Origin of the sequence: Pseudomonas sp. USHLN015, assembly GCF_037153275.1 — a bacterium.
GTDB lineage: Bacteria > Pseudomonadota > Gammaproteobacteria > Pseudomonadales > Pseudomonadaceae > Metapseudomonas > Metapseudomonas tohonis.
Map to the genome: position 1 here is coordinate 281,990 of NZ_JBBCKP010000009.1, position 54,677 is coordinate 336,666.

Genomic DNA, 54,677 nt, shown 5'->3' on the forward strand with positions numbered 1-54,677 from the left:
AACGCCAGCAAGTCCTCGTTCAACTGCTGCGCGTGGGTCACGGCGAAGCCATGGGGGGCGCCTGCGTAGACCTTGAGCACCGCGCCGGGGATCGACTCCGCCGCCAGTTTGCCGGTGGCCTCCAGCGGCACGATCTGGTCGTCGTCGCCGTGGATCACCAGGGTCGGCACGTCGACCTTGGCCAGGTCGCCGCGGAAGTCGGTGCCGGCGAAGGCGGTCACGCAATCGAGGGTGCCCTTGAGCGAGGCCAGCAGGGCGATGTTCAGGGTCTGGGTGAGCACGCCCTGGGAAACCTGCTGGCCGTGGTTGATGCCGTAGAACGGCGCGGCGAAGTCGGCGATGAACTGCGCGCGGTCCTTCAGCAGGCCGTCCTTGATGCCGTCGAACACGGCCCGCTCGACACCCAGCGGATGGTCGGCGGTCTTGCCGAAGATCGGCGTCACCGCGCCCAGCAGCGCCAGCCTGGCGACCCGCCCGGTGCCGTGGCGGCCGATGTAGCGGCTGACGTCGCCGCCGCCCATGGAGAAGCCCACCAGGGTCACCTCGTGCAGGTCCAGGTGCTCGATCAGCTGGGCGATGTCGTCGGCGAAGGTGTCGTAGTCGTAGCCGTTCCACGGCTGGCTCGAACGACCGAAGCCACGGCGGTCGAAGGCGATGGTGCGGTAGCCGCGGCTGCTCAGGTACTGCATCTGGTATTCCCACATGTCGGCATCCAGCGGCCAACCGTGGCTGAACAGCACGGGCTTGCCGCTGCCCCAGTCCTTGTAATAGATCTCGGTGCCGTCACGGGTCACGAACGTTGTCATGCAAACCTCCAGTTGAGCGTGGGTTGGAATCGTCATCGATGGGTGTCGACGAGCCGCGCGCAGCCGTCGAGGCCACCACTATCCACCGCCATCGGACAGCGGGATTGCACGCATGTGCTGCACTCGCCACGCCCCTGAGAAGCTGCCTTCCGGGCAGGCACCAACGGCGCTGCAACGCGCATTTCAGCGCGCAGTACAGCTCAGCACACCGGTGCAATATCGGCACCGGCGGCTTTGCCATAGTGGTTCGAGCTTCGCCGGTGTCCGCCGGCGATCATCGCCGTATCGCCATCCACGAGGAGACCTCCATGGCCACCGCTTCCGCCGTTCCGGGCAAGACCCTGCTCAACCCGCTGGACCACACCCTGATCCTCATCGACCACCAGTCGCAGATGTCCTTCGCCACCAAATCCATCGACGCGGTGACCCTGCGCAACAACGCCGCCCTGGTGTCCAAGGCCGCCCGGGAATTCGGCGTCGCCACCCTCCTCACCACCGTTGCCGAGAAGAGCTTCTCCGGCCCGATCTTCGACGAGATCAAATCCGTGTTCCCCGAGCACGAGGTGATCGACCGCACCACCATGAACACCTGGGAAGACCCGCGCATCGCCGTGGAAGTGAACCGCCTGGGCAAGGACAAGATCGTCCTCGCCGGCCTCTGGACCTCCGTCTGCATCGTCGGCCCGGCCCTCTCCGCGCTGGACCAGGGCTTCGAGGTCTACGTCATCGCCGACGCCTGCGGCGACGTCTCCGACGAAGCCCACGAGATGGCCCTGCAACGCATGATCCAGCTCGGCGCCCGCCCCATGACCTCGCTGCAGTACCTGCTCGAACTGCAACGCGACTGGGCCCGTGGCGAAACCTACGACCAGACCGTGAAGACCTCCATCGAACACGGCGGCGCCTACGGCCTCGGCCTGATCTACGCCAAGACCATGTTCAACGCCTCCGAAGGCCACTGACGCCCCCGGGGGGCGGCGCTGCCGCTCCCCGCCTCCGCCACGGAGGACACCAGGTGACATACCCCCACGAACCCTCACCGGCCTCCTGCTGCTGGCCGGCAGCCCCGTGCACGCCGACACCACGCCGCCGACGGGTCGCTGCTGGCACGCAACTACCGGCCGGACAACGAATTCCGCTCCACCTCGCCCTCCGGACAGGCCCACCGCCGCGAATGGGCACAGTGTGTGGTCGCCAGCTGGAGTCGTCCCTCACCGCCCCGCAACGCGGCGCCTACAACCTCTTCGAACCCGCCATCTGCCTCGCCCACGTCACCCAGCGCGCCAACGACGCCCAGGGCGGCGCCGACACCGACCGCCTCTAGCTGATCATCGAATACACGCTGGGCGGCAGGTTCTGAACCGCAGCACACGAATCACCGCCACGAAGCCGCCGTGCCAGCTCATGGCCACGCCCGCTGTTGAGGATGAAGGGCGCTTTTTCCTCCACCAGCGGGGCTCGACATGACTCCGAACGGTGGACCGATGGAGCGTGGTCCACCCCCACATCCCGGGTCGCTACGGGGTGGCCGGTGGAGGCGCATCGCGATTGAATTCGCTCCTGCGAGGCAAGCCACTCAGCACTCCTGTACAAGGAGCCGCCCCGACACCTGTGATTGACTGCTCCATGGCCGCCCGAGCCGGGCCGGCCGGTCACACGAACCACACGCACAGGCATGAGCATGATCCGTCTAGGCAACGCATGGGTGTCGCTGGAGCGGCGCGAGGCCTTCCACGAGGATGCCCCGGTCCGCCTCGGCAGCCGCGCATTCGATGTCCTCGAGGCGCTGCTGGCGGCGCCCAACCGATTGGTCACCAAGGACGAGTTGATCCGCACCATCTGGCCGGACACCGTGGTCGAGGAGAACAACCTGCAAGTGCACGTCTCCACCCTGCGCAAGGTCCTGGGGCTGGACCGCCAGATGCTCGAGACCATCCCCGGGCGGGGCTACCGCCTGAACCTGGCGCAGATCACCCGCATACCGGTGGGCACCGAAGCCAACAGCGCCGATGCCTACGAGCGCGGCAGCGACCTGCCGCCGGTCCAGGTCCATGTAGTGGACGACGAACCCGCCGTGCGCGCGGCCCTGGTACGCCAGCTTCGTTCCGCCGGCATCAGCGCCGTTGGCCATGAGTCGGCCGAAGCCTTCCTCGGCCACTGCAACTTCGCCCTGCCGGGCTGCCTGCTGCTGGATGTGCGCCTGAGCCAGGGCAGTGGTTTCGACCTGCAGGCCGAGCTGATCCGTCGCGAGGCGCCGCTGCCCATCGTCTTCATGACCGGCTTCGGCACCATCGACATGTCGGTGCGGGCGATCAAGGCCGGCGCGGAGGGCTTCCTGACCAAGCCCTTCGATGAACGGCAGTTGCTCTGCAACGTGCACGAGGCGATGCGCCAGGCGGCCGCGCGGCACGCCGAAAGCCGTCGCCTGGCCGCCGTGCGCCAGCGCTACGCGGAGCTGACGCCCCGCGAGCAGGAGGTGTTCCTGCTGCTCCTGGAAGGGTGCATGAACAAGCAGATCGCGGTGCGACTGGGGCTTCAGGAAGTGACGGTCAAGGTGCACAAAAAGCACATCATGACAAAACTGGGCACACGCACGCTGGTGGACCTGCTGCTGGTGGGTAAGATGCTCGGCAGGCTTCCCGAGCCGCATCAACGCAGCGATCCGCAGGCTTGAAAGGGCCCGCTGACATGCTGTCGGTGGCCACCCCTTCCTCCCACCGTCCAAGGCCCAGCATGCGCGTCGTGTGTGTGATCGACGACGACCCTTCAGTCCGCAAGGGCGTCGCCAACCTCCTCAAATCCGAGGGTTACAGTCCGGTCTGCTTCCAGTCCGGCGAGAGCTTCCTCGCCTCCCCCTGGAAGGAGCAGGCCGACTGCGTGCTGCTCGACCTGTGCATGCCGGGCCTGCAGGGCCAGGACGTGCAGCGCAGCCTCAACGCCCGGGGCAGCAGGGTGCCGGTGATCTGCATGTCGGCCCGCGCCAGCGAACAGGCCATCAGCCTCGCGCGACAACAGGGCGCAGTGGGTTTCATCGCCAAGCCCTTCACCGCCGAGGTGCTCCTGGCGGCCATCGGCGATGCGCTGCAGGGGCGCCCGTGACGCCGCCACCGCGCGCCGCCATCGTCCGCCAGGGCAGAGCCGACGACCTGCTTGCCTTCGACGAGGAGCGGGTGGCCGGGGCGCGCTGGGAGCGTATCGACGAGCACGATTGCCTGACCCGCTGGCGCCTGCATGACGCCACCTCGCAGCGGCGCTGGCTGCTGGTCGGCGCCGGCCCTTCCGCCTGCGCCAGGGAGCAGGCCCGGCTGGACCGCGAATACGCCATGGCGCCCTGCCTGGACGCCGCCTGGGCCGTGCCGCCGCTGGCCCTGCTGACGACGCCGCGCGGCCCGGCGCTGCTGCTCGACGACCAGGACGGTCGCCCGCTGTCCGGCCTGATCATGGGGGCGCTCTCGGTGGAGCGCTTCCTGCGCCTGGCGGTCGCCGCCACCAGTGCCCTGGCCCAGGCGCACCGGCGCGGGCTCGTGCACCGCGACATCCGCCCGGAGAACCTCATCCTCGGCAGCAACGGTGAAATCCGCCTCACCGGCTTCGCCTTCGCCGTACTGGGCGAAGGCTGCCCGGACGCCACCCTGCACAGCGCCGACAGCGGCCTCGCCTACCTCGCCCCGGAGCAGGCCGGCCGCACCGACGCCCCCGCGTCCCAACGCAGCGACCTCTATGCCCTGGGCGTGACCTTCTACCGGTTGCTCACCGGCCACCTGCCCTTCAATGCCAGCGACCCCGTGCAGTGGCTGCACCTGCACGTCGCCGTCCCCGCTCCCGCCATCGCCCGCTGGCGACCCGGGCTGCCCGCCGCCCTGGAAGACCTGGTGGCCTGGCTGCTGCACAAGCAACCGGAGAAACGCCCCGAATCGGCCCTGGCGCTGGAAGCCGAGCTGCGCCGCTTCCTCAACGAATGGCGCGAGCTGGGCAGCATCGGCCGCTCCGACGCACAGCGCGACAGCTCTCCCGGCCGCCGCCCGGGCACGCCCCTGGTGGGCCGCGAGTTTGAACTGGAGGCCCTGCGCGAAGCCGTGCAGCGCCTGCAGCGAGGCTGTGGCGGCGCGCTGCTGATCGAGGGCGAGCCCGGCATCGGCAAGACCACCCTGGTGCGCCACCTGTGGCGCAACCTGCCGGCTGACACCCTGCTGTTCGCCAACGGCAAGTGCGAGCAGGCCCGGCACAACCTGCCCTACGCGGTGCTCGCCTCGGCGCTGTCCTCGCTGTTCGCCCGACTGGTGGGCGAGTCACCGCAAGACGCTAAGCGCTGGGGCCAGCGCCTGCGCGATGCGGTGGGTGAGCAAGGCGACCTGGTCGCCCGCGTCGTGCCGGAGCTGGAATGGCTGACCGGCCCCCTCGGCAGTGCCGGCGCGCCACCGGTGAGCGAGGCGCGGCGTCACCTGCACGGCACCCTCCATCGCCTGCTGGGACTCATCGCCCGAGCCGAACACCCGCTGATCCTGTTCCTCGACGACGTGCAGTGGATCGACCAGGAGAGTCTGTCCTTCCTCGAAGAACTCGGTCCCACGCTTTTCAACCACCTGCTGCTGATCGCCGCCTACCGCGACGAGGCGCTCGGCGAAGGCTCCCGGCTGCCGGCCTTCGTCGAGCGTTGCCGCGCCCTCGGCGGCCGTACCCTGGAGATGCGCCTGCGCCCCCTGGCGGCCAACGAGATCGCCACCCTGCTCTCCAGCGAGCTGGACCTGCACCCCGCCGAGCGATCGTTGCTGGCCGGGCGTCTCAGTCAGCGCGGCAACGGCAACCCGCTATTCGTGGCACAGACCATCGCCGTGTTGCGCGAAAGCAGCGAACGGCCCGAAGCGCTGCCGGCGCTGTTCGACGATGTCGCCGCGATGATGCGCTCGCGCCTGGAGCGCCTGCCCGAACGCACCCGTCGCGCCCTCGGCCGCCTGGCGCTGCTCGGCAACCACACACCCCTGGCGGAACTGGCGCTGGTCAGCGGCACCGACGTGCCGCAGCTGCTCAACCTGCTGCGCCCGGCGTTCAAGGCAGGACTGGTAGGCGAATACCAGGACGGCCTCGCCTTCACCCACGACGCGGTCTGGGAGTCCGCCCGCGCGCAACTGCCCGAAGCCACCCGCCAGGCGATGCACCTGGCGTTCGCCCAGGCACTGCTCGATGCCCTGCCCGCCGACGCCCTGCCCGAGGCCGTGTTCCGCGTCGCCACCCAGGTGCTGGCCACCAGCGGCGAGACCCTGGACGCCTCCCGCCGCCTGGACTTCATCGAACTGCTGATGCACGCCGCTCGGCTGGCCAAGGCCTCCGCCGCCGCCTCCACCGCCCTCGCCTACCTGCATCACGCGGCGGCGCTGCTGCAGATGCAGGTGCCGCACCACGAATCCCTCGGCCGCGCCGTTGAGCTGCTCTATGCCCAGTGCCTGATCCTCAGCGCCGACTACCCGGCGGCGGAAACCTTCATCGGTGCACTGCTGGCCAGGACCGACAGCCATGCCGAGCGCTGCGAGCTGCACAAGCTCAAGTGCGAGATCAGCTCCCTGCGCGGCGACTACGCCGGCGCCGTGCTCACCGCCATCGACGGCCTCGCCTCCCTCGGCTTCGAGCTGCCCCGGGACCCCGGCGACGAGGAGACCGAGCAGGCCTGGCGACGCGTGGAGCGCGCATTGGCGACTCACTCGCCGGAGGCCCTCGACCGCCTGCCCATAGTGCGCGCCCCCCAGCTGCTGGCAACCCTGGAACTGCTTGCCAGCATCGTCATTCCCGGCTCGTTCATCCACCCCAACCTGATGCTGCTGAGCACCTGCCGCGTGCTCGAACTCAGCCTGCAGCACGGCATGAGCGCCGCAGCGGTGCACGCCCTGGCCTGGCTCGGCGTGAGCATCGCCCAGCGCTACGAAGCCTACCGCGAAGGCTTCGAATTCACCGCCCTGGCTCGACGCCTGGCCGACCAGGAATGTTATGGCTCCGCGCGCATCTCGGCGCTGGTGGCCCTGGACCAGGTCAGCGCCTGGACCCGGCCCCTGCCCTTCGCCCTGGAATGCGCCGAGACCGCCTACCGCCGGAGCCTGGCCCAGGGCACCCCGAGCTTCGCCTGCTACGCCAACACCCACGTGGTGTCCGACCTGCTGGTGCTGGGCGCCCCCATCGAGCGCATGCTGCGGCAGATCGACTCCGGCCTGGAGCTGGCACGCAACCTGGAATTCGTCGACGCGCAGAACATCCTCTACACCCAGGCCCTGTACATCCGTCGCCTGGCCGGCGAGGTGGGTACGCCCATACCCATCCCCGCACCGCAGGCCATCGCCGAGCGCGTCGCCCAGAGCAGCATGGCGCCGCTGCATTTCTGGTGGCAGCTGTTCGAAGGCCTGTTCCACTTCCTCGAAGGCGCCTTCGAGCGGGCCGCCGGCCACCTGGACCAGGCCTGGTCGCTGACCTGGGCGGCGCCGGTGCACATCCACCAGATCGACCTCGCGCTGTTCACCGTACTCAACCGCGCCGCGCTGCAGACACGTAGCGGCGTGGCCCAGGACTTCGAGCACCCCCTGGGCCGCCTGCGCCTGTGGGCCGGCAGCAACCCGCGCTATTTCGCCGACCGCCTGGCCCTGGCCGAAGCCGAGGTGTTGCGCATAGAGGGTCACGACATGGCCGCGCTGCAGCACTACGAAGACGCCATCGCCAAGGCCACCCAGTGCGGTGCCATCCATATCCGTGGCCTCGCCCACGAGCTTGAGGCTCGCCACCTCGCCGCCCTCGGCCTGGAGTTCGGCGCCCAGACCCACCTGCGCCTGGCGCGCGATGCCTGGCGCCGCTGGGGTGCGAAGAAGCTCGCCGACCAATTGGAGGCGCAACATGCCTTCCTCCGCGAGCAACCCGCCGCACCGCCGCAGGGCGTCGCGCTGCAGGCCATGCAGCATCTGGACATGGTCGCCATCACCCGCGCCTGCCAGGCGCTGTCGCGGGAAATCGAGCCGGACGCGCTGATCAAGACACTGCTGGCCAACACCGCCATGCACGCAGGCGCCACTTACACCGCCCTGCTGCTGGCCGATGACGGGGTGCTGAGGGTCGAGGCCAGCGGCCTGGCCGATGCCGGTGGCATCGACATACGCCTGCGGGCCAACCCCACCGCCACCGAAGCCGCGCCCCTGAGCCTGGTGGCCCACGTGATGCGCAATCACGAATCGCTGGTGCTCGACGGCACCGAGGCGCTGCGCCGCTTCGAGGACGACCCCTACCTGCTGCGCCTGGAATCCGCCTCAGTGGCCTGCGTGCCGCTGCTCAAGCAGAACGAGACCATCGGCGTGCTCTACCTCGAGAACACCCTGACGCCAGGCGCCTTCGAACCGGCGCGGGTTGGCGTGCTGGAACTGCTCGCGGCGCAGGCGGCCATCTCCCTGAGCAATGCACGCCTGTACACCGACCTGCTGGCGGAAAACCGCAGGCGACGCCTCGGCGAGGACACCCTGCGCCGCACCCAGGCGCTAATGGCCATCGGTCAGGCGGTGAGCCGCTACAGCACCTTCGTCTGGCGTCCCGCCGAGGAGTGCTCGCCCTGGACGCGGCACCTGGTGGCGGAGCTGGGGCTGGCACTGCCAGGCACCGGCGACCCGATGCACGACCCGAGCCTGCTGGTGCACCCTGACGACCGCCTGCGCTTCCATGCCACCCTCGCCGCCGCCGTCGCGCAGCACGAGGCCTTCCGCCTGGAGTTCCGCACCGTCGAGCTGGACGGCGGCCCGCGTTACCTGGAGCTGGCCGGCGAGCCCGACGACGGCGCCGAGACCTTCATCGGCGTCATTTCCGACATCACCGAGCGGCGCCGCACCGAGACCGACCTGCGAACCGCGCGCAGCGAACTGGAGCGCACCGCCCAAGCCACCGTGCTCGGCGAACTGGCCGCCTCCATCGCCCACGAGATCAACCAGCCGCTGGCCTCGATCCTGTCCAACGCCGGTGCCAGCATCCGCTGGCTGGAGCGCGCGCAACCGCAGATCGACGACGCCCTGGAAGGCATCCGCGACATCCTCGCCGAGGGCCAGCGCGCAGCGGGCATCGTCACCGCCATGCGCGCCCTCGCCCGCCAGGCACCGCCCGCTCGCGCCCCCGTGCGGGTGGACGAGGTGATCCGCTCCGTGCTCGCCATCACCCAGGCGGACATCCACGACAAGCACGTCAGCGTGACCCTGGCGCTGGCCCGCGACGCCTGCGCCCAAGGGGACGCGGTGCAGCTGCAGCAGGTCATGCACAACCTGATCACCAATGCCGTGGAAGCCATGCAGGCCCTGCCAGCCGGCGAGCGGCGGCTGACCATCGCCTCGCAGGCGGTGGGCGGGGACATACTGGTGACGGTGGAGGACACCGGCCCCGGCATCGCCACCGAAGACCAGGCACGGGTCTTCCAGGCCTTCTACAGCACCAAGGCGAGCGGAATGGGCATGGGCCTGGCGATCTGCTCCTCCATCGTCGCCGCCCACGGCGGGACGCTGCGCGCCACCCAGGGGCGCCATGGAGAGAGCCTGTTCTTCTTCATCCTGCCCGCGCTCGGCCAGGCTGAAGAGCGCATTCAGGACGTTTAAGGCTCCCCAAAGGACTCGACGGCAGCGAAGCGGCACTCTGGTGCCACCTTGCACAGGAGAGACGCCATGACCGACCTCGCCGCACCGGTCGCCACCCTCGACCATCGGACCTACGAACTGCTGCTGTCGCTCAAGGACAGCCTCCAGGCACCCGAACCGGCAAGCGGGCAATCCTTGCAACAGGCCAGCCTGCAACTCTGCGAACACCTGCTGCAGCGCTACCGCGCGCCCCGGCCGGCCCGCTGCGAACGCGTCGCCCTGGCCCCCTGGCAGGAGCGCAAGGCCAAGGAGATCATGGCCGGCAGCCTGTCCTCGCGGCTGTTCATCGCCGAGGTGGCCGAGCAGTGCGCACTGTCGCGCAGCCACTTCTCCCGCGCGTTCAAGAAGGCCACCGGGCTGTCGCCCCAGGAATGGTCGCTGCACTACCGCATCCGCCGCGCCAAGGAACTGCTGCTGAACCCGGGCATGCCCATCTCGCGGATCAGCCAGGAATGCGGCTTCTCCGACCAGTCGCATTTCTGCCGCGTGTTCAACAAGCTCGAAGGCACCACCCCGAACAAGTGGCGGCGCTTCCACATGCCCGACATCCAGGCCGCCAGCGCCTGAGCCTTACCCCAAGGGGTAATACCTGAAGGGGTAGACCACCGTTACCGCTGGCTCGATCGCAGGAGCGGGTTCATTGGCCCTGTCTGCGTCAAGTGTTGCCAGGAGGTTTTGGCCAAGCCGATTGCCGAACCTTGCCGATGGTTTCTGTTTCGCCCCCGCTTCATCAACGCTCCAGGGGCCCGGCGGGGTGCTGCCCACTCGACGGGCCATCCCTGGCCCGGCAGCGCTCTCGCGTCTTCGCCGGAATCGTCATCGATGTGCGCATCACGCCCGGTGCGCAGTGGCTTTCGTAGGGTGGCGTAGAGCGAAGCGAAACCCACGCGGTGGGCGTGACAGGGAGCCATGAATGCCCAGGCTTGTGTCTTCGCACGAGCTCGCAACAGCCAACGCAGACGGAGCCAGTTCATTCGCGATGGAGCTTCCGGTCATTCGCAGCCGGCGCCGGCGAGAGGCCTTTCGCGGCTGAAGCCGCTCCTACGGGGGAGCTCCCGGCAGTCCCTGGCCCATTACCCGCGACCGCGCTGCCTGTACCCCGCCGGCGATTCGCCCAGGTGCTGGCGGAACACGCGGCTGAAGGACGCCTGGCTGGGGTAGCCGACTTCCAGGGCGATGGCGCCGATGCTCATCGCCGTGCCTTGCAGCAATTGCTGCGCGCGCTCCAGGCGCAGGCGCGTCACCAGGCTGGCAGGCGGGGTGCCGGCGAGCTGGGTGAAGGCGCGCATGAAGCTGGAGCGCGACATGTTCGCCTCGGCCGCCAGTGCCTCCACCGGCCAGTCGCGCGAGAGATCCGCCAGCAGCGCCAGCGCCGCCTTGCCCAGGCGCCGGTCGCGCAGCAGGGCGAAGATGCCCAGCAGGTCCTGGCGCTCACGCAGGTAGGCGCGCATCACCAGGGTGAAGAGGATCACCGAGAGCCCGTCGACCATCGCCTGGTTGGCCACCTCTTCGCCCTCGGCCTCCAGCCGCATCAGTTCCACCACCGCAGCCAGGCGGCCCTCCGAGGTGGCGCCGGCCTGCACCACCAGCACATCGGGCAAGGCCTCCAGCAGGGTCGCGCGCGGGTTGTAGTGGATGCGCCCGCAGAGCATCTCGAAGCCCTCCCCGCCCTCGCCGATGCGCAAGAGCGGAACGCGCCCGGGCTCTTCGTGCGGGGGCGTCGGGGTGGGCAGGCGGCCCGGCTGGCCGGCCTGCAACAGGTGGGAATCGCTGCGCGGCAGCAGCAGGATCTCCCCCGCGCGCAGGCGTAGGGGCGGCTGGCCGGCGAGCTCAAGGCGGCACTCGCCGCGCAGCAGGATGTGGTAGCTGGCCTGGCCGGCCGGCAGGCGCGGATGGTCCAGGGACCAATTGCCGTGCAGCTGGCAGCGCAGATCCAGCACGCCACGGAGGTTGGCCAGGTCGATCAGGTGGTCGAATGCGTGCATCGGGACGTTTCGGCAAAGGGATGGGCAGGAATGCAAAACGCCGGGAACGCGCCGGCGGGACACTCTCCTCACCGGCCGATGACCGGCCCCGTGCAAAGCTAGGAGAAGCCATCATGCTGTTCAACTGGTCCGACTACGTTCCCGCCGTGAAGAAAGCCTTCGGCAAGCTCGGCAAGTCCCACCCGAAGATGCTCGCCGCCTACCAGGCCCTGGGCGCCGCCGCCAGCGACGGCGACGCGCTCGACGCCAAGACCCGCGAACTGATCGCCATGGCCGTGGCCATCACCACCCGCTGCGACGGCTGCATCGGCGTGCATGCCGAAGCCGCGCGCAAGGCCGGCGCCACCGAGGCCGAACTGGCCCAGGCCCTGGCCACCGCCATCTCGCTGAACGCCGGCGCGGCCTACATCTACTCGCTGCGCGCCCTGGAGGCCTTCGAGCAGACGGCCTGAGGCCCGGCGCCTTACCCGCGCTAGAGCAGCACGCCCTTCACCGGCTGCGCCGGCTCGGGCGCGGGTTCGCCCAGCAGCTCCAGCACCGTGATCTCGATGTTGCGGCACATGGCGTTCAGCGGCAGGTCGTTGGGCTGGGTGTCGAAGGGGTCGGAAATCTGGTCGCCGAGGGCATCCAGGCCGAAGAAGGTGTACGCCAGCACGCAGACCGCGAAGGGCGTGAACCAGCCGATGGCGTCCACCAGGCAGAACGGCAGCAGGAAGCAGTACACGTGGACGATGCGGTGCAGCATGAGGATGTAGGGATAGGGGATGGGCGTGTTCTTGATGCGCTCGCAGCCGCCCAGCACGTAGGACAACCGGGTCAGTTGCTCGTCGAGAGACGCCTGGACCCTCTCGCCCGCCCCCGCCTCGCGGCTCGCCGCCATCACGCGCTGGCCGATCAGCCCCAGCAGCGCGCTGGGCACGTTGCCCTTGCCGGCCAGCTGCGCGCGGGCCGGTGCGTCCAGCAGGCGCTGCACGTCGGCGCCATCGCCCCCGCCACGCAGGTGATCGCGCAACGCATGGCTGAAGGCGGCCAGCGCATCCACCAGCCGGCGGCGCTCGGCTGGTGGCATGGCCGGGGTCAGGCTCAGCAGTTGCCGGGTCAGGTTGCGGGTGACGATCAGCAGCTCGCCCCACAACGTGCGTGCCTCCCAGAAGCGCTGGTAGGCCACGGTGTTCCTGAAGCCGAGGAAGATCGCCAGCGTCAGCCCCCAGAGGGTGAAGGGCGTGGCCGTGAGGATCACCTTGTAGTGATAGAGCGTGCCGTGGGTGGCCACCACCACCGAACTGATCAGCACGGTGAACACCACCTTGCGCCAGATGGCCGGGATGATCGACCCCTTGAGGGAGAACAGCAGGACCGGGATCGAAGGATTCTGGGGACGGGTGATCATCGGCTAGGCTCGGCAGGCAGGACGGGGATGGGCGCAACTATAGAGCCTGGCGACCCCGTTTGGCCTGCGCCCCACAGCAAATACCAGCCCGCTCGCAACCCTGTGCCGGCGGCGGGTCCTTCGCAGCTGAAGCCGCTCCCACAAGGAGAGCCTCTGCGGTTGGGCCCGATATCGCTGCGTTGGGCCTCGCTACGCTCGGCACCAACCTACGACGCCGTGCCCAACTCGAACCAGGGCGCCAACCGGTGTGGTGGATGACGCTCCTTTCATCCACCAAGCGACCTTGCAGCACACACGCATGCCTGCCTCAGAAGTCGTACCGCGCCGTCATCCCCAGCGTCCTCGGGGTGCCGAGCACGCCGGTGTAGGCGCCGTTCGGCGAGTTCCACAGGGTGGTGTAGTAGGTCTTGTCGAAGGCGTTCTTCAACCACAGCGACACGTCCCACTGGCCGTCCCCCAGGTCGCCGCGCACGCCGGTGGCAAGGCTGACCAGCGCGTAGCTGGGCAACCGGGCGTAGCGCGAGTCGTCGATGGTGCCCACCGCGTGGGAGCGGAAGGCGTAGCTGGCGTTGAGGTACGGGCGCACCGTCTCCAGCTGCCATTCGTAGGTGCCGTTGCCGTTGAAGATCCACTTCGAGGCGCCGACCACGTTGTGCCCGCTGAGGTCGCACGAGGCCGGTGCGCCGGGGCGCAGGGCCACTTCCGCCGGGCAGGGAGCGTCCTCGTAGGCGAGGTAGCGCACGTCGTTGTACGAGCCGTTGGCGTTCAGGGTCAGCCCGCGCATGGGGCGCAGGGTCGCCTCGAACTCCACGCCCCGGCTGCGCACGCTGCCGGCGTTGGTGAGGTAGCTGGTGAGGTTGACGTCGTCGTAGGCGTTGGCCTGATAGCCGTGGACCACCGTCCAGAACAGGTTCGCGTTGAGCTGCAGGCGGTTGTCCAGCAGCGTGCTCTTGATGCCCAGCTCGGCATCATTGGCGCGCTCGGTGCCGATCAGCAGCGAGTCCGCCCCCGCCACCGGGGCGCTGGCGACGCTGAGGTTCACGCCGCCGGACTTCTCGCCATGGGACAGCGAGGCGTAGCCCAGCACCCGGTCCTCGAAGCGGTAGGCCAGGCTGAGCAGCGCCGAGGGGCTGAAGCTGTACTGCGCCAGGTCGCCCGAGTCGTAGGCGCCGACCCGCGCATTGCGCACCGAGGCCGCCGCACCGCTCACGGCGGCACCGCCCACGGGGGCATTGCGCCCGACCCGCGCCTGCTTCTCCTCGTAGGTGCCGCGCACCCCGGCGGTGAAATCGAGGCGCTCGGTGAGGTGCCAGGTGCCCTGGGCGAACAGCGCGAAGCTGTCGGTATCGATCCGGCCCTTGCCGATGCTGGTGACGTCGTTGAGCGCGCCGGCCGGCGTGCCGTTCCAGGTGTCGGCCAGGGGACCGTAGTACGTGAACACCTCGTTGCGCATTTCCTGGCGGAAGTAATAGGCGCCGAGCACGTAGTCGAAGGCGCCGCCGGTGGGCGATGCCAGGCGCAGTTCCTGGGAGTACTGCTTATCGCGGGCGGACTGGCCGACGTTGTCCATCACCCGCACATTCAGCTCATCGTCGTTGCGCGGGGTGAAGTCCCACCAGCGGTAGGCGCTGATGGAGGTCAGGGTGAAGTCGTTGGGCAGCGTCCAGTTGGCCTCCAGCGAAGTGCCGCCCTGGAACACCTTCACGCTCTGCTCGGCGTCCAGGTTGACGTGGCGCCCGCGCACCAGGGTCGCGCCCACGGCGGCGGCGCGCTGCTCGTAGCGGTTGACGCCGTTGATGGTCGGCCCAGTGCTGAACAGCGAACGCGTCCCGGCGCTGGAGTCTTCCTCGTTGTAGTCGGCGATCCAGCGCAGGTTGAAGGCCTCGTTCGGCTCGAACAGCAATTGCCCGCGGAAGCCCTGGCGGGTGCCGCCGCCCAGGGTGTGGCCATCGTGCTCGTTCTCCACGTAGCCGTTCTCGCGGGTGCGGTAGGCCGACAGGCGCCCGGCCAGGGTCTCGCTCAGGGGGCCGGAGAAACTGCCCTGGTTCTGCACGTAGCCGTCCTCGCCGATGGAGCTGGAAACCCCGCCCTCGGCAGTGAAGCTCGGCTTGCGGGTGCCGATGTTGAGCACGCCGGCGGTGGTGTTCTTGCCGAACAGCGTGCCCTGCGGGCCGCGCAGCAATTCCAGCTGCTCGATGTCCAGCAGGTCGAACACCGCCATCCCTGGGCGCCCCAGGTAGACGTTGTCCAGGTAGATGCCGGCGCTGCCTTCCAGGCCATCGCTGGCCGGGTTGTTGCCCAGGCCACGGATGGACAGGCTCGACTGCCGCGCATGCATGAAGGCGACATTGAGGCTGGGCATCGCCTGCTGCAGGTCCTGCACGCGGTACAGGCGCTGCTCTTCCAGGGTCTGTGCCGAGAGCACGGTCATCGGTGTCGGCACCGACTGCGCCTCTTCGGTGCGGCGGCGGGCGTTGACCGTCACCGCTTGCAGGGTGGTGTCACCGGCCGTGGCGCCGGGCGTGCGCTCGGCCGCCGAGGCCTGGCTCGGCGCGCAGGCCAGGGCGACGAGGGTGGGAACCAGCATCCGCAGGGCGGACGCGCAGGGGGGCCGGTTGAAGGGCGTGGTCATCATGGACTCCGGTCATGAGTGGACCCTCGCTGCGCGTGGTCTGCGTAAGCGTGATCGGGTGGTGGTCGTGGGTGGATGGGTGAAGCCGCGCGATCAACCGCGCAGCCAGGGGATGTCCCGCGCCAGGTAGCGGTGCGCGCGGAAGATGGCGTTGTTCTCGCCCGGCAGGTAGGCCCGCGAGGCGGCGTCCGGGTAGGCGGCGAAATGCGGGTTGATGTACTCCCACACCACGGCGCCCTCGCGGGTGACCTCGAACAGCCGGCCGAAGTTGGCCTCGGTGATCAGGGTGTTGCCGTTCTCCAGGCGCTGGGCACCGCCCATGAAGGGGGTGAAGAAGGCGTAGCCGGGGGTGTCGGCGTACTGCCATTCGATGCGCTGGGCGATGGGGTCGACCTCGATCACCCGCGAATGGGGCATGGAGATGTGCGGGCGCGAGATGCCGTTGTCGAACACCAGCACGCGGCCGTCCTCCAGCTCGCTGGGGCAATGCTGCTGGGCGACGATGTCGTGGCCCAGGCGCCAGAGCACGCGGCCGCTGGCCCGCTCCACGGCGATCACCGAGGAGACGCTGCGCAGGCTGAGGATCACCTTGCCGTCGCGCCCCGGGGTCACCGCGTTGGTCATCGGCCAGTGGTAGCGCTCGAAGCAGTCGTGCAGCGGGTAGTCCTCCGGCGCCAGGTGCTCCCAGCTGCGCCATTCCCAGAGGGTGGCACCGGTGCGGTCGACCTCCTTGACCACGTCGCCATAGATCACCCCGCCCGGCGCCTCGCTGCCGGGGATGCCGCCCTGCACGCGCGCGGCGATGGGCTTGGGCAAGGGCTCGGCGGTGGTGTAGAGCAGGTTGCCGTTGGCCAGCCACTGGGCGTCGTGGTGGTGGGCGAGATCGGTGTGCTGCCAGACCACCTCGCCCTCCGGGGTCACCTCGGAGAAGGCGCCGCCGTGCCACACCGACCAGCCCGGGAACAGCTCGGGCGAGTCCGGGTGGTTGCCGTTGTAGCCGAGGTTGCCGTTGGCCAGCAGCACCGCATCGCGGCCGGGGCGCTGCGGCAGTTGCCAGCGGTGCACCTCGTTGCCGTCGATGTCGATGAGGAAGACCTTGCCGCCGGCGGTCTGCGGGGCGAACAGGGTGTAGCCGCCGGCGGAGCGCTCGTGGTCGACGGCGATCAGGCCGGTGGCGTGGCGGCGCAGGGTGGTGGAATCGAGTGGGGGCATGGGGTTTCTCCGGGTGAGCGCCGCCCTGCCGGCAGGTGCGGCATGGCGGTCGGGCTGGGGGTCAGTGGGCGCTGGGGAGCAGGCGGTTGTAACGGTCGTCGAAGGCCTCTCCCACCTGCAGCGGCCGGGGGATCAGCCGCGCCTCGGCGAAGGCGTCGGCCAGGCGCTGCTGCAGGGCGCTGACGCGGCCGTCCAGGGGCACGTAGCGCAGGCTCTGCTGCTGCAGCATCTCCTGCACCAGGGGCAGCGGCAGGCGGGTGACGCCGGCCAGGTGCTCCGCCCAGGGGCCGGGGTTGGCGGTGGCCCAGGCCTGGGCGCGGGCCAGGCGCTGGACGAAGTCGCCCAGCAGGTCGGCCTTCAGCGGGTCGTGCAAGGCGGCCAGGCTGGCCACGGTGAAGTTGAGGCCGGTCTCGGGCCAGGGGCTGCCATCCACCAGCCGGCGCGCGCCCCGCGAGGTGGCCTGGCCGACGAAGGGGTACCACACCGCCCAGGCATCCAGGCGGCCGCTGGCGAAGGCGTTCTGCGCATCCACGGGGCTGGCGTAGAGCACCTGGATATCGGCGATCTTCAGCCCCGCGCCGGCCAGCGCGGCCAGCAGCAGGTAGTGGCCGCTGGCCCCCTTGGCCACGGCGACGCGCTTGCCCTTGAGCTCGGCGACGCTGTGCAGGGGCGAATCCGCCGGTACCAGCAGCGCGTTGTTGTTCTGCGCGCCTTCGGCGGCGGCGATGATGCGCACGTCGAAGCCACCGGCCTGGGCGAACACCGGCGGCGCGTTGCCCACCACGCCCACGTCCACGGCGGCGGCGTTGAGCGCCTCCATCAGCGCCGGCCCGGCGGTGAAGGGGTGCCAGTCGAGGCGGTACGGCAGGTCGCGGTCCTCACCCGCTGCCGCCAGCAGCGCCTGGACCAGGCCGCTCTGGTCGCCCACCTCCAGCTCGACGCCGGCCAGCTCGGTGGCGGGCCGGGCCGCCAGGGGCGAAGGCTCGGCGTGGGCCGGCCCGGCGCACAGCAGGACGAGCAGCGGCAGGTGCTTGGCAGCGGAAAGGAATCGGCGCATCGTCGCGGGTCTCTGAATCAAGGCTGGCCCCAGTATGTCGACGCCTCGCGCTCGCCTCCATGTCAAACACCCCACCTTTTCTGCCATCGCGGCGCCCCGCCCCGTGCTGGTCCTGGCCTTCCCCGGCGCCCTGCTGCTGAACGCCGCCGGCCCGCTGGAAGTGTTCGCCGCCGCGCCCCGCGTGCTCGGTGGCGAGCTGGCCGAGCACCCGCCCTACCGCGTGGTGCTGGCGTCCCCCGAGGGCGGCGAGATCGAGACCATTTCCGGCATCCAGGTGTGCACCCGCTCGCTGGAGCAGGTGGCGCGCGAGGTGCCGGACATCGACACGCTGATCGTCATCGGCGGCCCGGGCGTGTCGCAGCTGGAGACCGATGCCGACGCCATCGCCTGGCTGCGCCGTCATGCCCCCAGCGCCCGCCGCCTGTGCTCGGTGGGCACCGGCGCCTTCGCCCTGGCCGCTGCAGGCCTGCTGGACGGGCGCCGCGTGGTGACCCACTGGAAGTTCGCCGAGGACCTGCAACAGGGCTACCCGGCGCTGCACGTGGAACGCGACGCGCTGTACCTGCACGACGACAACCTGTGGACCTGCGGCGGCGCCTCGGCGGGCATCGACCTCGGCCTCGCCCTGCTGGAGCAGGACCTCGGCCCCCACGCTGCCCTGGCGCTGGCGCGCTACTTCACCCTGTTCATCCACCGTTCGGCCGAGCAGCCCCAGCTCAGCGCCTCGCTGAAGGCGCAGAGCGACGCCCTGCGCAGCGACCGTGACCTGCGCCTGGTGCGCCTGCACGCCTGGATGGCCGAGAACCTCGACGCCGATCTGCGCGTCGAGCGCCTGGCCGAACGCGTCGGCATGAGCCCGCGCCACTTCGCCCGCGCCTATGCCGCCGCCACCGGCGGCACCCCGGCCCAGGCCGTGGAGACCCTGCGCCTGGAAGCCGCCTGCCGGCTGCTGGAAACCAGCGCCGAGCCCATCAAGCGCATCGCCGAGACCACCGGCTTCGGCAACGAGGAACGCATGCGCCGCAGCTTCCAGCGCCAGCTCGGCACCAGCCCCCTCGCCTACCGCGCCCAGGCCCGCGCCCCGCAACAGACCGACAGCCTCCCCGCCCAGGGCCAGACCGGCTACCGCCATGACAACCGCCTCGCCATCGCCCTGGAGCAGCTGGCGCAATAGGGGCCGGCAGCGGCAGCACCCCGTGGGAGCGAATTCATTCGCGAAGGAGCGGCCAGCCACTCGCGGCCCCGTGCCTGCGGGAGATCTTTCGCGGCTGAAGCCGCTCCCACAGGGCGGACGCCGACCTACGGCACGTGCGCAACCCGAGCCACGGAGCCAACCTGTGTAGGGTGGATGGCGCTTTTTCCATCCACCGGCGGTGCCTCGGGGAACACCGTGGGAGGGCAGCCCTGCGGGCTGCTTGGCGACTGAAGTCGCCCCGGCAGTCGCCGTACGATCGCCCCTACGCGGCACGTGGCGGTATCAGCGATATCGTTATGCTAAAACGATCTATCAATCTAATTTTTACATCCTTCAGGGAATTAAGGCGGCGCTCTATAGTGCGGGTCCCAGCCCTCCCCGCACGTCCGGAAGCGTGCTCGCACAAGGATTCCTGCATGTCCCCTCGCCTGTTGTTCCCCGCCCTCCTCCTGGCCCTGGCGGGATGCGCGGCGACGCCGCCCGCGTCGGTCCACACCACCAACCCCACCAGCTCCACCCTGCAGGGCGACGCCTCGCGGCCGGCGCAGGCGCATTGGCTGCGCACCGAGCTGTATTTCTCCGTGGGCCCGCTGGAGGGTGGCCCGGGCAGCGTCAGCCCGGCGCGCTGGCGCGAGTTCATCGACCAGGAGGTGACGGCGCGCTTCCCCGACGGCTTCACCGCCTATGACGCCTACGGCCAGTGGCGCGACAAGGGAGCCGCGCAACCCGAGCGCCTGAGCACCAAGGTCATCGTCATCCTCCACGAGGACACCCCGCGCCACGACGCCAATATCGAAGCCATCCGCCTGGCCTGGAAACGCATCACCGGCGACCTCTCGGTGCTGCGCCTGTCGCAACCGGCGGACGTGTCGTTCTGATGGCCGACTACCGGGAAACCCTCTACGAGGGCTACGGCCAGCAGCTGCGCATCGACGAGTTGCTGCATGAAGGCCATACCGACCAGCAGCACCTGGTGATCTTCCGCAACGCCCGTTTCGGCCGCGTCATGGCCCTGGACGGCGTGGTGCAGACCACCGAGGCCGACGAATGCATCTACCACGAGACGCTGGCCCACGTGCCGATCCTCGCCCATGGCGCGGTACGCAGGGTGCTGGTGATCGGTGTCGGGGACGGCGGCATCCTGCGCGAGATCGTGCGCCATGCAGGCATCGAGGAGATCGTTGCGGTGGAGATCGACGCCGCGGTGATCGCGCTGTGCCGCGAGCACCTGCCGCAGCATTCGGCCGGCGCGCTGGACGACCCGCGCCTGCGCCTGGTGATCGGCGACGGTCTGGATTTCGTCGCCACCACCGAGGAGCGCTTTGATGTGATCATCAGCGACTCCACCGACCCGGGCGGCCCCGCCAGCAGCCTGTTCGGCGCTGACTTCTACCGCAACTGCCGGCGCTGCCTGAACGCCGACGGCGTGCTCGCCACCCAGAACGGCGTGCCCTTCCTGCAGCCGGACGAGCTGAGCGGCACCGCGCGCCACCTGGCGGCCACCTTCGCCGACTGGGGCTTCTTCCTCGCGGCGGTGCCCACCTACATCGGCGGCGCCATGAGCTTCGGCTGGGCCAGCAACAGCCACCGCGCCCGCGCCACCGACCTCGCCACCCTGCAGCAACGCTTCGCAGCCAGCGGCCTGCGCACCCGCTACTACAACGCTGAGGTGCACCAGGCCGCATTCGCCCTGCCGCAGTACATGCGCGAGTTGATCGAAGGGTGAATTTCCCCGCGCAGGCGCCAAGCCGGACGTAGGGTGGACCGCGCTTCATCGGCCCACCGTTCGTACTCGCCGGTCACTCCGCCTGGTGGATGAAAAGAGCGTCATCCACCCTACCGATCGAATCCGCGCCGCCCATCGTTTTGCAACCCGTAACGGGCATCTGGGCGTAGCGTGGACCGCGCTTCATCGGTCCACCTTGCGTGCTCGCCGGCCACTCTGCTGGTGGATGAAAAGAGCGTCATCCACCCTACCGGTCGAATCCGCGCCACCCATCGCTTTGCAACCCGTAACGGGCATCCGGACGTAGGGTGGACCACGCTTCATCGGTCCACCGTTCGTGCTCGCCGGTCACTCCGCCTGGTGGATGAAAAGAGCGTCATCCACCCTACACAAGCCCATCATTCGTGCTCTGCCTTCAGGGCGCCAGCTGGCGGTTCTTCACGCGGTCGTCGGTCCAGTCGGGGTCGCTGGCGGTGACGGGGCTGGAGACCTTGAGCACCGCCATGCCGTGCCGGGCGAGGAACACTGTGCCGATCTCGGCCAGGGCCTCGCGGTTGGCGGCGTTGTCGGCGTGGATCAGAAGGAGGATGCGCGAGGGCAGCTTCTCCGGCTTGCCGCTGGGCCCGCGCCACTGGCCATTGACGTCGTACCAGCTGAGGCCGTCGGGGAAGCGCGGCGTCACCTCCTCGGCGAGGAAGCGCTCCCACGCTGCAGGCTCGATGGCGCCGAAGTAGAGCTCGGTGCGCAGCATGGCGTGCTCCCGTGGGTGGCCATCGCCGGCCAGCGGGCTGCGGCTTGCCAGCAGCAGTGCGGCACCGGCCAGGGATGCCACCAGGACCACCACCACCACCGGCCCGCGTAGAAGTTTCCAGACAGTCATGAGAGCACCTCGCCTTCGCTGGTCGCCGAACCGCCGCGCCAGGCCAGCAGCCCCTGCAACAGCGCGCCCAGGGCGAGCACGGCGACGCCGACGAAGGCGCCGTAGCCGACATAGGCCAGGCTCGACCAGAGCATGTAAAGGCACAGGGCGAAGAACAGCAGCGGCAGCAGCGGATAGAGCGGCACCCGCACCGGCCTCGGCACCTCGGGGTGGCGACGGCGGAGGATGATCAGCGCCTGGCTGCTGAGGGCCATGAACAGCCAGTAGACCGGGGTCATGTATTCCACCATGGCGTTGAAGCCGCTCTCGGCGAAGCTGCCGAAGGCCACCAGCAGCAGCGCCACGCCGCCTTCGGCGAGCAGTGCACGGCGCGGCACGCCGTGGCTGTCGTCCCAGTGGCCGAGGCGGTGCAGCGAGGGCACGTCGCGGGCAGCGGCGTAGGTGGTGCGGGCACCGACCATCAGCGTGGAGTTGATGCTGGCCACGGCGGAAACGCCCACCACCAGCAGGATCACGCCGACACCCGGTGCGCCGAAGGCGCGGCCCAGCAGCTCCACCGCCGGTGCGCCGCTGGCCGCCAGGCCATCGAACCCCAGGCCCTGGATGAAGGCCCAGTTCAGCGCCAGGTAGATGCCCAGCAGGAGCAGCAGCGCGCCGAGCATGGCGATGAAGAGGCCGCGCCGGCCGTCACGGATCTCCGCCGACAGCGTGGCCGCGTCGCTCCAGCCACCGAAGGCAAGGAAGACGAAGATCATCGCCGCCGAGAAGCCCGCCACCCCGCCGCTTTCCGGCGGCAGCGGGTTGCTCGGCGGCGGCACCGCGACGCCCTGCCAGGCCAGCCAGGCGCCGCCCGAGACGATGGTCAGGAAGCCCAGGGTGAGCAGGCTCACCAGCAGCGTCTGGGTGAGGAAGCCGACCCGCACGCCGAGCAGGTTGACCAGCACCAGGGCGACGATCAGCGCCCCGGCGAACAGCCCTGCGCCGTGGTGCCCGAGGGGCAGCACGGCGGTGAAGTAGTCGGCGAAGAGAAAGGCCGAGAGCGCGATCCAGCCGGTGTGCAGCACGGCGAAGCGCGACCAGGCGAAGAGGAAGCCCACCCGCTCGCCGTAGGCGCGGTGGAGGAAGTGGTAGTCGCCGCCGGGGTGGGGAAAGGCCGTGGCCATTTCGGCGAAGCACAGCGCGCCGACCATGGACAGCAGGCCGCCGAGCACCCACACCAGGTAGAAATGCTCGGCGCCGACGTTGAGCGCCACGGTGGGCGCGGTCTTGAGGATATCGGTGGTGATCACCATGCCCAGGGTCACCAGCAGCGCCTGCAGCACGCCGAGGTGACGCCGTGGCCCGGCGCTTGGGGTGTCGCTCATGCCCGCCTCCGGCAGGGACCTGGCCGCCCGGGTGGGCGGCCAGCTCGGTCAGAAGCCGTAGGTGGCGCGGGCGTAGTAGTACGCGCCGTTGGAGCCGACCGGCGAGAGCACGTCGTACGGCAGGTTTCCGCCGTAGTTGATCTCCGAGCTGGAACGCTCCGGGTACTGGTCGGTGAGGTTGTTGCCGCCCAGGGCGACGCTGAACTGCGGGGTGAACGTGTATTGCACCTCGGCATCCAGCTGCCACACGGCGTCGTAGGTCTGCTCCGGCTGCGAGGTGCCGAAGTCGAACACGCGGGTGGTCTCGCCCTGGCGGGTGAGGCGGCCCAGCAGGCTCCAGTTGGCGTTGCTCCAGGTGGTGGAGAGGACGAAGCGATCACGCGGTGCGGCGTCGGTGAGGGTGTTGCGCTCCTCCACGCCCACCAGCGCGTCGTTGCCGATGCCCAGGGCAGCCAGCTGCGACGGCGTGCCCTTGGTGGCGGTGACCTTGGTGTGGTTGTAGGTGTAGGCGGTGGTCACCCCCAGTTGGCCGTCGGCGAAGGGCTGGTGGTAGTTGAGCACCAGCTCGGCGCCATCGGTGCGGGTGTCGGCGGCGTTGGTGAAGAAGTTGACGTCATGCACCCCGGCCACGCCGAAGTTGTCCAGCACGTACTGCTCCAGGGCGTCGCTGCCGATACGCTGGGACAGGGTGATGCGGTCCTTCACGTCGATGCGGAACACATCGAACGACAGGTCGAAGCGTTCGCTCAGCTGGGCGGTGAGGCCGATGCTGAAGTTCTTCGAGGTTTCCGGGTCCAGGTCCTCGGCGCCCAGGGCACGGGCGATGGGGTCGTTGACCGAGAGCACGCGGATGTCGGTGAGGGTGCCGCCGGTGCCGAAGTTGCTGGTGGTGTGCTGGAAGCCCACCTGGGCCAGCGACGGCGCGCGGAAGTTGTTGGACACGGCACCGCGCAGGGCCACGGCATCGGTCAGGCGGTAACGGCCGCTGAGCTTGCCGGTGAGCTTGCTGCCGGCGTCGTCGTAGCGCTCCCAGCGGGTGGCGGCGTCGACGAACAGGCGGTCGGTAAGGTCGCCCGAGAGCTCGGCGTAGGTGCCGAACACGTTGCGGTCCAGGTCAACTTCCTCGCTGGGGCGCAGGCCGCTGGCACCGTCGGCGCCGGTGCCGACGTAGGAGGCCTCGTCGCCGGCGCGGGTCAGGTAGTTCTCGTAGCGGTACTCGCCGCCCAGGGCCAGGGCGAAGGACGTGCCCAGCAGGCTCAGCTCGCGGGTGAAGTCGAGGTTGCCTACGGTCTGGCGCAGCTCGTACTCGCCGGTGTCGAAGCGGGTCGGCGACGCGGCGCCGAGGGAGGCGTTGAGGGTGCGCTTGGTGGCGGATTCGAACAGGTTGCGGCCGTGGGTGAGGCTGGCATCGTAGTCCCAGTCCTCGCCTATCAGGCCCTTGAAGCCGCCGGTGAGGGACAGGTCCTGGTTGGTGCCGAGGGACTGCGGCAGGAAGCCGTTGGGGTAGAACGCCGGCTGCTCGCTGGGGTAGCGGTAGAACTCGGCACCGGTGGTAGTGCGGTGGTTGTAGGTGCCGAAGGTGTAGGCCTCGATGTCGCCCAGGGGCAGCTTGCCGTTGAACCAGGTGTTGATGTCGCGGGCGTCGCCGTCGCCCATCACGTAGTTGCGCTGGCCGGGGGTGTCGGCGAAGCCGTCGAAGCCGGCGCGGTTGGTGGGGTTGCGGTCCTTGTATTCGGCGCCGCCGCGGATGAAGCCGTCCTCACCCAGGCGCGTGCCGATCTTGGCCGTGGTGGCGCTGTTCTGGCCGTCGGTGGTGGTCTCGTGGATGGCGCTCTGGTGGGTGTGGTAGGCGCCATAGGTGGTGGAGACCTCGCCGCCTTCGGGGGCGTCGTCGAGGATGATGTTGATCACCCCAGCGATGGCATCGGAGCCGTACTGGGCGCCGGCGCCGTCACGCAGCACTTCGATGCGTTTCACCGCGCTGATGGGAATGGAGTTGAAGTCCACCGGGGCGGTACCACGGCCGATCTTCGAGGAATCGTTGACCAGCGCCGAGGTGTGGCGGCGCTTGCCGTTGACCAGCACCAGCACCTGGTCCGGGCTCATGCCGCGCAGCTGGGCCGCACGCACGTGGTCGGCGCCACCGGAGTTGGACTGGCGCGGCAGGCTGAAGGACGGCAGCAGCGTCTGTAGGGCCTGGCCCAGTTCGCCGTTGACCGCGCCGGTGGACTTCAGGTCCTCGGCGGTGAGCACGTCCACCGGCACGGGCGAATCGAGCACGGTGCGGTTCTTGGCGCGGGTACCGGTGACCAGCACGGTGCCGAGGCGGGTCGAATCGTCGGCGCTGCTGGTGGCTTCCTGGGCGTGTGCGGGGGCTTGCGCCAATGCCGTGAGCACGGCGGCGCCCAACAAGGGGAAGGAACGGCGATGCATGCGAATTACTCCTTGGTCGCACTTTTGACGGGCAGTTGGCCAACCCCTGGAAGTTGCCGTCCCGACAGATGGATGCTGTTTTAAATGGTCTTCAAGTTGCCATCGCGAAGTTGAACGGAAGCGCCCGCTTAACAGCGGCGGCAAGTTCTGATTCGTCGTGCAACGGGGGCAGTGCCGACCGGGTCCTGCCTCTTTGCGAGGTGGCCTGGTATCTCGTTCTAGAGCGGCATCCATGCCTGATGGGGTGTCCTGGAGGCCGATCCTAGACGAGCCCGCCGGGCGGGCAAAATAACGAATAACACTTAGGTTATATCGCGCAGCCGGCTTATAAGCGGAATCAAGAAAGTTGCTGCTAAATCAGCAATAGATGTTGCTGGAGCAGCACTGGAAATACAGTTCAAGTTCAGTTCCTGGTTATTGAACCTGACAATTAATGGAACTTTGCTTGGCAAGTTTCGTGGGCGCGGAAGAGCACGTTTCAATAAGGGGTGCTGGAAGTTGAGCCCACCTTCGCTGGTGGACGTGAAAAGCGACGTCCCCTACGCAAAGCTCGGCCACGGCGCGGTGCATTGCCGGGTGCAGGGTGGACCACGCTTCACCGGTCCACCCTGCGGGGGGCTTACTCCGCTGGCCTGCGTCGTTCAGTCGTACGCCTTGCGTTGCCACTCGTCCTCGGGGATGTCCAGCGCCTCGCCGGAGAAGCGCTGTTCGAGGAAGGGGTCGGCGTGCAGGTGGAAGCCATTGCGCTCCCAGAAGCCCGGCGCCTCCTCGGTGGTGAACTCCAGGGCGCGCAGCCACTTGGCGCTCTTCCAGAAGTAGCGCCCGGCCACCAGCAGGCGCAGCGGCCAGCCGTGCTGGGGCGTCAGCGGCTGGTCGTCGTAGGCCAGCGCCAGCAGGCTGTCGGGATGCAGCAGGTCGGCCAGGGCGAGGTTGGTCTGGTAGTCCGTGTCGGCGTGGGCCATGACGAAGGCGCCCTGCGGCGCGATGCCGTGGACCTGCAGCAGGTCGCCCAGGTGCACGCCGCGCCAGCGGGTGTCGAACTTCGACCAGCGGGTAACGCAATGGATGTCACAGCGCACTTCGCGCTGCGGCAGCTGCAACAGGTCGTCGAAGCGCAGCTCCAGGGGTTTGGACAGCGCGCCATGCAGGCGCAGCGACCAGTCGGCCAACACGTACCGGGGCACCTCGCCCTCGTGAAGGATGGGGAAGCGCTCGGTGAGCACCTGCCCCGGCGGCAGGCGCGTGCCGTGGGCCGGGTCGTTCTTCACCGCCCTCGCCTTGCGCAACCGCGATGCCTTGTCGTGCATGTCGGTCGCCTCAGTCGGCCAGGGGAATCCACGGCGAGCGGGCGACGCTGGCCGCCTCGCCGAAGGCCGGCAGCTTCTGCGCCAGGTCGCGCACGTTCTTCACGTCCAGGTCCAGCAGCTGCTGGCGGGTGATCAGGGTGGCGGGCACCTGCACGCGGGGGCCGGTCTCCTCCCCGGCGATGCGCTGGGCCAGGGTGCGCACGCTGATGGCGCCGGCCACTTCCGGGTTCACCGCGGCGGTGGCGGCCCAGGCGCTGCCCGGCTCCTTCATGATCTGGATGTCGGCGGTGGAGATGTCGGCGCTGTAGATCTTCACCTGCTCGCCCAGGCCGGCTTCGTCGACGGCGATCTTGGCGCCTTTGGCGAACTCGTCGAAGGGCGCGAAGATCACCTGCAGGCCGGGGTTGGCGCGCAGTACGGCGCTGGCCTGGTCCGCCACCGAGTTGGCGATGGGCGGGTTGAGGGTGCCGAAGCGGGCCTTCTCGACGATGCCGGGGTTGGCCGCCTTGACCTGGCGCCAGATCTCGTCGCGACGCTCCATGGGCGTGAAGCCGCCGATGAACACGTAGCCGGCCTGGAAGGCGTTGCCGTTGTCCTTCAGCGCCTGGTCCAGGGCCAGCTGCGCCAGGGCGTGGTGGTCCTGCTCGATCTGGGTCACGCCGGGGTTGCCCAGTTCGACGTCGAAGGCCACCACCTTGATGCCCTTGGCCACGGCCTTGTCGACGGTGTCCTTGAGGGTTTCCGCCAGGCCGAGCTGGACGATGATGCCATCCACGCCCAGGTCGATGGCCTGCTCCAGCTGCTCGCGCTGGGTCGCCGCCTGCTGGCGGGCATCGAACAGGCGCAGGTCGACGCCCAGGGCCCTGGACTGCTTCTCCACTCCGCGCAGGTAGGCCTCGGGGAAGTCGCCGGAGAACAGGTAGCCGACCAGGGCGATGCGCACGCCGCCCTTGTCGAAGGGGGCCGGGGCACCCTCGATGCCGGCGGCGCTGGCGCCGGAGGCGAGGGACAGGGCCAGGGCGCCGGCCGCGAGGCGACGCAGGGCGCGAGTGATCAATGCAGGCATGTCGGGTTCCTTTTTCTGAAGAGGGTTCAGCGCGCGCGTTGGGCGAGGCCGAAGGTGAACATCAGCGCCAGCACCAGCACCGTGCCCTTGACGAAGTCCTGGGCGTAGTAAGGCGCGTTGAGCATGGTCAGGCCGTTGAGCAGGGTCGCCACCAGCAAGGCGCCGACCAGGGTGCCGAAGGCGTTGGGCTTGCGCGCGCCGAGCACGGCGAAGCCGATCAGTGCGGCGCCCAGGGCGTCGAGCACCAGGCCGTTGCCGGAGCTGACGTCGCCACGCCCCAGGCGCGCCGCCAGCAGCAGCCCGCCGAGTGAGGCCAGCGAGGCGGAAAGCACGTAGGCCAGCAGCTTGTAGCGCTCCACCGGGGCACCGGCCAGGCGCGCCGCCCGCTCGTTGCCGCCGATGGCGTAGAACACCCGGCCGAAGCGCGTGCGTTCGAGGAAGGCCCACACCAGCAGTGCCACCACCAGCATCACGACCACGGGCACCGGCACCGTGTCCCACAGGCGCGCGCGGCCAAGGGCGAGGAAGGCAGCGCTGAAGCTGCCTGCGGCCTCATCGCCGTTGGGCAGGGTCATGCCGACGGCGATGGAGCGGCCGCCGGTGGGGATCAGTTGCAGGCCGATGACCAGAAACATGCTGCCGAGGGTGGCGAGGATGTCCGGCACCCCCAGACGCACGATGAGAAAGCCGTTGAGCAACCCTACCAGCGCGCCGCAGGCCAGGCTGATGGCCACCGCCGGCAGCGGCCCCCAGCCGAGCACCACCATCACGTAGCTGGCGCACATCAGGCTCATGGCCGCCACCGCGCCGATGGACAGGTCCAGCCCGCCCACCGCCATGGTCAGGGTCACGCCCAGGGCCAGCAGCGCGACGATGGACACCGACTGCAGGATGATGAACAGGTTGCCCACCCGCAGGAACGCCGGCTCCAGCACGGCGAACAGCACCAGGATCAGCCCCAGCAGCAGCAACAGGCCGTAGTGGATCGCCAGGCGCAGCAGCGTCGCCCCCAGGGGCGGGGTGAAGGTCGAGGGCGAAGAGGATTCAGGCACGCGCGGCTCCTTGGCGATGCGGGTAGTCGGGAAGGGATTGCGCGGGGACGCCGGCCAGCTGCGCCACCAGGTCGGCGCGTTGCAGGCCGTCGTTGGTGTGGCCGCCGACCACGGCGCCATCGCGCACCACCAGGATGCGGTCGGCGATCTCCAGCGCCTCGTCGGGGTCGGTGCAGATCACCAGGGTGGCGCGGCCGGCGGCGCTGGCGCGGATGCGCGCACCGATCTCGCGGCGGGCGCGGATGTCCACGCCCTGGAAAGGCTCGTCGAGGATCAGCACACGGCCCTCGCCGAGCAGCCAGCGGGCCAGCACCACCTTCTGCTGGTTGCCGCCGGAGAGCGTGTCCATGGGCACCTCGATGCCCGCGCACTTGATGCCCAGCGCCTGCACCTGGGCCTGCACCGCGTCGCGTTCGGCGCGGCGGTCGATGAACCCGGCGCGGCTGAAGCGCGCGAGAAACGGCAGGGTCAGGGTGCGCGCCAGGGAGAAGCCCGGCACCAGGGAACCGCGCGTGCGGTCCTCGGTGGCCATGAACACGCCACCGGCGATGGCCTGGCGTGGCGAGGCCGGCGCCCAGGGCCGGCCGTCGAGGGTGATGCGTCCGGCAGCGGCTCGGCGCAGGCCGAACAGCAGTTCGGCGATCTCGCTCTTGCCGGCACCGAGCAGGCCGGTGAGCGCGACCACCTCGCCTTCGTGCAGGCTGAGGTCGAAGGGCGCGCCGCGCGCATCGAGCCGGCAACCCCGCACCGCCAGCACCTCGCGGCCGGGGGCGTGGCGCTCCAGCGTGACCGCCGCCAGGGCCGAGCCGAGCATCGCCACCACGGCGGCGGCAAGGTCCAGCGGCGCGGCGAACTCGCCGGCCAGGCGCCCATCGCGCAGGACGATGGCGCGGTCGGCGATGCGCTGCAGGTCGGACAGGCGATGGGAGATGTAGAGGATCGCCACGCCGCGTTGGCGCAGGCGGTCGATCAATGCGAACAGGCGCTCGGCCTCGCTGGCCGACAGCGACGCGGTCGGCTCGTCGAGGATCAGCAGGCGCGGCTCCAGCGCCAGGGCGCGGGCCAGCACCACCAGTTGCCGCTCGGCGGTGCCCAGCGATTCGATGGATACATCCAGCGGCAGGTGCAGATCGAGCCCGGCGGCGATGTGCGCGGCGCGCTCACGCAACCGCCCCCGCCCGGCCCAGACGCCGTTGCCGGGCTGGCAGAGTTCGTCCAGCACCAGGTTCTCCGCCACGCTTAGGCCCGGCACCACCGCATCGTCCACGTGCTGGTGCACGGCGACGATCCCGGCACGGCGCGCCGCCTGGGGGGAGGCGAAGCACACCGCCCTGTCCTGCACCCGCAACTCGCCGGCGTCGTGGCCATGGCTGCCGGCGAGCACCTTGACCAGGGTCGACTTGCCGGCACCATTGGCCCCCAGCAGCGCCACCACTTCCCCGGGAAACAGGTCGAGGTCGATGCCCTGGAGCACGGGGCTGGTGCCGAACGACTTGCCCAGCGCCCGGGCACTGACCAGGGCACTGGCCAAGGCATCAGGGCGGGCGGCTATCGAAGCGGTCATGGAGATCTCGGCAGGCAACGGAAGGAATGCATCAGGGGCGGCGCTTTCAGCGGCACCGCCTCGTTGATCGCATATAGCCTAAATAACCAATTAGCCGAAAAATAAATAACCGATTCGCATATGGATATAAGAGGCGCGCCGGTGGCCGAAGCATCGGCAGGAACCGAAGTAACCCGTAGGTTGGGTTGAGGTACGAAGCCCACCGCGAGACCGGGTTCTGTCGTTGGTCGCAGCCAAGCGAAGCCGCAGAAAAAGTCGACTAATCTGCATAATCGAAGACCGCGACATCACGGAGCTACTCACCGGGAAGGAGGTTGAGCAACAATTCTCGCCGTCATGCGCCAGTGAAGTTCAGCATGGAAAACCTACTGTCTCTTCTTTCTGAAACCGTTCCAGAAGCCAGGACGGTCGAGCAATTGACCCGTCCGTTGCTGACGCTCCTCAGCCGCGTCACCGGCATGGAATCGACCTACCTCACCACCATCGACCTCGACGCCGGCACCCAGCGTGTGGAGTTCGCCCGCAACACCGGGGAGATGGAGATACCCGAGGGGCTTTCAGTGCCCTGGGACGACACCCTCTGCAAACGAGCGCTGACCGAGAACCGCCTCTTCTCGAACGACGTGTCCGAGTGCTGGGGGGATTCGGACGCGGCCAGGGCGCTGGGCATCCGCACCTATGCCAGCGCGCCGCTGCGAGCGCGCGACGGCCGTCTCCTGGGGACCATCTGCGCCGCCAGCTCCAACCAGATCGAGCATGCGCCGGAGGTGCAGCCGACGCTGATGCTGCTGTCCGGGCTGCTGAGCATTTCCCTGGAGCGGGAGATGCTCGTCGAGCAGTTGCAGAGCAGCAACGCAGAGCTCGCCAGGCTGGCCCTGACCGACGCGCTGACCGGGCTGTGGAACCGCCGCGCCATCCTCGCCGAGATCCCGCGCCTGCTGGCGCTGGCCCAGCGCGAGGAGCGCTACCTGCTGGTGGGCGTGGTCGACCTCGACGGTTTCAAGGCGATCAACGACACCCACGGCCACCAGGCGGGGGACCTGTTCCTCGCCCTGGTGGCCAGGAAGCTGCAAGGCAGCCTGCGCACCAGCGACATGCTGGGCCGAACCGGGGGCGACGAGTTCATCGTCGTCGCCCTGGGCCCGCGCTCCGAGCAACTGGACCTGGCGAGCGAGATGCTCCGCGCCGCCGAGCACCTGCAGCAGCGCCTGGCCGGTGCGACCCTCGGCCACTACGACATGGGCGGCGGGCAGGGGCGGCTCGACTACGCCGGCGCCAGCGTGGGCGTGGTGGCGTTGCTACCGCACGGCATCGACGCCGAGGAGGCCATACGCCGTGCGGACCGCGAGATGTACCGCATCAAGCAACAGCGCAAGCGCGACACCACGCTCACCCGCCACTAAAAGCGGGCTCCGCTCAGATCTTCGGGCCGATATGCCGGCGCAGCACCGCCAGTTCGATGAACTCCGGTGCCTGCACGGCATTGGCGCTCAACCCGGTGGCGGCCTCGCGCTTGGCCGCGCGGAGCAGTTGCTCGCGATCCAGCCCCGCCTCCAGGGCCGCGGCCAGCACGGCCTCCAGGGCCACCCACAGGGCATCGTTCACGGCGGTGTGGCGAATGTCTTCCATCGGTCTCGTCCTCGGCTGCAGAGTGAAAAGATTAGACCAGTCGAAATATCCCGCCCTCCCCCTTGTCGTCGACCTGAGGGCCTGCTTTCTTCTATCGGCGCGCGGCGGCAAGCCAGGTCAAGGGAACACCGGGCAGCTTTGCCGCTCATAGTTGTTGAACCGACCCAGCGCAGAACATGACCGAGACCATGCCATCGTTTGACGACACCGAACGCAACGCCTCCTCACCCGGAATCCTCGGTTTTCTGCACAACGGCGGCGACATCGGCGCCCGCCTGAAGAAGGGCGACTTCGATCCGGCCTTCCTCGGCCCGCCACCAGACTGGTCGCCCGCGCTGAAGACGCTGATGGCCATGGTGCTGCCTGCCCAGGCGCAGATCGTGCTGTTCTGGGGGCCCGAGTTCGTGGCGCTGTACAACGACGCCTATGCCCCGAGCATCGGCGCCAAGCACCCACGCGCCCTGGGGCGACCGGCGCGGGAAAACTGGAGCGAGCTGTGGGACGACCTCGGCCCCCTGCTGCGCGGCGTGCTGGAGACCGGCGAGACTTTCGCGGCCAAGGACCGCCCCTTCTACATCGAGCGCCACGGCCTGGGCGAGACGGTGTATTTCGACGTGTCCTACTCGGCGGTGCGCGAGGCCGACGGCTCGGTGGGTGGCGTGCTGTGCATCGTCAGCGAGACCACCGAGCGCGTGCGCTTCGAGCGGCGCCAGGCCTTTCTCCTCGAACTCGGCCAGACGCTGCCCTCCATCAGCGACCCGGAGCAGATCGCCGCCACCACGGCGCGCCGGCTCGGCGAAGAACTGGGCGCGGCCCGGGTGCTGTTCGGCGAGGACAACAGCGACGGCCAGACCTTCAGCGTGCGCCAGGAATACCTGAACGGCGCACGCTCCGCGGCCGGCCACCACCGCTACCGCAATTTCGGCGCCTCGCTGCTGGCCTCCCTGCAGGCGGGCGACAGCGTCGCGCGTGAGGACATCCGCCAGGAAACCGGCCTCGCGTCCGGCGAAACGGCGCTGGCCCTGGAGCTGGGCCTGGCCGCCACGCTGCATGTGCCGGTGATGCGCCACGGCCAGCTGGAAGCCGTGCTGGCGATCCACCACGACCGCCCCCACGCCTTCTCGGAGCCTGAGCAACGGCTGGTCGAGGAAGCCGCCAAGCTGGCCTGGGTGCTGATCAACCACCTGCGCGCCGAACGCGCCCTGCATGCCAGTTCGGCACAGCTGTCGGCGATGTTCGATCAGGCCAGCGCGGGCATCGCCGTGTACGACCGCAACTGGAACTTCACCCGCGTCAACGACCGCTACTGTCAGATCGTCGGCCGGCCACGCGAGGCCCTGCTCGGCTTGCGCCAGCAGGACATCACCCACCCCAACGGCCCCTCGTCGATCCTCCACCAGCGCGCCCTGGAGGCCGGCTCGCCGGTCGAGCTGACCGAGCGTTACCGGCGCCCCGACGGCCGACCCGCCTGGGTGCACAGCCAGATCACCCCGCTGGTGGACGAGCACGGCCGCGTCAACGGCATGCTCTGCGTGTGCATGGACATCAGTTCGCGCGTGCATGCCGAAACCCAGTTGCGGGAACTGAACGAGGGCCTGGAGGCGCGTGTCGCCGCCATGGTCGCGCAGCGTGAAGCGGCGCTGGCGCAGCTGCACGAAGCCCGCAAGATGGAAACCATCGGCCAGCTCACCGGCGGCATCGCCCACGACTTCAACAACCTGCTGACGCCGATCATGGCCTCCCTGGAGCTGATCCGCCGGCGCCTGGACGACGACCGCAGCCGCAGCCTCATCGACGGCGCGCTGCAGGCGGCGGACCGCGCGCGCATCCTGGTCGGGCGGCTGCTGACCTTCGCCCGCCGGCAGACCCTCAAGCCCCAGGCGGTGGCCTTGCGCACCCTGGTGGAGGACATGCGCGACCTGCTGGAGCGCTCGCTGGGGCCGATGATCGACGTGGCGCTGGACATTCCCGAGCGGCTGCCGGCGGTGACGGTCGACCCGCACCAGCTCGAACTCGCCATCCTCAACCTCGCCGTCAACGCCCGCGACGCCATGAACGGCCGTGGCGGGCTGGTGATCAGAGCCACGCGGGACGACCTCGCCGAGGGCCAGGTGAGCGGCGTGCCCGCCGGGCAGTACGTGAGCCTGAGCGTGGAGGACAACGGCAGCGGCATGAGCGCGGACGTGCTCGGGCGCTGCCTGGAACCCTTCTTCTCCACCAAGGGCGTGGGCAAGGGCACGGGCCTCGGCCTGTCCATGGTCCAGGGCCTGGCGGCGCAGTCGGGTGGCGGCATCGGCATCGACTCGACGCTGGGCAACGGCACGCGGGTGACCATCTGGTTGCCGCTCAGCCATACCCGGGCGGAGGACGAGGAAGCCGCTCCCGTGGAGGAACCCCAGGCGCCCCGGCCGACCCATGTGCTGCTGGTGGACGATGAGGAAATGGTCCGCCATACCACCGCCCTGCAGTTGCGCGACCTGGGCTACCGGGTCACCGAGGCCGACTCGGCCAGCACCGCGCTGCGCCTGCTGGACGACGGCCTGGAGCCGGACATCCTGGTCACCGACCACCTGATGCCGGGCCGTACCGGCGCACAGCTGGTGGACGACCTGCGCCAGCGTGCCCCTGCGCTGCCGGTGCTGGTCATCACCGGCTACTCGAACCTCACCCCTGCGCAGACGGAAGGCATCGAGGTACTGGCCAAGCCCTTCCGCCGCGCGGAACTGGCCGAGCGCGTGGCGCAACTGGTCGGAAAGGGTTGAGCCTGCCGCCAAACCAGGCCGGCGACAGGTGAGGAGAGCGAGGACCCGCCGCAACGGGCCCCCTCTGCCACGTCAGCTACGGCCTTGCTGTCCACCCTTGCGGCCCGTATCGGAAGCCTTCTGCCGATCACTGGCGGGAGCACCAGCGTTGCTCTGACCACCCTTGCGGCCCGCTTCGGATGCTTTCTCGCGGTCGTTGGCGAAGTTGCCGGGGTTCTTGTTGGAAGTCATGGAATGTCTCCTTCTGTGAACGGCCGGAATTGGCCTTCATGAGTTCTGATGGAGCCTGCCGCGAACAGTTCGCCCTGATTTCCGCTTCGCTAAGCCATTGATGGATAAACGGTAATTCTGATGGGAAGGCGATATCAGGCCAAAACTCCTGCCCGACGGTGGGTATTGGAAGGTGCATGCGTTTGACGGCAGACGTTTTGCAGGCATCCTCACGCGGGCGGTTTGAAGCGGCCTGTCATATGGCAGACCGCGCGGGGAGATCCTCGTGGTCTGCCGGTTCTCTGGGCCCGGTCTGTCAACCCCGCGCGGTCTGCCGCCCTTTCGACTGACAGCGGATGGCGGCAGCTCCTTAATATGCCCAGGAGTTCCACCATGCATGACGCACGCATCCCCATCGTTTTCCAGCGGCACAACCACCAGTTGCGCACCCTGATGGTCGACAATCAGCCCTGGCTGGTCGCCCACGATTTCGCCCGGCTGATCGGCGCCCTGCGCCCTTATCGCATGGTCCGTCTGGTCGACCCGCATCAGCGCCGCGCCGTCGTGCTGCTCCACGCCAGCGGCAACAGCGAGGAGGTGCTGGCCATCAGTGAAGCCGGCGCCTACCGCCTGCTGTATCGCTTCAACCACCCCGAGCACCGCTGCATCAGCCGTTGGCTCAGCGAGGAGGTGTTGCCGACCCTGTACGACCGCTACCGCGACCCGGATGCCACCCCGCTACGCGCCCGCATGACCTGGACCAACCAGCAGGTGAACGTGCTCAAGTGGCAGGGCGACCTGTGGATCGCCCGGCGTGACCTGCCGGTGTTCCTCGCCGCCCACGATCACCCCGCGTTGAGCGACGAGCCGAGCCGGATGCGGATGCGCTGATTGCCAGCACGGACGCCACCAAAAAAGTCCACCGCGGGCCAAGTGGAGTGCCCGGGGTGGATAAGGAGGTGAAGGTGACGCACCCGGCTCGGCTCATCGCCGAGCGGGTGGAATTCCGGCTACTTGCTGTGCTCCGGCGACGAGGGTCCGCTGACCACGCCGCGAGGCCCGGCGATGCCCCAGTAGACCAGGCCGAGTATGGGGAAGATCGAGATGCCCAGCGCCCACAGGGCCTTGGTGCCCACGGTCTTGTCGCTGCGGAAGACGCTGATGATGGCCCACAGGTCCAGCAGGATCAGGATCGCCGCCATGGCGATCCAGAAATAGGAAAAGGGTTCTGACATGAGAGGGTCCTCCGTCGTGGATCGGTGAGCGGTCGGAGGCAACGCCGTGCCATCCACATACCCGTTTGGAAGGCCCATCCGCCTGCAGGTTCAGGAAATCGACCCATCCCGGGCGCCCGCGACATCCTCCGCACATCACCGCGCCATCGCCCAGCCATCAGAAAAACCGCTTGTCGATCAGTGAGTTAGCGAAGCGCGAAGCGAGTCGAACAATTTCCGCCGGCCCCGCTCAGAACTCAGGTAAGGCCAACCCCGGCCTGCCACCCAAGGAGTAGAACCATGAGCAACAAGAACCCTGGCAACTTCAGCAACGACCGTGAAAAAGCCTCCGAAGCCGGCCGCAAGGGCGGGCAGAACAGCGGCGGCAATTTCGCCAACGACCGCGAGCGCGCTTCCGAGGCGGGCCGCAAGGGCGGCCAGAAGAGCCACGGCGGTGGTCGTAGCTCGTAATCCGTAGTACGGGCCCGGGGGGCGCGCCGGCGGGGCCCCGGGGCGCGTTAAGCCGGCCCCGGGGGGTTGTGCAACAAATCCACCCCCGCCCCCCCCGCCCCGCGCCCTCCCCCCCCCGCCGGGGCCCCGCCTGAGCGGAGCCCGGGCCGCATTCAGCCCGCCCTCGTCTGTTGCAGCAACTCATCCACCAGGTCCACCAGCGCCTCGCGCTCTCCCCGCCCCTCGGCGCATCGCCGCGCCTGGAAGCCGAGCTGGAACTCCGCCCCACTGCCCGCCTCCGCCAGCCAGCGTGCCCGCTCCAGCGCCGCGCCATCACCGGCCGCCTGCGCCTCGGGGCCGATGAGCCCGAGCACCTGTTCCAGCCATTCACGCAGGCCGGTCGCGGCACGGGTGAGTGGATCGAGGAAGCGGCCGTGACGGCCATGGCGCATGGCCTGCCAATGGTTCTCGCGGGTGATCAGCCGGGTGAGCGGGTCGCGCACCCAGGCCGGTTCCTCGCCGCTGGAGGCGAAGGCCACCATGGCGCGGAACAGGCCGGCGATGCACAGCACGTCATCGAGCCTCGGGCAGGCATCGGCGATGCGCAGTTCCAGGGTCGGGTAGCGGGCCGAGGGCCGCAGCGTCCACCAGACGTCGGCCTCATCGCGAACCAGCCCGGCCTCCCGCAGCAGCCGCCGGTAGGCGGCGTAGGCGGCCTCGTCCTCGAAATGCTCGGGAATGCCCATGCGCGGCCATTCCCCGCAGGCCGCCTGGCGGTAGCTGAGCAGCCCGGAGGGACGCCCCTCCCAGAACGGCGAGGAGGCGCCGAGCACCAGCAGCAACGGCAGCCAGGGCGTCACGCGGTTCATCACGCGGATGCGGTCCAGCCCCTCGGCGATGCCCACGTGCACGTGCAGCCCCGACAGCAGGCTGCGCCTGGCCACCAGTTGGTAGTCCTCGAACAACTCCTGGTAGCGGGGCGAGGCGCTGCCCTGCTGCTGGCGCCAGCCACCCAGCGGATGGGTGCCGACCGCGAGGATGCCCAGCCCATGGGGGCGGCCCAGCGCATCGAGGGTGGCGCGTGCCCGGGCCAGGCAGCCGCGCGCCTCCTCCAGGCCGTGCAGCACCGGCGTGGCGATCTCGATCTGGGTGGTGAACATTTCCGTGGCCAGTTGCGCGCCGAGCGCCTGCCGGCAGGCCTCGACATAGGGCTGCAACGGGCCCCGGGCCAGCTCGCGCGTCTCCAGGTCGACGACGAAATACTCCTCTTCTATCCCGAAACCATTGGGCGGACCGTCAGTCATCGAGCCTTCTCCGTCAGCTATGCACCCCATGAGGACGCCCACAGCGCCCGCCCGGTTCCAGTCGTTTCGCCAGGCGAATTAAGTCGGAATCTTTTCCGCCGCACGCCCCTCACAACCAAGAGGTGCGCAAGCGCCCGCACGAGAGCAGCGATGCGCCCGCTTCGCGAAGTCATGCCCGTCCTGGAGATACTGCCGATGTCCGTCCTCAGCCCCGTCGATACCACGCAGGCCGATGTGCCCCTGCCGATGGCCCCGCTCGGCCCCGCCCAGCACCTGTACCAGGAGTTGCTGCAGCGGCCGGCGCAGAGCCTGGACGAGGCCCGTGCCTTCCTGCAGGAGCAACTGCGCCAGGCGGCCGCCCTGCCCTGCGACCTGCCGGCCTCGCCCGAGGACCTTTCGGCCTGGTCACGCCGCAACGCGGCCGAGGTCACCCACCAGTACGCCACCTACCTGGAGGAGCGCCGCCATGGCGCGGGCCGCCGCTACTTCGGCGACCGCTCCCACGCGCTGTATTTCCTTCGCGGCGTCGCCCCCACCAAGCTGGTGGACGGTGCCTGGCTCCACGGCACCCTGCGCCACTGGCGCGACACCCGCTTCACGCCGCTGGTGCGTACCTTCCTCGAAGAGCTGGGCGATGGCGTCGCCGCGCAGAACCACGTGCTGCTGTACCGCCGCCTGCTGGCCAGCCAGGGCTGCGACGACCTCGCCGGGCTGGACGACGAACACTACCTGCAGGGCACCACCCAGCTGGCGCTCGGGGCGCTGGCGGAGGAGTTCCTGCCGGAGGTGATCGGCTACAACCTCGGCTACGAACAGCTGCCGCTGCACCTGTTGATCAGCGCCTTCGAACTCGACGAGCTGGACATCGATCCCTATTACTTCCAGCTCCACGTCACCATCGACAACAGCGCCACGGGCCATGCGCACAAGGCCGTGCAGGCGGTGCTGGACAACCTCCCGCTGATAACCGATGCCGAGGACTTCTATCGCCGCGTCACCCTCGGTTATCGCCTCAACGAGCTGGGCAAGGGCTCCCGCGCGGTGATCGCCGACTTCGACCTGGAGCGCGAGCTGCTGGAGATGTTCGAACGCAAGCGCGGAGTCGCCGGGCAGGTGCACTCCGACTACTGCCGCATCGAAGGGCGCACGGTGAACCAGTGGCTGGCCGCCGACGAAGGCATCGCCGGCTTCCTCGCCGCCCTGCAACGTCGCGGCTGGATACGCCGCCACCAGGACCCGGCCGAAAGCCGCTTCTGGCAACTGGTGCAGGGCGAGCGCGCCGCGATGTTCGGCGTGTTCTCCGCCTACGAGCAGCAATTGCTGCACGACTGGATCGCCGGCACCTGGGAGCGCCCCGGCACCGCGCCGCTGTCGCGCAACGGCGTGTTCCGCAGCCGCCACCGGCAGCCGCACATGCCCAGCCAGGAGCACCAGCGGCCTTCGCTGCAACCCCTGGAGAACTCGGAGCAGCGCCATCTGCTGGACGAGCTGCAGCAACTCGACGAGGCCCGCCACGAAGCGCGGCTGATCGAACTGCTGGGCCCGGCCATCCACTGGACGCCGGCCGGGCTGCTGGCCACCCGCCTGTTCTCCGCCATGACCCGCTGAGGAGCACGCCGTGCCTGCCCCCCTGGATCACCTCGACATCGCGGCCGACCACCCGCTGCTGCGCCTGGGCCGCCTGCTGGCCGGTCGCGGCTACCGCTTCACCACCCTCACCCCGCTCTCCCACCAGCGGGTCAATGCGCGGCCGGGCAACGCCGAGGCACGCACCCTGGAGGACGTCTTCGGCTGGAGCCGCCCCTTCCGCCAGGAGGTGGTCGGCGAGGAGGTGTTCGCCCTGCTGCGCGAAGCCTGCGCAGTCGAAGCACGAGGCGAGCTGTGGTCGAGCCGCATCCGCTGGTCCAGCCTCGACGGCCAGCTCTTCGTGCACTCGCGCTACCCCACCGTGGACGCCGATGCAGTGTTCTTCGGCCCCGACACCTACCGCTTCGCCCAGGCCCTGCACCAGCACCTGGCCCGCGACGCCCGCCCGCTGAGGCGCATCGCCGACATCGGCAGCGGCGCCGGCCCGGGCGCCGTGCTCGCGGCTCTCGCCAGGCCGCGGGCCCAGGTGCTGGCCCTGGACATCAACGACCGCGCGCTGGCCTTCACCGCCGTCAACGCACGGCTCGCCGGCGCGGACAACCTGGTCGCACGCCACAGCAACCTGCTGCACCAGGTGGAGGGGCCGCTCGACCTGATCATCGCCAACCCGCCCTACATGCTCGACCCGGCCGGCCGCGCCTACCGCCACGGCGGCGGCGAGCACGGCGCCGGCCTGTCCCTGGCGATCATCGAGGCCGCACTGCAACGCCTCGCCCCCGGCGGCTCCCTGCTGCTCTACACCGGCGTGGCGATGTTCGGCGGTGCCGACCCCTTCCGCGATGCCTTCCAGCCGCTGCTCGATGGCCACGCCTGGACCTGGCGCTACCGGGAGATGGACCCGGACGTGTTCGGCGAGGAACTGGACAACCCGGCCTACGCCCGCGCCGACCGCATCGCCGCCGTGGTGCTGGAGGCGACGCGCCCAGCCCACGACTGAACCCTGACGAGAGGATTCCACCATGCAAGACGATGACGACGACCTGATCAACGACCCCGGCAACGAAGACCCGGGTTCCGCCGTGGAGCGGCTGCCCGAGGGCGAACCCGAAGTGCAGCCGGACGACCCGGACATCCAGGGCGACGACGGCTCGGGCGACCCCGAGTGAAGACGAAGGCCACCTGAAGCCGGCGCCCCCCGGGACGCCCCTGCCCGACCATGGAGCCCAGACGATGCCGATGCCCTTGCCGACCCAACCCGCCCACGGATACGGGGAACCGACGCCGGAGCGACGGCCCTGCGCCGCCACCCATCGCCCCCTCCCCGCCTCCGGGGAACACGCGGGCTCGCCCACCGCGCTGCCCGAGCGGGCGGCGCCGGCCTTCGGCCCGGGTGCCCGGGGATGAACGAGCGCCAGCCCTTCACCGGTCCGCCGAGCCCCCGAGAGGACTGCCAGATGCGCATCATCACGTGCGAGCAGGACCAGAAATTCCACATCGGCAGCGATGTGGTGATCACCGTCACCGAGATCCGCGGCTTCTCGGTGAAGCTGGCGATCTCCGCCCCGCGCGAGGTGCCGGTGCATCGCGAGGAGATCTACCGGCGCATCCAGGCCGGCCAGCGGCCTGGCGAGGAGGCCACCTGAGCGCAGCCGGCCTTCCGCCAGTCAGTCGGCCAGGCTGATCCACGCTGGCGCATGGTCGCTGGCGTGCTCCTCGCCGCGCACCCAGCGGTCCACGCCGCCGCCTTCCAGGCGCTCGACCAGGGCGGGGCTGAGCAGCAGGTGGTCGATGCGCAACCCCGAGTCCCGCTGCCAGTGCTGGCGGAAGTAGTCCCAGAAGGTGAAGGGGCTGCCTTCCGGGTAGAGGCGTTTCAGGGCGTCCGTCCAGCCCTGGTCGAGCAGGCGCTGGAAACAGGCGCGGCTCTCCGGCTGCAGCAGGGCGTCCTTGCGCCACGAGCGCGGGTTGTAGATGTCGGCGTCGGTGGGGACCACATTGAAATCGCCCGCGAGCACGACCGGGTGCCCGCTGTCGAGCAGGCCCCGGGCGTGGCGGATCAGGCGTTCGAACCAGGCCAGCTTGTAGTCGAACTTCGGCCCCGGCTGCGGGTTGCCGTTGGGCAGGTAGAGGCAGGCGACCACCACCCCCCGGACCGCCGCCTCCAGGTAACGGCTCTGGCTGTCGGCCGGGTCCCCGGGGAGCTCACGGCGGATCTCCAGGGGCGTCATGCCCCTGGCCAGGATGGCGACGCCGTTCCAGGAGGGCTGGCCTTTCCAGATCGCGCCATAGCCGGCCTCGGCGAGCGCTTCGACGGGGAAATTGCGGTCGACGGCCTTGAGCTCCTGCAGGCAGACGATGTCGGGCGCCTCCCGTTGCAACCAGGCCAGCAGCGCGGGCAGGCGGGAGCGGATGCCGTTGATGTTGAAGGTGGCGATGCGCAGCATGATCGGGCCTCCGGGCTGAATGCGGGGGTGCCGCCATCATTCATGTAGAGGCGCAAGCGCCCCGGGATGTTCAGGTCCGATGCACGGCGCGAAGCCGAGCCACGGGCCGAGTTCGCTTCTTGTGCAACGAGCGTCCAGGGTCTTGATATCGGCGTCATACCAAAAAATACCGTTTATCTTTCAATCGCTTAGCGAAGCGCCAATCAGGTCGAACGATTCCCGCACGCCCGCCTTCTCAATTCAGCGGGGCCATTCCGGCCCCGAACAGGAAGGAGAACGACCATGAGCAACGACAACCCCGGCAACTTCGCCAACGATCGCGAGAAAGCTTCCGAAGCCGGCCGCAAGGGTGGCCAGAACAGTGGGGGCAATATCGCCAACGACCCGGAACGCGCAGCCGAAGCCGGGCACAAGGGTGGGCAGAACAGCGGCGGCAACTTCGCCAATGACCGCGAGAAAGCCTCCGAAGCCGGCCGCAAGGGCGGCCAGAACAGCGGCGGCAATTTTGCCAACGACCCCGAGAAGGCCTCCGAGGCCGGACGCAAGGGTGGGCAGAACAGCCAAGGCGGTCGTAGCTGACCCAGGCCGCAACGGGGGCCCGCCAACCGGCGGGCCCCGCTCCGATGCGAACCCGCCCGACACGCGCCGACCCTGGAGGCACGCCATGAGCGCCCCCCTTTTCCTCATCAGCTACCTGCTCCGGAACGAGCCGATGCACCACGAGGTGCGCTCCAGCGATACGCGCATGAGCGTGGAATCCGCCCGCGAGTACCTGCTGGCGCGGCACGGGGATTGCGACCCCGTCGATATCAGCGACGTGCAGGTCAGCAAGATCACCCGCGAGCACGAAGCGGGCACCACGCCCGGCCATTACCAGCAGCCCTGAACGCCCGCGTGTGTTCAGTGGCCCCCCGCGTTCGCGGGGGTGACGGGGTCGGGTTGGAGGTTGTGCATCCACCGTCACCCCGTAGGTTGGCGCCAAGCGCAGCGAGGCCCAACACAGCGCTGCACGCCCTCTCCCCGGGCCCTGTGGGAGCGGCTTCAGCCGCGAAACATCCGCCGCAAGCACAAGGCTACGAGTGGCCTGATACCCCATCGCGAATGAATTCGCTCCCACGGGCACCCAATAGCCGCTGCGTTCAGTGGGCCCCCGCGTTCGCGGGGGTGATGGTGCTGGATGGGAGTTCCGCGTGCACCGTCACCCGTCGGTTGGCGCCGAGCGCAGCGAGGCCCAACACGGCGCTGCACGCCCTCTCCCCGGGCCCTGTGGGAGCGGCTTCAGCCGCGAAACATCCGCCGCAAGCACAAGGTCACGAGTGACCAGACGCCCCATCGCGAATGAATTCGCTCCTACGGATTCCCCATGGCAGCTGCGTTCCCGATGACGGTGCCGTCGGCCAGCACGGAGCGCCCGCTGAGGCGGGCGAATTCCTGGGCGTCATGGCTGCAGAAGATGCGCAGGTCGGGCTGAGTCAGCGCCGCCTGGCGCAGACGCTGCTGGTTGGCGGCGCGCGCGTGGGCGTCCGCTTCCATCATCCACTGGTAGACGCGCAGCCCGGGGGTGCAATGGCGCTGCGAGCAACCGATCTCGCCACGGTAGAAATAGGCGTCACCGGCGTGTAGCAACCAGCCACCGGGGACGGCGACCGCGACCCCGGCGTGGCCCAGCGTATGGCCGCGCAGCGGCACCAGGTAGATGTCCTCCGCTTCGCAACCGATCAGTGCCTTGACCGCCGCGAAGCCCTTCCAGCTTTCGCCCTGCGCCGCGTAGGGCTGCCAGTGGCGGACGCCCTGCCAGTGGCGGTCGATGTAGCGGCGACGATTGATGAAGCCGCCCCCGGGTGCCTCGGCATGGGCCTTTTCCTCGGCCAGCAGGTGCACCGTGGCGTCGGGGAAATCACCCAGGCCGCCGGCATGATCGAAATCGAGGTGGGTGAGCACGATGTGGCGCACATCCTCGGCGCGGTAGCCGAGCTGCTCGATCTGCGTCAGGGCGCTCAGGCGTTCGTCGAACCGGATGTTGTTCAGCGTGCGGAAGAACGGGCTGATGCGACTGGCGGAGCGCGACAGGTCGCGCCGGCCGAAGCCGGTGTCCACCAGCACGAGGCCCTCCCTGGCGGTCTCGATCAGCAGGCAGTGGCAGACCAGGCACGCCGTGGCGCCTTTGCTGAAACCGTCGAACAGGGCGCCCCCGAGAGGGCACATGCAGCCGCAGCTGAGGTGATGGACGAGCATGGTGGGCTCCTTGGAGTGGGGTGGCTGGCCACCAGGATCAGGCCGCGCGCCCCTCAGCCCGACTCGATAGCGATCGGGCAGAGGGGCACCCGGGACCGCCCGGTGATCCCCCAGGCCTGGCAAAACACCATCCGGCCCATGGCTATTCCCGCCGCCTGGGGCTTTCGACGGCGCGCATCAGGTTGCCGTGGCCGTAACCCCGGGCCGGCTGGGCGCCGCGTCGGCTCCACAGGCGCTCGTGGAAGTAGAAGGCCACGGTGTTGCAGGCCGGCTCGATCAGGGCGATGAGCCCGCCGGTCAGCAGGCTTCCGGTCAGCAGGTAGGCCACCGTGAAGGCGATGGAGAAGTGCAGCACCGCGAAGGTCAGGGTCTTCACCAGGGGCTGGTTGGCGGGCACTCCACAGCACCCGCCCAGTGCCGGCCTCACCGCTTGGCCTCGACACCCGGGGTTTCGGAGCGGTCGAGGAAGGCCTGGGTCAGTTCGGGCAGGTGCTCCTTCAGCCACTCGGCCATCGCCACTTCCTGCGGCAGGATCTTCTCGCAGGTCTTCTGCGTCTCGGTATCGCCGACCGCCTTGGCCGCCGCGATGAGCACGGTGTAGGTGGCGATCTCCAGGTTCTCGAACACGTAGCCGGCCATGGCCCCCTTGATCACCTCGTCGCTCACGGCCATGCCGCCCACCGCCTGCCCGAACGCCATCAGCTTGCCGCCGATGTCCTTGAGCGTGGAGGGTTCGGAGCCCAGGCGCTGCAGCGCCTCTTCCAGCAGGGCCTTCTGGCCCTGGGTTTCCTCGATGTGTTTCTCGATCCGGGTCCGCAGCTTGGGGTAGTTCTCCAGGCGGCCTTTCTGTGCGGTCAGCATCTGCTCCGCCTGTTGCTCCATCGCATGGGCGTCACGCAGCCAGCTCAGCAGGTTCTCGGTCTTGTCGGTCATGTCGTCTCTCCGGGTGGATCGATGGACGGGATATGCATTGGGAAGCCCGGCGAACGGCCACGGTTCAAGGTTTTTTGCGAGGAAAACAAGCGAAGCGGTTATTCCATACGAAACGGCTGACGCTTCGCTTGATAACCATTTGGAATTTTCAATGAACCCTCGATGCACCCGGCGGATCACCTCTGAAGGGGCGAGGAACGCCTTCCAGAACGCCGAGGGAACCGGCTCAACCGTGGAGGAATACGTGATGTTCGTGCACAACAAACGACTGCAATACACCGTGCGTGTGGGGGCGCCGAACCCGGGGCTCGCCAACCTGCTGCTCGAGCAGTTCGGCGGCCCGCAGGGCGAACTCGCCGCGGCGATGCGCTACTTCACCCAGGGCCTCAATGAGGACGATCCAGGCCGCAAGGACCTGTTGCTGGACATCGCGACGGAGGAGCTGAGCCACCTTGAGATCATCGGTTCGATCGTCGCCATGCTGAACAAGGGCGCCAAGGGTGACCTCGCCGAGGCCATCGAGGAGGAAGCCGCGCTCTACCGCTCGCTGACCGAAGGTGGCAACGACTCCCACATCACCTCGCTGCTCTACGGTGGCGGGCCGGCACTGACCAACTCCGCCGGCGTGCCCTGGACGGCCGCCTACGTCGACTCCATCGGCGAGCCGACCGCTGATTTCCGCTCCAACATCGCGGCGGAGGCACGGGCGAAGATCATCTACGAGCGGTTGATCAACGTCACCGACGATCCGGGCATCAAGGAGGCGCTGGGCTTCCTCATGACCCGCGAGCTGGCGCACCAGAAGTCGTTCGAGAAGGCCCTGCATGCCATCCAGCCGAACTTCCCGCAGGGCAAGCTGCCGGGGATCCCGGAGTTCACCAGCGTCTACTTCAACCTTTCCCAGGGCGAAGGCGACATGCGTGGCTCGTGGAACCAGGGCGACCAGTGGGCGTTCGTCGACGACCCGCAACCGGCGGTGGACGGGGGCAGCGGCCTGCCCGAGGTGAACCTGCCGAAGGCCAAGCGGGAGGTGGTCGAACAGATGAAGCTGCGCACCGCGTCCGACCCGGCCGCCGACCCGCTCACCGGGGCCGACCTCGGCTCGGGTGCCTACCAGAAGCCTTGAGCCCCTGCAGCCTGTGCGTCCAGCGATGGGCGCGCAGGCCGCCTGCCAGGGACCATTCGTCGATAAAACGCTACGCGCCATTGGCGGCGCTCCCGCAGGCTTCCTGTCGATATCAGCCTCATATCAACCGACATTCAATACAGGGGCTGTACAGGGTTGCCCCTTGTCCGGCTTTCCTTTTTCGCCGATCCGACTTCTTGTACAGGCTCGCCGCAACGCTGCTTACGTACAGGCATGACGGGGCCGTTAGCCACCATTTACCGGTGTTTCACGGCGGCTACAGTAGCCGTATGCAAGCCTGAAACAAGGAATCGCCTGAATGGCGTTGAACCACAGGGAGATCGAACGGCTGTTCGTCAAGCACATGCCTGCCTGCAGCTGCCAGGCGAAACAGTACGATCACGGCACGACCACCCTGCTCTTCACCCACCGCGACACGCACGACACCCTCACCCTGGATGCCATGCCGGACGGCCAGCTGCACAGCGAACGTTCCATCCAGCGGCTGTGCCTGACCCTGGAGGGCGAGTTCACCGCCCTGCTGGCGCGCCGCGACGCACCGGCGAGCCGACACGGATGACCACCTGGGACCAACCCGCGAGACGCTGGCTCGTCACCTACCGCATGGAGGGCGAAGTACGGCAGATGCTGATGCGCGCGCGCAACGTGCCCAACCTCAAGGCCGTGGCCTTCTCCATCTACCACCTCGAGTTCCCCGGCCAGCCCTGCCCCTCCACCTCGCGGGACAATGTGGAGTCCTGGCTCGGTGCCCGTGGCATCACCCTGGAAGACGTGCAGCTGTATCAGCCGCCACGCCGTTGAGCCAGGGCGGGGAGCCATGCACGCGCCGTCGCGCTGCCCGACCGCTGGCCCGGTGACGTCTATGCTTGGATTTCCCAGCCAGCGGAGAGCGACATGACCAAGGACGAGATGAAGGCCCGCCTCAACGACGCGATCCAGGCCACCCTCGAATCCCAGCGCGGCGGCCCCTTCCCGGCTCGCCAGATCTCCTACTCAGTGGCCATCGGCATGGCGGCGGCCATGCAGCTGTGCGAGCTGGTGGAGGGCGAGGAGTACGGCCACATCATCCAGCGCATCACCGCCAGCATCGAGCACGATTTCGCCAAGGCGGCCGAGCCCAGATCCTGATCGTCGGGACAGCCGTTTTTTTTCTGCAACATTCTCCTGATCGTCCGCTCTATAGCGCAGTCCGCCCCCTTCCATGGGTTTCTGCACGTTGGATATCAGCAATCAGGAGGAGATATGGATTGGCTCATCAGCTATCTCGATGCTGAAGGTCAGGAGAAGTCCGTCACCGTTCGTTCGAACCACCTGCCCAACCACAAGACGGCCGCACGCTGCGTGGTGGAGCATGCCTATGGCGACGCACCGCCGAGGCCGCTCGGCAACCTGTCCGCCGTGGCCTGGCTCACTGCCTGCGGCCTGGAGATCCGCGACATCAGCCTGATCCGGGATGACCGCCCGGGCCCGCAACCCCTCACCTTCTCGCGCCCCAGACCCTACTTCCGCCAGAAGCCCCGCACCGAGCAGGAACAGCCGGAAGAACCCGCGTCATAGCGCCCCTGTGCCGGAGGTGCCGCCGCGCCTCCGGCCTGCCCGTCGATCGGCTCCAGCGAGGTGTCCCCTGGCCGTAAAAACCATCACCGCCCGCCAGCTCGGCCTGGACCAGGGGCTCGCCCGGGGCGAGGAAGGCGCGCTGTTCAAATGGCTGATCGCCGCCTTCCTGTTCGGCAAGCCCATCCAGCAGTCCGTCGCCGAGCGCGCCTACCGGGTGATAGTCGAGGCGAACGGGCGCGATACGCCGCGCACGCTCGGGGGCAGCAGCCACGCCGAGCTGGTGCGCATGCTCGGGCAGGCGCGCTACGTGCGTTACGACCGCTCCACGGCCGAGCGCCTGCGCACGCTGTGCGGCAGGCTCGACGACGAATACGGCGGCCGGGTCCGCGCCCTGCTGGAGCGCAGTGCCGACCAGGGCGAGTTCGAGCAGCGGTTGCTGGCGTTCGAGGGAATCGGCCCGAAGACCGTCGAGATATTCATGCGCGAAGCCGGCCCTGCGCTGTTCGGCGGGGCCGGCGACGCGGGCTGACTCAGGGCGAGATCGGGTCGCTCGCGGGGAAGGTCTCTTCCACGGCGTTGTCCACCTTGGCCTCCAGCTCGCGCTGGCTGCGCAGCGGGTGATCCTCGATGCGCGGCAACGCCGCACGCAGGGCCGCCACGCGCTGGCGCAGGTATTCGAGCTCGGTCTCCGGGTCTATCACCAGGCCCTTGACGCTGCAATGGCCGCTGACGCCGCGCAACAGCAAGGCGGCGCCACCGAGCGCCTTGATCACGCCCGGGGCGCCGCCCCGGTAGACGCCCGAGGCGATGGAAAGAACGCCGGCGGCGACCGAGAGGGCGCGTTCGACGCCGTGGACGTTATGGGTCTGAAGGTGCATGGGGTGGGTCTCCTGATGGTGGCGCGGCGTCAGCGCGAGGCGCGCCGCAGGTCTCTGGAAAGGTTGCCGTGGCCGTGGCCCTTCTGCGACGTCGCGCGCACGCCGAAGCGTTGCCAGACCCGCTCGTGGAAATAGAAGGCCACGGTGTTGCATGCCGGCTCGATGAGGGCGATGAGCCCGCCGGTCAGCACGCTGCCGGTCAGCAGGTAGGCCACGGTGAAGGCGATGGCGAAGTGCAGCACGGCGAAGCTCAGGGTCTTGGCCAGCGGCTGGTTGCCAGGGGGCGGCAGCGGCCGGCTGCGGGCCGAGTGCGTCGTGCGTTGGTTGCGTATCGCCATGGTGGTCTCCTGCTTGCGGGTGTCGCCATGGTTTGGAAGGGCGAAGGCCCCGGAGAGGTTCAGGAAATCGGTCGGGTGGCAGGCCGCGTGGCGCTCATCCAAAAAGTGCAACTTTCCGCCGGATCGCCGCTTCTACAACCCTGTAACCCTCAACCCCTGGAGATCGCCATGAGACTCAACCGCCTCGCTCTTCCCGCCCTGCTCTGCGCCACCCTCAGCACCCCGCTCCTCGCCGCCGACACGGTCGATGCCGATGACTTCGTCGACGAAGCCAGCGCGGGCGGCATCGCCGAGATCGAAAGCGGCAAGCTGGCGCTGGAGAAATCCACCACGCCCGGCGTCAAGACCTTCGCCCAGCAGATGATCGACGACCACAGCGCGGCGAACCGCGAACTGGCGGTGATCGCCCGCGAGAAGAAACTGGAAGTGGCGACCGAAGCCGAGCTGATGAACAAGGCCAAGGCCCTGATCCTGAAGCTGCGTGACGGCGAGGACTTCGACGAGGCCTACGCCAACAACCAGGTGGTGGCCCACGAGAAGACCGTGGAGCTGTTCAAGGAAGCCGCCGCCTCCGATGACAAGGAGATCGCCGCCTTCGCCAGCAAGACCCTGCCCAAGCTGGAGCACCACCTGCAGATGGCGCGCGACCTCGCCGCCACGCACAAGAAGCCCTGAGGCGATGGCCTGCTCCACGCTTGTCTTTAGTGGGTCCCCGCGTTCGCGGGGATGACGGGGCACGCGCGCAACGGGACCGGGCAAAGGGTGGACGACGCTTCACCTGTCCACCCCCGGAGCCCGATCCAGCACCTGATGCGCTCGCGTCTACGGGCGCAGGATCACCTTGCGGCAGTCGTCCTCGGCCTTGTCGAACAGGCGATAGCCCTCGGCTGCATCCGCCAGGTTGAGACGGTGGCTGATGATGATCTCGGGATTCAGGTCGCCCTTCTGGATGTGTTCGAGCAGGTCGGGGAGCAGCGGGTGGACGTGGGTCTGCCCCATCTTGAAGGTCAGCCCCTTGTCGAAGGCATCGCCGAAGAGGAAGCCATGGATGAAGCCGGCGTACACGCCCGGCACGCTGACGGTGCCACCGCGCCGCACGGCGGCGATGCACTGGCGCAGGGCGACGCCGCTGCTGGCTTCGAGCTTGAGGGCGGTGAGGATGGTTTCGGTGGTGCTGCCCTTGGCTTCGAAGCCCACGGCGTCGATGGCGGCGTCCACGCCGCGGTGGCCGGGCGTCTGTTCGATGATGGCCTCGGCCGGGTCGTCGATCTCGTCGAAGTTGATCGGGATCACCCCGTAGGTGCGCTGCGCGTAGGCCAGCCGATAGGCGTGCTGGTCGACCATGAAGATCTGCTCGGCGCCGAGCATGCGCGCGCACGCGGCCGCCATCAGCCCCACCGGGCCGGCGCCGTAGATGGCCACACGGCTGCCCTGCCCCACGCTCGCATTGATCACCGCCTGGTAGCCGGTGGGCAGGATGTCGGTGAGGAACAGCACCTGCTCGTCGTTCAGGGCATCGGGGATGCGGAAGGGGCCGGTGTTCGCCTTGGGCACCCGCACCCGTTCCGCCTGGCCACCGGGGAGGCCACCGTAGAGGTGGCTGTAGCCGAACAGCGCAGCCCCGGAAGGAATCTGCTTCTTATTGAGGATGGCGCCACGCCCCGGGTTGGTGGTCTCGCAGGCGGCGTGCAGGTTCATCTCGCAGAAGAAGCAGCTGCCGCAGGCGATGACGAAGGGCACGATCACCCGGTCGCCCCGGCTCACGGCCGTGACCGCCGGGCCCACCTCCTCCACCACGCCCATGAATTCGTGGCCGAACACGTCGCCGTGTTTCACCTGGGGAATCTTGCCGCGATAGAGGTGCAGGTCCGAGCCGCAGATGGCGGTGGCGGTGACCCGCAGGATGATGTCGTCCGGCTCCTGGATGATGGGGTCGGGGACGTTGTCGACGCGAACGTCGTGGCTGCCGTGGTAGGTGAGAGCGCGCATGGTGGACCTCCGAAGCGTGTGGGCATTCATAGGTCCGAAAGGGGAATGGGTGGGGTGTTCAGGGTTTCGGGACGAACGGTGCAGGGGCGGGAAGGCGGGGCCGCTGCGCTGGCATGGCGCGCGCAGCCGGGCCCGGAGCAGGTCCGGGCCCGGCCCCGGGTCAGGCGGCCTTGCCTTGCAGGTCCTGCTTCATGGACTTCTTCAGGGCCTCCATCTCCGCGCCCAGTTCGGCGAGTTTCTGCTTGCCCAGCAGCTTGGCGGCCTGGGGAAACATCTCCTTCTCCTCTTCCTCGATGTGGTGTTCCAGCAGCTCCTTGAGCACCTTGGCGCGGCCGGCGAATTCCACGGAGGACGGCGAGGTCTGCTTGAGGTCCGGCAGCACCAGGGAGTCCACGGTGCGGTGTTCCTCCTTGGCCTCGGCCGACATCACGGCCTCGTCCTTGCCCCCGGCGGCCTTGTAGGCGGGGTAGAAGATCTGCTCTTCGATGGTGGTGTGGACCAGCAACTCGATCTCGATCTTCTGCAGCAGCTCGGTGCGGGTCTTGACCCCGCGCTCGGTGGTGCTGCCGAGGCGTTCGAGAAGGGCTTTAACGGTGACGTGGTCCTGCTTGAGCAGTTCGATTGCATTCATGGTCGTGTCCTCATCGGTTGCGGAGGCCGGTCCGTGCCGGCGCCTCTCCTAATGACTGACGCGCGTGCGACGAAGCGGTTCAAGCTCTTTTCGGGGCTGGGCGGGCTGCATGGCGACCGAAGTCGCCCCTGCAGGTGCGGTGCAGCCGGTCATGGGCCGGGTGCGACCCGACGGGCCCGTGCACGACGCGAATCAGGAATGGATCGACGAGCTCACCGCGTCCGCCGCCATGCCCAGGCAGTCGATCTCGTGGATCATCCCGGTGGCCAGCGCGGCTTCGGCATCGAGGATGCGCGGCGCGGCCCTGAGGTAGTCGAGGATATCCAGCGGCTCGGCCGCCATGGGCGTGCGCTCGGCGACGATGCGCGCATAGAGGTGCAGGTCGTAGTCCAGGCTCATGGCGTATTCCGACATCCGCGCGTGGTCCACCGAGCCGTTGAGGTTCCAGTGGAAGGGGTGGAAGAGGAACTTGCTGTGCTGGCACGCGCTGCGTCGCTCGCCGGCGAGGAAGATGATGTTGCCCATGGACTCCACCGTGCCCAGGTTGTGGGTGCGAACGGGGATGGGCAGCGAGATGAGGAAGTTGTACAGGGAGAATCCGTAGCTGCATTCGCCGCCCATGGTGGCGATCTTGATCACCAGCTCGTCGGCCCCCTGCTGCACGGCCTGGGTGCAGCGCTCGATGAGCTGGCCGGTGGTGGTGGAGTTGATCGGCGCGGTGAAATGCACGATGTGGCTGGCCATGGCTGCCCTCCTTTACTGGCGGTGGTCACGGGTCGGTCACGCGTGAGCGCTCAGCGTGGCGGGCTGTCCGGGGCGTCGGTGGTGGCCGGCCGGTCCTCGGTGGAGGGGGTGCGCGGTGCCTGCCAGTCCGGGTGCAGCTCGGCGGGTATGCCTTCGCGCTCGCGGGTGGGCGGTTCACGGTCGGCGGTCGGGCTCGATTCGACGCAGCGGTTGTCGGTGTTGCGGGGTAGGTCGCTCATGGTCGGCTCCTGTGGATGGGGGCTTCGGTGGATGACGTCGGTGGATCGTCGTCTTCGGTGGAGCCGCGACCGGCGCTGGTTGTTCCACCAATCCGTTGACCGGCGACGGCGGGCCGGACCGATCATCCCGTCGCCTGAACTCCCCCGGATCGGCCGCAGTCATTCCAGCATCACCCCTCGGAGGACCCCCACCATGCACACGCACTATGAAGGCCTGGCCACCCTCGTCTACGTCCCCGGCAACACGGGCTCGTCGAGCATGCCGACCGCCAGCAGCGCCGCCGTGGTGCTCGACGAAACCATCCCCGGCATCTTCAGCGTCACCTGCGACCTCGACCTGGGCGATGCCGACGAGCTGCGCATCACCCTGCCCAACGGACGCAGCGTCGAGGGCGTGATCACCTACAAGGATGGGCGCACGCTCAACATCGTGGCCCGCAGCTGAGGATCGGCACATGAATCCAGCGCGCACAGCCGCCTTGCAGGAAGCCTTGTGGATCGCCCTGGAGGCCACCCTGGCGGCCGCCGAGGAAGCCGGGATGGAGCGCGAGCAACTGCTCGCCGCCGCCCGGGGCATCGCCGCCTCGGCATTGAAGGGCGGCTCCGGCAAGGCCGAGGCACTGATCGCCCAGGCCGCCTTGCGCCGGCACATCGGCCAGCGGGCCTGAGCGGCAGCCCCCGGGGCGCCCTCCACAATTGACGCGGTGCCAATAAATTCCTTGAGCAGGGGGCGTGGATCGTGGTGTCTTGCGCCTGGAGCGGAGCGGTGGATGGCGCCCGGCTCGGGGATGGATGTGCACGGGCGGAGAACCGAAGCGTGGTAGCTGGATATCTTGGGCAACTCCTGGCGATCGCCAACGACCCCTCGCGCAGCTGGGCGAACCGGCTGGCGGCGATGCGCATGGCGCTCAGGAAGGCCACGCAGCAGCACGAGCAGCAGCAACGCGAACTGTGGAGCCGGCGCCGCAGGCTGCGCCAGCACCTGCCCTTCACCCGCACCCTCCTCAGGGAACTCGAAGCTGCGCAGCATGAGCAGCTGGCCACCTACCAGGCGCTGCTGCGCTCGACCGGCAGCCTGCTGGTCGCCAGCGAGGCGCAGGTGCTGGACGCCCTGGGCAGGCAGCGCCTGCTGGACCTGCTCGGGGTCAACCCGGTGCACCGGCGGCGCATCCCCGGCAACGTCGAGCGCCTGCTCTGCGCCGTGGTGCTGCAGGGCCTGGAGGACAGCGCCCGGCAGTTCAGCGGGCGGCGCATCCCTGGGCCCCGGAGCGGCCCCCTGGCCCGCGCCTTCAACGAGGTGATGGCCTGCGCCACCCTGCAGAAGCTGCGCAACAGCCGCGGCAAGGCCTGCCGCACGGCCAACGCCCCGTCGCAGCGGCATGCCGAATGCGCCACGCCGGTGCTGACGGTGCACAACGCTGACGGCAGCCGCCAGGTCTACCCGCTGCGCTGAGGCCCGTTCACGCCGCGCATACCTCCCTCACACAGGCCCGCAACCAGCGATGCGCCGGGTCGGCGTCCATCCTCGGGTGCCAGAGCATCGAGACCTGGATCGGCGCGACGTCCAGCGGCAAGGGGAAGCTGAACAACCCGGCCCGCAGGCTGCCGCTGTGGCGCTCAGGCACGGTGGCGATGAGATCGGACGCACGGGCCAGCGCCAGGGCCGCCGAGAAGCCACCCACCAGGGTGACGATGTCCCGCGCGAGGCCGGCGGCCTTTAGCGCCTCATCCACCGGGCCACGGTCCTTGCCGCGTCGCGACACCAGCACATGGCGTCCGCCGGCATAGCGCTCGGCAGTGATAGCGCCTCGGGTCAGCGGGTGGCCCTCGCGCACCACGCCGACGAAACGATCCTGGAACAGCGCTCGCGTGCGGATCTCGGGGCCGGCATCGGCGCCCACCACGCCAGTGTCGAGGTCGACGCTGCCGTCGCGCAGGGGCGCGCTGTCCTTGTCCGTCTTGGTCACGAAGCGCAGGCGCACGCCCGGTGCCTCCTCGCCGATGCGCCCGATCAGCGCCGGGCCGAAATTCTCCACGAAGCCGTCGCCGACCCGCAGGGTGAAGGTGCGCGCCAGGCGCTGCAG

At 68.9% G+C, this 54,677-nt stretch carries 57 protein-coding genes and 1 pseudogene (2 of these 58 running past the window's edge); 30 read left to right on the forward strand and 28 right to left on the reverse strand.

Annotation, left to right across the window (positions count from 1 at the left end):
- Window positions 1–806, reverse strand: partial view of an alpha/beta fold hydrolase gene (locus WFQ67_RS19845; RefSeq protein ID WP_213625156.1) — the 5' portion only. It extends 13 nt beyond the left edge of the window; only the first 806 of its 819 coding nucleotides appear in the window; the start codon lies at window positions 804–806; the stop codon falls past the left edge of the window.
- A gap of 308 nt (window positions 807–1,114) precedes the next feature.
- On the opposite strand from WFQ67_RS19845, the gene WFQ67_RS19850 reads away from it, so the two are divergent.
- The 6 genes from WFQ67_RS19850 (at window position 1,115) to WFQ67_RS19875 (ending at window position 10,009) form a co-directional block, all read left to right on the forward strand.
- Complete coding sequence (locus WFQ67_RS19850) at window positions 1,115–1,768, forward strand: hydrolase (RefSeq protein ID WP_213625157.1); 654 nt, start codon at window positions 1,115–1,117, stop codon at window positions 1,766–1,768.
- Between the two features lie 212 nt (window positions 1,769–1,980).
- Complete coding sequence (locus WFQ67_RS19855; RefSeq protein WP_337057967.1) at window positions 1,981–2,130, forward strand: hypothetical protein; 150 nt, start codon at window positions 1,981–1,983, stop codon at window positions 2,128–2,130.
- 357 nt (window positions 2,131–2,487) lie between these two features.
- Window positions 2,488–3,480, forward strand: coding sequence for a response regulator (locus WFQ67_RS19860; protein WP_337057968.1), 993 nt, complete (start codon window positions 2,488–2,490; stop codon window positions 3,478–3,480).
- Between the two features lie 59 nt (window positions 3,481–3,539).
- Window positions 3,540–3,905 carry a response regulator transcription factor gene (locus WFQ67_RS19865; protein ID WP_337057969.1) on the forward strand — a complete coding sequence of 122 codons (366 nt, stop codon included), beginning with the start codon at window positions 3,540–3,542 and terminating at the stop codon, window positions 3,903–3,905.
- Entirely contained in the window at window positions 3,902–9,403 is a 5,502-nt protein-coding gene (locus WFQ67_RS19870) for a trifunctional serine/threonine-protein kinase/ATP-binding protein/sensor histidine kinase (protein WP_337057970.1), read from the forward strand. Before WFQ67_RS19865 ends, WFQ67_RS19870 begins: the two co-directional genes overlap by 4 nt.
- Window positions 9,404–9,469: 66 nt before the next feature.
- A complete protein-coding gene (locus WFQ67_RS19875; RefSeq protein ID WP_337057971.1) occupies window positions 9,470–10,009 on the forward strand; it encodes an AraC family transcriptional regulator in 540 nt (179 codons plus the stop codon).
- A 506-nt stretch (window positions 10,010–10,515) separates the two neighbouring features.
- Here the strand turns inward: WFQ67_RS19875 and WFQ67_RS19880 are convergent.
- On the reverse strand, window positions 10,516–11,427 hold the full coding sequence (locus WFQ67_RS19880; RefSeq protein ID WP_337057972.1) for an AraC family transcriptional regulator: 912 nt from the start codon (window positions 11,425–11,427) through the stop codon (window positions 10,516–10,518).
- Window positions 11,428–11,540: 113 nt separating this feature from the next.
- On the opposite strand from WFQ67_RS19880, the gene WFQ67_RS19885 reads away from it, so the two are divergent.
- Window positions 11,541–11,879 carry a carboxymuconolactone decarboxylase family protein gene (locus WFQ67_RS19885; RefSeq protein ID WP_021220047.1) on the forward strand — a complete coding sequence of 113 codons (339 nt, stop codon included), beginning with the start codon at window positions 11,541–11,543 and terminating at the stop codon, window positions 11,877–11,879.
- A gap of 20 nt (window positions 11,880–11,899) precedes the next feature.
- Here the strand turns inward: WFQ67_RS19885 and WFQ67_RS19890 are convergent, their stop codons facing one another.
- The 4 genes from WFQ67_RS19890 to WFQ67_RS19905 all read right to left on the reverse strand — a co-directional run bounded on the left by WFQ67_RS19890 (window position 11,900) and on the right by WFQ67_RS19905 (window position 17,718).
- Window positions 11,900–12,817 (reverse strand): bestrophin family protein, encoded by a 918-nt coding sequence (locus tag WFQ67_RS19890; RefSeq protein ID WP_337057973.1) that lies wholly within the window; start codon window positions 12,815–12,817, stop codon window positions 11,900–11,902.
- Between the two features lie 307 nt (window positions 12,818–13,124).
- Entirely contained in the window at window positions 13,125–15,449 is a 2,325-nt protein-coding gene (locus WFQ67_RS19895; RefSeq protein ID WP_337057974.1) for a TonB-dependent receptor, read from the reverse strand.
- A 93-nt stretch (window positions 15,450–15,542) separates the two neighbouring features.
- The gene (locus WFQ67_RS19900; protein ID WP_337057975.1) at window positions 15,543–16,661 is read right to left on the reverse strand and encodes an aryl-sulfate sulfotransferase; all 1,119 of its coding nucleotides are present in this window, start codon (window positions 16,659–16,661) and stop codon (window positions 15,543–15,545) included.
- A gap of 61 nt (window positions 16,662–16,722) precedes the next feature.
- A complete protein-coding gene (locus WFQ67_RS19905; RefSeq protein WP_337057976.1) occupies window positions 16,723–17,718 on the reverse strand; it encodes an ABC transporter substrate-binding protein in 996 nt (331 codons plus the stop codon).
- A gap of 103 nt (window positions 17,719–17,821) precedes the next feature.
- Between WFQ67_RS19905 and WFQ67_RS19910 the strand changes: the two genes are divergently transcribed.
- The 3 genes from WFQ67_RS19910 (at window position 17,822) to speE (ending at window position 20,639) form a co-directional block, all read left to right on the forward strand.
- Window positions 17,822–18,892, forward strand: coding sequence for a GlxA family transcriptional regulator (locus WFQ67_RS19910; protein WP_337057977.1), 1,071 nt, complete (start codon window positions 17,822–17,824; stop codon window positions 18,890–18,892).
- Between the two features lie 437 nt (window positions 18,893–19,329).
- The gene (locus WFQ67_RS19915) at window positions 19,330–19,791 is read left to right on the forward strand and encodes a DUF3574 domain-containing protein (protein ID WP_213625167.1); all 462 of its coding nucleotides are present in this window, start codon (window positions 19,330–19,332) and stop codon (window positions 19,789–19,791) included.
- Window positions 19,791–20,639, forward strand: a complete 849-nt coding sequence (gene speE / locus WFQ67_RS19920; RefSeq protein WP_337057978.1) for a polyamine aminopropyltransferase — start codon at window positions 19,791–19,793, stop codon at window positions 20,637–20,639. The genes WFQ67_RS19915 and speE overlap by 1 nt, the downstream gene beginning before the upstream one ends.
- 415 nt (window positions 20,640–21,054) lie before the next feature.
- Here the strand turns inward: speE and WFQ67_RS19925 are convergent, their stop codons facing one another.
- The 7 genes from WFQ67_RS19925 to WFQ67_RS19955 form a co-directional block, all read right to left on the reverse strand.
- Window positions 21,055–21,519, reverse strand: a complete 465-nt coding sequence (locus tag WFQ67_RS19925; RefSeq protein ID WP_337057979.1) for a DUF3574 domain-containing protein — start codon at window positions 21,517–21,519, stop codon at window positions 21,055–21,057.
- The gene (locus tag WFQ67_RS19930) at window positions 21,516–22,883 is read right to left on the reverse strand and encodes an APC family permease (protein WP_337057980.1); all 1,368 of its coding nucleotides are present in this window, start codon (window positions 22,881–22,883) and stop codon (window positions 21,516–21,518) included. Before WFQ67_RS19930 ends, WFQ67_RS19925 begins: the two co-directional genes overlap by 4 nt.
- A 48-nt stretch (window positions 22,884–22,931) precedes the next feature.
- Complete coding sequence (locus WFQ67_RS19935; RefSeq protein ID WP_337057981.1) at window positions 22,932–25,316, reverse strand: TonB-dependent receptor plug domain-containing protein; 2,385 nt, start codon at window positions 25,314–25,316, stop codon at window positions 22,932–22,934.
- A 641-nt stretch (window positions 25,317–25,957) separates the two neighbouring features.
- A complete protein-coding gene (locus WFQ67_RS19940) occupies window positions 25,958–26,623 on the reverse strand; it encodes a sulfite oxidase-like oxidoreductase (protein ID WP_337057982.1) in 666 nt (221 codons plus the stop codon).
- A 10-nt stretch (window positions 26,624–26,633) separates the two neighbouring features.
- On the reverse strand, window positions 26,634–27,689 hold the full coding sequence (locus WFQ67_RS19945) for a substrate-binding domain-containing protein (RefSeq protein ID WP_337057983.1): 1,056 nt from the start codon (window positions 27,687–27,689) through the stop codon (window positions 26,634–26,636).
- A gap of 26 nt (window positions 27,690–27,715) precedes the next feature.
- Window positions 27,716–28,741 (reverse strand): ABC transporter permease, encoded by a 1,026-nt coding sequence (locus WFQ67_RS19950; protein WP_442969611.1) that lies wholly within the window; start codon window positions 28,739–28,741, stop codon window positions 27,716–27,718.
- The gene (locus WFQ67_RS19955) at window positions 28,734–30,305 is read right to left on the reverse strand and encodes a sugar ABC transporter ATP-binding protein (RefSeq protein WP_337057984.1); all 1,572 of its coding nucleotides are present in this window, start codon (window positions 30,303–30,305) and stop codon (window positions 28,734–28,736) included. The genes WFQ67_RS19950 and WFQ67_RS19955 overlap by 8 nt, the downstream gene beginning before the upstream one ends.
- A gap of 356 nt (window positions 30,306–30,661) precedes the next feature.
- Here WFQ67_RS19955 and WFQ67_RS19960 point away from each other — a divergent pair, with 356 nt between their 5' ends.
- On the forward strand, window positions 30,662–31,708 hold the full coding sequence (locus WFQ67_RS19960) for a sensor domain-containing diguanylate cyclase (protein ID WP_337057985.1): 1,047 nt from the start codon (window positions 30,662–30,664) through the stop codon (window positions 31,706–31,708).
- A gap of 13 nt (window positions 31,709–31,721) precedes the next feature.
- On the opposite strand, the gene WFQ67_RS19965 is transcribed toward WFQ67_RS19960, so the two are convergent.
- Complete coding sequence (locus WFQ67_RS19965; protein WP_213625176.1) at window positions 31,722–31,934, reverse strand: hypothetical protein; 213 nt, start codon at window positions 31,932–31,934, stop codon at window positions 31,722–31,724.
- 188 nt (window positions 31,935–32,122) lie between these two features.
- Between WFQ67_RS19965 and WFQ67_RS19970 the strand changes: the two genes are divergently transcribed.
- Window positions 32,123–34,696, forward strand: coding sequence for a PAS domain-containing protein (locus WFQ67_RS19970; RefSeq protein WP_337057986.1), 2,574 nt, complete (start codon window positions 32,123–32,125; stop codon window positions 34,694–34,696).
- Between the two features lie 72 nt (window positions 34,697–34,768).
- Here the strand turns inward: WFQ67_RS19970 and WFQ67_RS19975 are convergent, their stop codons facing one another.
- A complete protein-coding gene (locus WFQ67_RS19975; RefSeq protein WP_213625178.1) occupies window positions 34,769–34,927 on the reverse strand; it encodes a general stress protein in 159 nt (52 codons plus the stop codon).
- 372 nt (window positions 34,928–35,299) lie between these two features.
- On the opposite strand from WFQ67_RS19975, the gene WFQ67_RS19980 reads away from it, so the two are divergent.
- On the forward strand, window positions 35,300–35,797 hold the full coding sequence (locus WFQ67_RS19980; protein WP_337057987.1) for a BRO-N domain-containing protein: 498 nt from the start codon (window positions 35,300–35,302) through the stop codon (window positions 35,795–35,797).
- Between the two features lie 119 nt (window positions 35,798–35,916).
- Here WFQ67_RS19980 and WFQ67_RS19985 read toward each other — a convergent pair whose 3' ends face one another.
- The gene (locus WFQ67_RS19985) at window positions 35,917–36,141 is read right to left on the reverse strand and encodes a PLD nuclease N-terminal domain-containing protein (protein WP_173177274.1); all 225 of its coding nucleotides are present in this window, start codon (window positions 36,139–36,141) and stop codon (window positions 35,917–35,919) included.
- 294 nt (window positions 36,142–36,435) lie between these two features.
- On the opposite strand from WFQ67_RS19985, the pseudogene WFQ67_RS19990 reads away from it, so the two are divergent.
- Window positions 36,436–36,591 (forward strand): annotated as a pseudogene (locus WFQ67_RS19990) (general stress protein); the annotation flags it as partial.
- Between the two features lie 152 nt (window positions 36,592–36,743).
- On the opposite strand, the gene WFQ67_RS19995 reads toward WFQ67_RS19990, so the two are convergent.
- A complete protein-coding gene (locus WFQ67_RS19995) occupies window positions 36,744–37,874 on the reverse strand; it encodes a carboxylate-amine ligase (protein WP_337057988.1) in 1,131 nt (376 codons plus the stop codon).
- 195 nt (window positions 37,875–38,069) lie between these two features.
- On the opposite strand from WFQ67_RS19995, the gene WFQ67_RS20000 reads away from it, so the two are divergent.
- From WFQ67_RS20000 to WFQ67_RS20015, 4 genes are all read left to right on the forward strand, one after another.
- A complete protein-coding gene (locus WFQ67_RS20000) occupies window positions 38,070–39,482 on the forward strand; it encodes an iron-containing redox enzyme family protein (protein WP_337057989.1) in 1,413 nt (470 codons plus the stop codon).
- Window positions 39,483–39,492: 10 nt separating this feature from the next.
- Window positions 39,493–40,458, forward strand: coding sequence for a class I SAM-dependent methyltransferase (locus tag WFQ67_RS20005; protein ID WP_337057990.1), 966 nt, complete (start codon window positions 39,493–39,495; stop codon window positions 40,456–40,458).
- Between the two features lie 22 nt (window positions 40,459–40,480).
- On the forward strand, window positions 40,481–40,627 hold the full coding sequence (locus tag WFQ67_RS20010; RefSeq protein ID WP_337057991.1) for a hypothetical protein: 147 nt from the start codon (window positions 40,481–40,483) through the stop codon (window positions 40,625–40,627).
- Between the two features lie 288 nt (window positions 40,628–40,915).
- Entirely contained in the window at window positions 40,916–41,104 is a 189-nt protein-coding gene (locus WFQ67_RS20015) for a carbon storage regulator (RefSeq protein ID WP_213625183.1), read from the forward strand.
- 21 nt (window positions 41,105–41,125) lie between these two features.
- On the opposite strand, the gene WFQ67_RS20020 is transcribed toward WFQ67_RS20015, so the two are convergent.
- Entirely contained in the window at window positions 41,126–41,902 is a 777-nt protein-coding gene (locus tag WFQ67_RS20020) for an exodeoxyribonuclease III (RefSeq protein WP_337057992.1), read from the reverse strand.
- 282 nt (window positions 41,903–42,184) lie between these two features.
- On the opposite strand from WFQ67_RS20020, the gene WFQ67_RS20025 reads away from it, so the two are divergent.
- Window positions 42,185–42,481, forward strand: a complete 297-nt coding sequence (locus tag WFQ67_RS20025; protein ID WP_213625184.1) for a general stress protein — start codon at window positions 42,185–42,187, stop codon at window positions 42,479–42,481.
- Window positions 42,482–42,566: 85 nt separating this feature from the next.
- Entirely contained in the window at window positions 42,567–42,788 is a 222-nt protein-coding gene (locus WFQ67_RS20030; RefSeq protein ID WP_213625185.1) for a hypothetical protein, read from the forward strand.
- 464 nt (window positions 42,789–43,252) lie between these two features.
- Here the strand turns inward: WFQ67_RS20030 and WFQ67_RS20035 are convergent, their stop codons facing one another.
- The 3 genes from WFQ67_RS20035 to WFQ67_RS20045 all read right to left on the reverse strand — a co-directional run bounded on the left by WFQ67_RS20035 (window position 43,253) and on the right by WFQ67_RS20045 (window position 45,070).
- Complete coding sequence (locus tag WFQ67_RS20035) at window positions 43,253–44,137, reverse strand: MBL fold metallo-hydrolase (protein ID WP_337057993.1); 885 nt, start codon at window positions 44,135–44,137, stop codon at window positions 43,253–43,255.
- 142 nt (window positions 44,138–44,279) lie between these two features.
- Window positions 44,280–44,564, reverse strand: a complete 285-nt coding sequence (locus tag WFQ67_RS20040; RefSeq protein ID WP_442969612.1) for a DUF2061 domain-containing protein — start codon at window positions 44,562–44,564, stop codon at window positions 44,280–44,282.
- Window positions 44,561–45,070: a ferritin-like domain-containing protein gene (locus tag WFQ67_RS20045; protein ID WP_285961422.1), complete on the reverse strand. Its 510-nt coding sequence runs from the start codon at window positions 45,068–45,070 to the stop codon at window positions 44,561–44,563. The genes WFQ67_RS20040 and WFQ67_RS20045 overlap by 4 nt, the downstream gene beginning before the upstream one ends.
- A gap of 247 nt (window positions 45,071–45,317) precedes the next feature.
- Here WFQ67_RS20045 and WFQ67_RS20050 point away from each other — a divergent pair, with 247 nt between their 5' ends.
- The 6 genes from WFQ67_RS20050 (at window position 45,318) to WFQ67_RS20075 (ending at window position 48,303) form a co-directional block, all read left to right on the forward strand.
- A complete protein-coding gene (locus WFQ67_RS20050) occupies window positions 45,318–46,196 on the forward strand; it encodes a manganese catalase family protein (protein ID WP_213625189.1) in 879 nt (292 codons plus the stop codon).
- 319 nt (window positions 46,197–46,515) lie between these two features.
- Window positions 46,516–46,776, forward strand: a complete 261-nt coding sequence (locus WFQ67_RS20055; protein WP_213625190.1) for a hypothetical protein — start codon at window positions 46,516–46,518, stop codon at window positions 46,774–46,776.
- Window positions 46,773–47,018, forward strand: a complete 246-nt coding sequence (locus WFQ67_RS20060; protein ID WP_173177310.1) for a hypothetical protein — start codon at window positions 46,773–46,775, stop codon at window positions 47,016–47,018. The genes WFQ67_RS20055 and WFQ67_RS20060 overlap by 4 nt, the downstream gene beginning before the upstream one ends.
- 93 nt (window positions 47,019–47,111) lie before the next feature.
- Window positions 47,112–47,345 carry a hypothetical protein gene (locus WFQ67_RS20065; RefSeq protein WP_173177314.1) on the forward strand — a complete coding sequence of 78 codons (234 nt, stop codon included), beginning with the start codon at window positions 47,112–47,114 and terminating at the stop codon, window positions 47,343–47,345.
- A gap of 114 nt (window positions 47,346–47,459) precedes the next feature.
- A complete protein-coding gene (locus tag WFQ67_RS20070) occupies window positions 47,460–47,774 on the forward strand; it encodes a hypothetical protein (RefSeq protein ID WP_213625192.1) in 315 nt (104 codons plus the stop codon).
- 16 nt (window positions 47,775–47,790) lie between these two features.
- Window positions 47,791–48,303 (forward strand): DNA methylase, encoded by a 513-nt coding sequence (locus WFQ67_RS20075; RefSeq protein WP_442969613.1) that lies wholly within the window; start codon window positions 47,791–47,793, stop codon window positions 48,301–48,303.
- 1 nt (window position 48,304) lies between these two features.
- Here the strand turns inward: WFQ67_RS20075 and WFQ67_RS20080 are convergent, their stop codons facing one another.
- Window positions 48,305–48,652 (reverse strand): YgaP family membrane protein, encoded by a 348-nt coding sequence (locus WFQ67_RS20080; RefSeq protein ID WP_173177318.1) that lies wholly within the window; start codon window positions 48,650–48,652, stop codon window positions 48,305–48,307.
- Window positions 48,653–48,681: 29 nt separating this feature from the next.
- Entirely contained in the window at window positions 48,682–48,990 is a 309-nt protein-coding gene (locus WFQ67_RS20085) for a DUF2061 domain-containing protein (RefSeq protein WP_213625193.1), read from the reverse strand.
- Window positions 48,991–49,158: 168 nt separating this feature from the next.
- Between WFQ67_RS20085 and WFQ67_RS20090 the strand changes: the two genes are divergently transcribed.
- Complete coding sequence (locus WFQ67_RS20090) at window positions 49,159–49,665, forward strand: DUF4142 domain-containing protein (protein ID WP_213625194.1); 507 nt, start codon at window positions 49,159–49,161, stop codon at window positions 49,663–49,665.
- 147 nt (window positions 49,666–49,812) lie between these two features.
- Here WFQ67_RS20090 and WFQ67_RS20095 read toward each other — a convergent pair whose 3' ends face one another.
- The 4 genes from WFQ67_RS20095 to WFQ67_RS20110 form a co-directional block, all read right to left on the reverse strand.
- Entirely contained in the window at window positions 49,813–50,979 is a 1,167-nt protein-coding gene (locus WFQ67_RS20095) for a zinc-dependent alcohol dehydrogenase (RefSeq protein ID WP_213625195.1), read from the reverse strand.
- Window positions 50,980–51,139: 160 nt separating this feature from the next.
- Window positions 51,140–51,610: a hemerythrin domain-containing protein gene (locus tag WFQ67_RS20100; protein ID WP_111262545.1), complete on the reverse strand. Its 471-nt coding sequence runs from the start codon at window positions 51,608–51,610 to the stop codon at window positions 51,140–51,142.
- 192 nt (window positions 51,611–51,802) lie between these two features.
- Window positions 51,803–52,354, reverse strand: coding sequence for an ATP-dependent Clp protease proteolytic subunit (locus WFQ67_RS20105; protein WP_213625196.1), 552 nt, complete (start codon window positions 52,352–52,354; stop codon window positions 51,803–51,805).
- A 50-nt stretch (window positions 52,355–52,404) separates the two neighbouring features.
- The gene (locus WFQ67_RS20110; RefSeq protein WP_173177329.1) at window positions 52,405–52,593 is read right to left on the reverse strand and encodes a hypothetical protein; all 189 of its coding nucleotides are present in this window, start codon (window positions 52,591–52,593) and stop codon (window positions 52,405–52,407) included.
- A 193-nt stretch (window positions 52,594–52,786) separates the two neighbouring features.
- Between WFQ67_RS20110 and WFQ67_RS20115 the strand changes: the two genes are divergently transcribed.
- The 3 genes from WFQ67_RS20115 (at window position 52,787) to WFQ67_RS20125 (ending at window position 54,046) form a co-directional block, all read left to right on the forward strand.
- The gene (locus WFQ67_RS20115) at window positions 52,787–53,038 is read left to right on the forward strand and encodes a hypothetical protein (RefSeq protein WP_337057995.1); all 252 of its coding nucleotides are present in this window, start codon (window positions 52,787–52,789) and stop codon (window positions 53,036–53,038) included.
- Between the two features lie 10 nt (window positions 53,039–53,048).
- Window positions 53,049–53,261: a hypothetical protein gene (locus tag WFQ67_RS20120; RefSeq protein WP_213625198.1), complete on the forward strand. Its 213-nt coding sequence runs from the start codon at window positions 53,049–53,051 to the stop codon at window positions 53,259–53,261.
- A gap of 149 nt (window positions 53,262–53,410) precedes the next feature.
- Window positions 53,411–54,046: a hypothetical protein gene (locus WFQ67_RS20125; protein ID WP_213625199.1), complete on the forward strand. Its 636-nt coding sequence runs from the start codon at window positions 53,411–53,413 to the stop codon at window positions 54,044–54,046.
- A gap of 7 nt (window positions 54,047–54,053) precedes the next feature.
- On the opposite strand, the gene WFQ67_RS20130 is transcribed toward WFQ67_RS20125, so the two are convergent.
- Window positions 54,054–54,677, reverse strand: the 3' portion of a protein-coding gene (locus WFQ67_RS20130; RefSeq protein WP_213625200.1) for a LysR family transcriptional regulator. 267 nt of this gene lie beyond the right edge of the window; 624 of the gene's 891 nt are visible here — the last part of the coding sequence; its start codon lies beyond the right edge, outside the window; the stop codon is at window positions 54,054–54,056.

Coding starts and splice junctions, on each gene's coding strand:
- WFQ67_RS20095 (WP_213625195.1), bottom strand. CDS start 50,979: ATGCGCGCTCTCACCTACCACGGCAGCCACGACGTTCGCGTCGACAAC.
- WFQ67_RS20035 (WP_337057993.1), bottom strand. CDS start 44,137: ATGCTCGTCCATCACCTCAGCTGCGGCTGCATGTGCCCTCTCGGGGGC.
- WFQ67_RS20055 (WP_213625190.1), top strand. CDS start 46,516: ATGGCGTTGAACCACAGGGAGATCGAACGGCTGTTCGTCAAGCACATG.
- WFQ67_RS19960 (WP_337057985.1), top strand. CDS start 30,662: ATGGAAAACCTACTGTCTCTTCTTTCTGAAACCGTTCCAGAAGCCAGG.
- WFQ67_RS20115 (WP_337057995.1), top strand. CDS start 52,787: ATGCACACGCACTATGAAGGCCTGGCCACCCTCGTCTACGTCCCCGGC.
- WFQ67_RS20065 (WP_173177314.1), top strand. CDS start 47,112: ATGACCAAGGACGAGATGAAGGCCCGCCTCAACGACGCGATCCAGGCC.
- WFQ67_RS19945 (WP_337057983.1), bottom strand. CDS start 27,689: ATGCCTGCATTGATCACTCGCGCCCTGCGTCGCCTCGCGGCCGGCGCC.
- WFQ67_RS19900 (WP_337057975.1), bottom strand. CDS start 16,661: ATGCCCCCACTCGATTCCACCACCCTGCGCCGCCACGCCACCGGCCTG.
- WFQ67_RS20120 (WP_213625198.1), top strand. CDS start 53,049: ATGAATCCAGCGCGCACAGCCGCCTTGCAGGAAGCCTTGTGGATCGCC.
- WFQ67_RS20105 (WP_213625196.1), bottom strand. CDS start 52,354: ATGGCCAGCCACATCGTGCATTTCACCGCGCCGATCAACTCCACCACC.
- WFQ67_RS19885 (WP_021220047.1), top strand. CDS start 11,541: ATGCTGTTCAACTGGTCCGACTACGTTCCCGCCGTGAAGAAAGCCTTC.
- WFQ67_RS19985 (WP_173177274.1), bottom strand. CDS start 36,141: ATGTCAGAACCCTTTTCCTATTTCTGGATCGCCATGGCGGCGATCCTG.
- WFQ67_RS20020 (WP_337057992.1), bottom strand. CDS start 41,902: ATGCTGCGCATCGCCACCTTCAACATCAACGGCATCCGCTCCCGCCTG.
- WFQ67_RS20110 (WP_173177329.1), bottom strand. CDS start 52,593: ATGAGCGACCTACCCCGCAACACCGACAACCGCTGCGTCGAATCGAGC.
- WFQ67_RS20050 (WP_213625189.1), top strand. CDS start 45,318: ATGTTCGTGCACAACAAACGACTGCAATACACCGTGCGTGTGGGGGCG.
- WFQ67_RS19850 (WP_213625157.1), top strand. CDS start 1,115: ATGGCCACCGCTTCCGCCGTTCCGGGCAAGACCCTGCTCAACCCGCTG.
- WFQ67_RS20060 (WP_173177310.1), top strand. CDS start 46,773: ATGACCACCTGGGACCAACCCGCGAGACGCTGGCTCGTCACCTACCGC.
- WFQ67_RS19875 (WP_337057971.1), top strand. CDS start 9,470: ATGACCGACCTCGCCGCACCGGTCGCCACCCTCGACCATCGGACCTAC.
- WFQ67_RS20025 (WP_213625184.1), top strand. CDS start 42,185: ATGAGCAACGACAACCCCGGCAACTTCGCCAACGATCGCGAGAAAGCT.
- WFQ67_RS20085 (WP_213625193.1), bottom strand. CDS start 48,990: ATGGCGATACGCAACCAACGCACGACGCACTCGGCCCGCAGCCGGCCG.
- WFQ67_RS19935 (WP_337057981.1), bottom strand. CDS start 25,316: ATGCATCGCCGTTCCTTCCCCTTGTTGGGCGCCGCCGTGCTCACGGCA.
- WFQ67_RS19865 (WP_337057969.1), top strand. CDS start 3,540: ATGCGCGTCGTGTGTGTGATCGACGACGACCCTTCAGTCCGCAAGGGC.
- WFQ67_RS19890 (WP_337057973.1), bottom strand. CDS start 12,817: ATGATCACCCGTCCCCAGAATCCTTCGATCCCGGTCCTGCTGTTCTCC.
- WFQ67_RS19860 (WP_337057968.1), top strand. CDS start 2,488: ATGATCCGTCTAGGCAACGCATGGGTGTCGCTGGAGCGGCGCGAGGCC.
- WFQ67_RS19940 (WP_337057982.1), bottom strand. CDS start 26,623: ATGCACGACAAGGCATCGCGGTTGCGCAAGGCGAGGGCGGTGAAGAAC.
- WFQ67_RS19980 (WP_337057987.1), top strand. CDS start 35,300: ATGCATGACGCACGCATCCCCATCGTTTTCCAGCGGCACAACCACCAG.
- WFQ67_RS19995 (WP_337057988.1), bottom strand. CDS start 37,874: ATGACTGACGGTCCGCCCAATGGTTTCGGGATAGAAGAGGAGTATTTC.
- WFQ67_RS20100 (WP_111262545.1), bottom strand. CDS start 51,610: ATGAATGCAATCGAACTGCTCAAGCAGGACCACGTCACCGTTAAAGCC.
- WFQ67_RS20070 (WP_213625192.1), top strand. CDS start 47,460: ATGGATTGGCTCATCAGCTATCTCGATGCTGAAGGTCAGGAGAAGTCC.
- WFQ67_RS19965 (WP_213625176.1), bottom strand. CDS start 31,934: ATGGAAGACATTCGCCACACCGCCGTGAACGATGCCCTGTGGGTGGCC.
- WFQ67_RS19975 (WP_213625178.1), bottom strand. CDS start 34,927: ATGACTTCCAACAAGAACCCCGGCAACTTCGCCAACGACCGCGAGAAA.
- WFQ67_RS19925 (WP_337057979.1), bottom strand. CDS start 21,519: ATGACTGTCTGGAAACTTCTACGCGGGCCGGTGGTGGTGGTGGTCCTG.
- WFQ67_RS19915 (WP_213625167.1), top strand. CDS start 19,330: ATGTCCCCTCGCCTGTTGTTCCCCGCCCTCCTCCTGGCCCTGGCGGGA.
- WFQ67_RS19955 (WP_337057984.1), bottom strand. CDS start 30,305: ATGACCGCTTCGATAGCCGCCCGCCCTGATGCCTTGGCCAGTGCCCTG.
- WFQ67_RS20010 (WP_337057991.1), top strand. CDS start 40,481: ATGCAAGACGATGACGACGACCTGATCAACGACCCCGGCAACGAAGAC.
- WFQ67_RS19970 (WP_337057986.1), top strand. CDS start 32,123: ATGCCATCGTTTGACGACACCGAACGCAACGCCTCCTCACCCGGAATC.
- WFQ67_RS19905 (WP_337057976.1), bottom strand. CDS start 17,718: ATGCGCCGATTCCTTTCCGCTGCCAAGCACCTGCCGCTGCTCGTCCTG.
- WFQ67_RS19855 (WP_337057967.1), top strand. CDS start 1,981: ATGGGCACAGTGTGTGGTCGCCAGCTGGAGTCGTCCCTCACCGCCCCG.
- WFQ67_RS19880 (WP_337057972.1), bottom strand. CDS start 11,427: ATGCACGCATTCGACCACCTGATCGACCTGGCCAACCTCCGTGGCGTG.
- speE (WP_337057978.1), top strand. CDS start 19,791: ATGGCCGACTACCGGGAAACCCTCTACGAGGGCTACGGCCAGCAGCTG.
- WFQ67_RS20080 (WP_173177318.1), bottom strand. CDS start 48,652: ATGCACCTTCAGACCCATAACGTCCACGGCGTCGAACGCGCCCTCTCG.
- WFQ67_RS19895 (WP_337057974.1), bottom strand. CDS start 15,449: ATGACCACGCCCTTCAACCGGCCCCCCTGCGCGTCCGCCCTGCGGATG.
- WFQ67_RS20090 (WP_213625194.1), top strand. CDS start 49,159: ATGAGACTCAACCGCCTCGCTCTTCCCGCCCTGCTCTGCGCCACCCTC.
- WFQ67_RS20045 (WP_285961422.1), bottom strand. CDS start 45,070: ATGACCGACAAGACCGAGAACCTGCTGAGCTGGCTGCGTGACGCCCAT.
- WFQ67_RS20030 (WP_213625185.1), top strand. CDS start 42,567: ATGAGCGCCCCCCTTTTCCTCATCAGCTACCTGCTCCGGAACGAGCCG.
- WFQ67_RS20000 (WP_337057989.1), top strand. CDS start 38,070: ATGTCCGTCCTCAGCCCCGTCGATACCACGCAGGCCGATGTGCCCCTG.
- WFQ67_RS20015 (WP_213625183.1), top strand. CDS start 40,916: ATGCGCATCATCACGTGCGAGCAGGACCAGAAATTCCACATCGGCAGC.
- WFQ67_RS19930 (WP_337057980.1), bottom strand. CDS start 22,883: ATGAGCGACACCCCAAGCGCCGGGCCACGGCGTCACCTCGGCGTGCTG.